The following is a 57671-nucleotide window of genomic DNA, read 5'->3' as shown; positions in this document are numbered from 1 at the left end:
CGCATACGGGAGCCCGGCGGTTCGTTCATCTGCCCGAAAGCCATCGCCGTTTTACTTATAGCACCGCTTTGCTCCATATCATGTATCAAATCATTCCCTTCACGGCTACGTTCTCCAACACCGGTAAAAACTGAATATCCGCCATGGTTGACAGCTATATTATATATGAGCTCCATTATAAGCGTAGTCTTGCCGACGCCAGCACCTCCGAAAAGGCCTATTTTTCCGCCTTTCGCATAAGGTGTAAGTAAATCGATAACCTTTATTCCTGTCTCAAAAAACTCGATTACAGGATTTAATTTAATAAATGCCGGCGGATGCCTATGTATAGGCCATTTTTCTGCATCTATCGGCCCTTTTTCATCTATTGGACGGCCAAGCACATCTACCACACGGCCTAAAAGTTCTTTTCCAACAGGAATTTTTATACCGTCTCCCGTATCCGTAACTTCAGTTCCGCAACGTAGCCCTTCTGTTTTTTCAAGCGCTATACATCGTACAACCGACTTGGATATCTGTGCGGCAACCTCCATATGGATACCATCTACAGTAACCAGTAAATTATGTATATGTGGCTCATGATCTTCAAAGCGTACATCTAATACTGGCCCACTTATTTTTATTATTGTACCTTTTTTATCAGTTACTTGATTCATAGTTATTATCTCCATCACGCAGCACTTCTGCTGCACCAGTTATCTCTGTAATCTCTTGCGTTATTGCCGTTTGCCTTGCTAAATTATACTGCATTTTCAGCTTTTTCAATATCTCATCTGCATTACGCGTTGCGCTTTGCATAGCATTCATCCTTGCAAATTGTTCACTTGCATATGCATGTACAAGCGAGCCAAACACCACTCCTATAAGATACTGCGGTACAAGCAAGTCAAATAACTCTCTTGAGGATGGTATATATATTATATCTTCCGCATGAACGGCATCTTCTTCTTTCTCTACATAATCGCTTAAAAGTATAGGAAGCAGCCTATACATGATTGGTGAGTTTTGAGATACCCCGTACGGAGTAAATATTATGTATACCTCGTCTGTCAGTTTGCCATCGTAAAAATCTAAAATGTCAAAGGCAATTTCTCTTGCACTATAAAGAGTTGGATTCTGAGTAATGCCAATTAGTTCGATATCCGGGTCTATTCCGCGTTCCCTAAAAAAGTTACTTGCCATTGTTCCAACAGATATTAGTGCAGAACCTGGGTGCTTGCTCATCTCTTTCCATGAAAAACTAAGTATGTTTGCATTATATGCACCGGCCATTCCCTTATCGCCCGAAATTACTATATATGTGCGCTTGTCTCCTCTGCTCTTTAAATATTGATGTGTCACGTCCTTTGAAGACTGCAGTATATGTTTCATAGTCGAACGAACGCGCGACAAGTATTTTTGATTATACCCTATCTGCTGCAAAACCCTCTTCATCCGCGATGAAGCAACCAGCTGCATTGCATTTGTTATTTTACGAGTTTGTGCTACCGCATTAATATGGCTGCGGATCTCATTCGCGTTCTGCATTGGCTTCTCCTTCTTGTTTAGCCAAAAATGCCTTCATTGCCTTTATAAGTTCTGCCCTGTCTGTTTCGGTTAGTTTGCCTGTTGTATTTATTCTGCTTAATATATCAAGACAGGTATTTTTTAAATGGCTAAGCAGCCCGTTTTTAAACTGCGGTACTAGTTTTAAATCAATACTATCAAAAATATTATGCGAATATGCAACCAGTATGGACACTTGTTCTGCAAGAGATAAAATTTCAGTTTGTTTTTGTTTCAATAATTCTGTCAGGCATTCGCCGCGCCTTAACAATGTAGCTGTTGCTGCATCTATGTCTGCACCAAACTGTGCAAATATCGCCATGTCTCTATATTGTGCAACATCTAAACGCAAACTCCCGGAAACCTTTTTCATTGCATCCGGCTGAGCTGAACGGCCTACACGCGAAACAGATAAACCTACGTTAACAGCAGGGCGTATCCCTGCATGAAACAGTTCGCTTTCTAAATAAATTTGTCCGTCTGTAATAGAAATAACATTCGTTGGAATATATGCTGAAATATCGTTTGCCATAGTTTCGACTATGGGAAGCGCGGTCATTGACCCACTGCCTAAAGAACTATTCAGCTGAGCTGCACGCTCTAATAAACGGCTATGCAGATAAAATACATCGCCAGGATAAGCTTCACGGCCGGATGGCCTCCTTAAAAGCAGCGACATGGCCCTGTATGCTACCGCATGCTTGCTTAAATCATCATATACTATAAGTACATCTTTTCCTTCGTACATAAACTTTTCGGCTATGGAGCAGCCCGCATATGGAGCCAAATACTGCATAGCAGCACAATCGCTCGCAGTCGATGCTACAACCACAAGATTTTTCATTGCATCCGCTGTACTTAATGAATGGACAAAGCTAGCTATAGTAGAAGCCTTTTGCCCTATGGCACAGTATACGCATATAACATCTTTATCGCGTTGGTTCATTATAGCTGAAAGTGCTATCGAGGTTTTACCTGTCTGCCTGTCTCCTATAATAAGCTCACGTTGCCCTCTGCCTATAGGTATCATGCTGTCTATAGCCAAAAGTCCTGTTTCAAGCGGCCGGTTAACCGGTGACCTCTTTATAAGCGGAGGAGCAGGACTTTCAAGCGGCCTAAACTCATCGGAACTAAGAGGTTCTCCATCCATAGGGCGGCCTATCGGGTCTATGACCCTGCCTAAAAGCTTATCCCCTACGCATATATCTGCAACACGCCCTGTTCCGCGTACTATAGAACCTGTCGATACAGATGCATTGCCACTTAAAAATACAGCGCCAACACCATCTATTCTAAGATCCAGCGCTAAACCATAAGCATCGTTTTCGAACTCTAATATTTCACCGTAAAGACTATGACAAAGCCCTTCTATCTGTACTACGTCATCAGTACAGCTTTTAACTATTCCATACTCATAGACTTTAGGTCCTAGCTTTAATTTACCTATTTTATCTTTTAAGAAACCCCCAATAGGGCCTAAATCAAAATTCAGCATGCCTTATCCTCCTATATTGTCGTCGGACAGAGAGCGCCGCATATCACTAAGTTGTGTGGACATGCTTGCATCGTAAACTTTGCCACCTATAAAAGCTATAAAGCCGCCTATTAGTGTTTCATCTTTAATTATATCAAATTCAATAGGTCCGCCCAGCAATCCCTCAAATCCTTCACAGATAGATTTTATCATCTGTTCATTCAAAGAAGTGGCGACCCTAAGTATAGCTTTTTTCATATACTCACTCTACCTTTTTAAAAAAGTCGTCAATAATAGTACGGTTATCTTCTAAACTGACCTCTCTCTTTAATATTCGTTTAGCCAGATCGATAGATATTTCAGCAATCTTATCCTGCATTCCGTCTATTATACCTTCTGTCATGCGCTTGCGTTCCTCATCTGCTTTGACACGAGCCTGCTCGATAATTTCACTAGCCTTGTTTTTCGCATCTCTAACGATTACCTCAGATTCTTCAGCGGCCTTTTGCGCACCTTCACGTACAGTCTTTTGTATCTGCTCTTCTGATAATGCAACTTTTTTCATATACTCTTCCTTATTTGCAAGAGCCTCTTTCTCAGCATTTGCAGCAGAATCCAACTGATCTTGAATCTTCTTAGTGCGCTCATTCATAAATTTGCGAAGCGGTTTATAGATAATCAATCGCAAAAGCAGATAAAGCACTATAATATTAATTATGTGTATTACAATGTCTAAAGGATATATCTCCATCTTAATACCTCCGCATTAAGTGAGTGAAAACATCATTATTAATGACATTACAAGGCCGTATATAGCAGTTGATTCAGTCAACGCCAATCCAAGAAGCAGCATTGCACTGATCTTTCCTGAAGCCTCCGGCTGACGGGCAACCCCTTCTACAGCTTTACCAGTAGCTATACCCATTCCAAGCCCAGCTCCTGCGCAAGATAGTAAGCATAAAGCAAATACCTATTGGAATATAACCCAAATCCATATTTATATCCTCCTAATTAATTAAAAATTTTATAACGAAGCGCCTACTCAGTAGCTTCACCGATAAACGTAAGTGTTAGCGTAATAAATATAAATGCCTGTATCAACGGATGAAATACGTTGAAGTAAAGGCCAACGACACTCGGTATCCCTATTGCGCCTCCACCAAGGGCGCTATAGAGTAAATCCATAACTATAAGCCCGCCAAACATGTTACCAAAAAGTCGAGCTGACATAGATATTGGTATAGCCAAGTCTCCTATTATTTTAAATGGCAAGATTAACGGCGATGGTGCGGCAAGGCTTTTCATCCTTCCAAAAACGCCTTTTTCTTTTATTCCATAATAATTTATCAATATAAACGTATTTATCGAAAGCGCAAATGTAAGAGTTATATCTGCAGTAGGTGCACGGAAACCAAAAAGTTCTACTACCGCACAAGTAACTAACAATGCTGATACAGCGAATATATACGCTCCTAAATTTTCACCAAGATTCCCTGCTGTAGATTTAGTATATTTTGCAATACCTTCAACTGCTATTTCAATAACGTTTTGTGCCCCTTTTGGCACATCTTTCATTTTTCTCATGACAAACATACGGATAAGTAAGGACGCTACAATCAAAACTATTATGGCAATCCACGTTATTATAATAGTGGTGCTTAAGTTAAGCCCAAATACATTAACTCTTTCTGCCCATATAGAAACCTTAATCCCTTCTGCCTCCGGTGTACCAAATATAAGCTCTAATAAACGGACAAGGAAAAACCATACACTTGCTATAACCGCTGTTATTATAAGCTTCTTTATAGTCTTATTTCTCTTTGCCTGGTGTTCTTTTTCTTTTTCTTCTGCTGCCTCTGCGTTTATTTCTTTTTCAAGCATCAACTGTTCTCTCTTTGCTAAATTCTTTATACGTATGCTTAAACCTATAAGTGCTAAAACACCCACAACTATAAGCGTTAGAATAAGAGTTATGTCTGCCGTAATCTTTGTAAGGCCTACGAGTTCTATTGCAGTATACGTAATGAGCAATATAACTGCAGTGTATACATAAGATCTCAGCTTCTCACTAATATTTTTCGCTTTTGATTCAGCAGAAACGTTATTACCATCAACCGCTACTTCAATGGCGGCCTGGATTCCCTTTGGCTTTCTTCTTGCCTGAGTAACTGCAAAAACTCTAATAAATAACGAAATTAATATAATAATCGCCATTGCGAGCCATGTAACTACTATGGTATTGCTTAGATCAGCACCAAGTATATTAACGCGGTCTGCCCCCAATGAAACGCCAAACATCTGCCCCGCCGGAGTCCCAAAGACTATTTCAAGTATACGTATGACAAAAAACCAAACGGAAAGTATAACCGCAGTTAAAACGATACGTTTTAAAGCATTAAGTTTCTTGCGCGGCTTAGATTCTTTCTCCAATACCTGCTGCCTTTTTGCCAGTTCTAATTGCGCTTTTTTCTCTTGCTTTTCAATCTTTCTGTCTTCTATTGTATCTTTAGCAGTCTTAGGCTCTTTGCTTTTTTTTGCCAGCATTATTAAAAACAATCTTATACCTATTAGAATCAGTATGAGCAAACCAGCCAAGATTACCGCAGCAATTAAAGTAACATCTGCAACTGGGGTTTTAGTCCCAAAAAATTCTATCGCCAAATAGGTTATAAGAAGTACTATTACAGTAAATATGTAAGTTCTGAAACTATCGCCCGCAACTCTACGCTTGCCATTTTTTCTCTTACCCTCAATGGTTGCTTCAAGCATGCTTTGAACCCCGGCAGGTGCATTTTTCATATGCGGAATTATAAATATACGCAAAACTAATGCAGCCAGCACCAAAATCCCCATAGCAATCCATGTAACTATTATGGCATTGCTTAAATTAAGGCCAAATACGTTTACCCTTTGCGCCAATACTGAAATGCCAAATGCCTCACTTTCAGGTAATTTAAAAATTACTGATATCACCTGCAGAGCCAAAAACCAAACACTTACTATTATAAGCACTGTTGCTAAAGTTTTAGAAATATTAAGCTTTTTTACGGGCCCATTAGGACCCAGCTTAGAGAGTTTCTTTACTGCGAATATTCTCCATGCTAGCCCTACTGCTGCCAGTAGCACCGATATAATTATTATTGTCATCGAAAAAGCACTCATTTAAACTGATTACACTTTCCTTTTTAAAACTATACGTAATATCAAAGACTTTTTAGCTTTGATCTTTTTTGCGAACAATTATAAATTTTATAACTGCGCCTGCAATTAAAAAGCTCACGATTCCACTTGCGACCCATATAAGTTCCTTTGGAATCAATAGAGCGCAAACTAAAAGCGTGATTATTAATACAAATATCTGTAAAAAAGCTAATAATATGGGTATTTTCCTGTTTTTCGTTAACGATTCAGTAAAACGACTCAATAATATAAATTGTATTAATCCGCAACAAAGTCCAATTAAAAACCCGATCATTAGTATCCCTCTCTGGCTTTGTGCTCCAGGTTTTTATACCTGATGCCCTACATTATATTCCTTTAAAATAAATAATGCAATATAAAAAACTAAAAATTTCATAATCTAATAAAATATACTTGTATTAAAGTATTTAAACAATATATTTAAATAAATTTTTAGCTTAATATGCAATTCCTTTAATTAAGCTTAAGTATTCAATTATTAAATTTATTCTGTTCTAAGCGCTACAACAGGGTCTTTCTTCGCCGCCATCTTTGCCGGGATGAACCCTCCTATTACTGTAAGCGTTAAGCTTATTGCTACTAAAAATATAGCATGCAGCGGATTGATTACTGCTACATTAGGCAAATCAGTCAATGACTCGATTATAATATTAACAGGCAGAATTAAAATGCTTGCAATTAATATCCCAAGCCCTCCTGAAAAAAGCCCGACTATAAAGGTCTCCGCATCAAACACTCTGGTAATGTCTTTTTTACGTGCGCCCAGCGCTCTTAAAACACCTATTTCCTTTGTCCTCTCAAGAACAGATATATATGTAATGATGCCTATCATAATTACGGAAACCAAAAGCGAAATAGCCGAAAACGCTATTAGCACTATTGTAATGGCGCTCATTATACTCCCAGACATAGTTGTTATTATTTCTGCTAGGTCCGTATATAAAATCATATCCGAATCATCTTTATTATGATTCCAATTATCCAAATATTCAAGAACTTTTTCTTTAGAATCAAAATCCTTTGGATATATCATAATCATGCTGGGTACCCCACCCGATCCCAAATATGACAAAAGCTGTTCTTTAGTATCTTGCCCCTGTTCGGTGGATAGATCTATTTGTTCTCCGGTAAGTACGTTATAATCTACCTCTTTTTGCTTTAAAACTATTTTAGAAGCAGCTGCGTTTTCAGATATATAATCCGCAAACTCCGGGGTATACGCTATACCTTCATTTAATATTTCTAAGTAGCTGTCTTCCTTAATCCTTATTATACCGCAAATTTTCAAGGTTTGAGAATTTTCATTATTATATGCAGTCTCTAAATCCATATTTGCAGTGAAATATTCACCGTATTCCTTATAGTAATCGTCGTTTAATATAGCTTTTATTTCAAGGCCCAGTAAATCTTCAAAATCGATTGCATCTTCTTGTATAGAAATGCCTAACTCTTCTAAAATACTTTCTTCTATCCTGTTCTTTTTATCTACCACCAGTAAAATATCGTTTTTAGATTCAGGATATCTTCCGGCAATGATATCATAGTTGTTTTCAAGGATTAAATTTCCATCCCCGCTTAGGCTTTTGGGTAGCTCGGTAAAATTAATATTATTAGCATTTACAGTCTTAACTTTTCCATCTGCTTTGACTGATAAATTAAAATTCATAGCTCGTGTATAGGATATACCTGAAATAGAAGAAGAATCTATGTCTTCGATATAATCCATATATTGCGCTGTCAGTTTATTACCGTGTAAAAACGTATCTTCTTGCGAATCGTATGGATAAACTTCACTAATGTCAGGAAATTCATCATTTGCCGACGATGCTCCGATGTTTTCCTTTATATTGTTTCTCATATCCGCAAACGTCTCATCATTCACCTGCATAGACTGCTGTGAAATTATTATAGGATATTCAGACATTGTATTAACTTCGAATTCGGTTATTTTTTTATCAAAACCATTAGACAGCGCAAGTATCAGTGCAATACCGATTATACCGATGTTAGATGCAAATGCCGTTAAAATAGTACGGCCTTTTTTGGTCATTATATTATTAAAAGATAGTTTAAGTGCCGTAAAGAAGCTCATAGAAGTCTTTTTTAGTGATATTTACTAGCTTCCTCTTCACTATCCTTTATCGGATTTGAGTCGCTAATTATCTCGCCATCTTTTAATTCAATTATGCGGTTTGAATATTTTTCCGCAAGTTTAGAATTGTGCGTTACCATTATAATGAGCTTATCATTTGAAATCTCTTTGATTAAGTCCATTATCTGTATACTGGTAAGAGAGTCAAGCGCACCTGTAGGCTCGTCTGCTAAAATAATATCCGGGTCATTGGCAAGCGCTCTTGCAATTGCAACCCGCTGCATCTGGCCGCCGGACAATTGGTTCGGTTTTTTCCTTGCATGGTCTTTTAACCCCACCCGCTCTAAAACCTCTAATGCCTTTTTCCTTCTCTTGCGTGCCGACACCCCGCTTAAAGTCATTCCAAGTTCTACATTTTTTAAAACAGATATGTGCCCGATAAGGTTATAGCTTTGAAATACAAAACCAATGCTGTTATTGCGGTAAGCGTCCCATTCTATATTCTTAAAGTGTTTAGTAGATTTTCCATTTATAATCAAGTCGCCGCTGTCATATCTATCAAGACCGCCTATTATATTTAGCAAAGTAGTCTTTCCAGAGCCGCTCTGACCTAGTATAGCAACAAATTCACTTTTTCTGAAATCAAGGCTTACGTTTTTTAAGGCTGCTTGAGTAAAACGCCCAACAGTATAATTTTTCGTTATGTTTTTTAGTTGAAGCATTTAGGCCCTCCTCCATAAAATAAATACTACCTTTTATTTGTCATATAATAGATTAGTAAGCTTAATTTGTCAAATAAAAAAGCAGGAAAAACACTGCTTTTTATATAAATTATATAAATTATATAAATAACGGATAAAACAGAAGAGCTACTATACTCATTAGCTTAATCAGTATGTTAAGTGACGGGCCGGCAGTATCTTTAAGAGGGTCTCCAACTGTGTCTCCTATTACTGCTGCTTTATGAGCTTCAGAGCCTTTCCCGCCATGGTCGCCGCTCTCTATCAGTTTTTTGGCGTTGTCCCACACTGCCCGCATTAGCCATCTTGATGGCAAGCAGAACACCTGCCACAGTTGCTCCTGCCAGTAAGCCGCCAAGCTTCTGGCCCAAGTATCAACCCAACTAATATGGGGGCTTACAATTGCAATTATTCCAGGAATAATCATTTCACGAATTGCAGCCTGGGTCGAAATATCAACACACTTTGCATAATCAGGAGTTTGCTCACCCTTCATTATGCCCGGGAATCTATTAAACTGATCCCTTACTTCGGCAACCATTTTATCCGCCGCTCTTGAAAACAGAAGATATGGTTAATCCCGAGAAGAGATATGCTAGCATAGCCCCTAAGAATAACCCTGCCATAACATTTGGGTTAAGTATATCAATTCCTGTTTAGGCCTACAGCCGCATTGTAACTTGCAAATAGTGCAAGAGCAGTCAACGCTGCGGAACCTATTGAAAATCCTTTTCTATAGCTGCCGTTGTATTACCAACAGAATCCAAATGGTCTGTAATATTTCTAACAGATTCGTTTTGATGTGTCATCTGTGCAATACCGCCAGCGTTATCGGCAACAGGCCCGTAAGAGTCCACCGATACGACCATACCAACAGTAGCAAGCATCCCGACAGCAGCCATTGCTATACCAAATGAATCAGCAAAGATATAAGAAACTATTATTACGCCTGCAAGAACTATTATAGGCATCGCTGTAGATTTCATGCCATATGCAATACCGGATAAAATATCAGTTGCTGCACCTAGTTTTGCACGAAGCTGCTATATTTTTTACCGGCCTATATGCTTGAAGTATATATTTCAGTTAATTTACCAATCAAGAGCCCTGCTATTATCTTCCTGATATTATAGCCCAGAATATATCAAGCGTATCCATCAAGCATAATGTTATAGCAAGCGCTGCGCCTATTAAAATTATAGCGCTTAAATAAGTGCCTATATTAAGTGATGCCTGTGCATCTTTAGCCTGGAACAACCTAACGGCCAATATACCGAGAATTGAAGCGACAATGCCTGACCTACAATCAGTAAACAAAGGGTATTCCGGTCTCTCCTCCCCAGACAAATGCAAGCAACAAAGCAGATACAATACAACCTACATAACTTTCAAATAGATCAGATCCCATTCCGGCAACGTCTCCGACATTGTCTCCAACGTTATCTGCTATAACGGCTGGATTTCTGGCATCGTCTTCCGGAATGCCTGCTTCAACTTTACCAACTAAATCTGCACCCACATCTGCCGCTTTGGTATAAATTCCGCCGCCTACCCTGCAAAACAGCGCAATGGAACTCGCCCCAAATGAAAAACCTGTTAAAATAGTTACGTCTTTAAAAATAAGATAAAGTACAGATATTCCAAGTGCTCCGAGGCCGACTACTGATAATCCCATGACCGAGCCGCCTGAAAACGCAAACTTAAATGCTTCTTGTAAACCAGATTTTGCAGCCTGAGTTGTACGCATATTTGCAGAAGTTGCAGCTTTCATCCCAAAGAATCCAGCGGTCACTGAAAAAATCGTTCCTAACAAAAATGCAGCAGTTGTTAGTATTCCCATTCCCGGTAAGATAAAAAGAATGATTGCTACAACTGCAACGTATACAGATAAAATCTTATATTGGCGCTTTAAATATGCCATAGCGCCCGATCGTATGTATCCTCCAATTTTAATAATTTTCTCATCAGTAACTTTTACTCTTGTAATGCTAATACCCTGAATAAGTGCAAATAACAATGCAAGTACTGAAACAATAATTACCAAAAATTCCATTATTGTTTACTCCTTATAACTAGCTTTAAAATAATAATTGTATAATATAACCTTTATTAATAATTTCGTTTCTTAAGTTATATCATAAGAAGTATTATACCATATAAAAAAAACCCATTTCAAGATAAAATTTTTAAAAGAAATCAACTTTTATCGTTTTAATTGACAAGCAAAGGGGAGTTTTATTCCTCCATGTTATAGACAGAGTATTTAAATTAAAATATAATATATATAAATAGGTAATAATTAGCTGAAAATTTGCCACTTGAATTAAAACATTAGAAAAAAGGAGCCGGTTTATCATGAAAAAAATTATCAATGATGTTGAAAACATTGAACAGGAAATGATACTAGGCCTGGTTAAGGCATATCCTCAATACTTGCGCAAACTTGACTGCGGTAATGTAGTGGTACGTGCTAATAAAAAAAAGGATAAAGTCGCTCTTATAAGCGGGGGTGGCAGCGGGCACGAACCTGCGCATGGTGGTTTCGTTGGCGAAGGTATGCTAGATTGCGCCGTTGCAGGAGCAGTATTTACCTCGCCTACTCCAGACCAGATTTATGAAGGTATAAAAGCCATTGATGCAGGAAAAGGCGTTTTAATGGTAGTTAAAAACTACACCGGAGATGTAATGAATTTTGAAATGGCTGCCGAAATGGCCTCTATGGAAGATATAAAAGTAGACTATGTCGTCACAAACGACGATGTGGCTGTTGAAAACAGCCTTTATACAACCGGCCGGCGCGGCGTTGCCGGCACTATATTCGTACATAAGATAGCAGGAGCGGCAGCAGAAAAAGGCGCCAGCCTAGAGGAAGTCAAAAAAATTGCAGAACGTGTTATAGCAAACGTACGTACAATGGGCATGGCAATTACACCGTGCACTGTCCCTGCCGCTGGAAAACCAGGGTTTGAATTAAAAGAAGATGAGATGGAGATAGGCATAGGAATTCACGGCGAACCCGGGACACACAAAGAAAAAATACGCTCGGCAAATGAAATCACCGATATGCTTTTAGACAAGATAACTGCTGATATAGACTATACTAAAAGCGAGGTGGCCGTCATGTTAAACGATGCGGGCGGAATGCCGCTGATGGAACTATATATCGTAAATAACCATTTAAGCGATTATTTAGCTAAAAAAGGAATAAAGGTATATAGGACTTATGTGGGCCATTATATGACCTCGCTTGAAATGTCCGGATTTTCTATTTCGCTTCTTAAACTAGATGATGAATTAAAATCTCTACTTAACGCCAAAGCAGATACGGCTTTAAAGAATAAAAATATTTAAACATATTAATGAGGAAATTTTTATTATGATAGACAATAAAAAATTAATAGAAATCATAGATGAAATAGCAAAGGAAATGCATGAACAAAAAGATTTTTTGACAGACCTAGATATCGCCATAGGCGACGGGGACCATGGTATTAATATGTCCCGCGGGTTTTACTCCAAGTCCAGTTAAACTCCCTACCTTAGCCGATAAATATAGGGACGATATTCAAAACCATGAGCCTGGTCCTTGTATCCACAGTAGGCAGGGCGGCCGGGCCGCTTTGGCACTGCGTTTATGAAGGCCGGTATGGTTACCGCTGGCAAAAATGAAATCCGATGCGAAGGATTTTATTGCCGTTTTAGATGCAACGATGACAGCATATCAATGCGCAGCAAATCAAAGCAAGGTGAAAAGACTATGCTTGATTCCTGTCCGGCAAGAGACGCATTTGAAACCGAATATAATAAAAATAAAGATTTTAAACCGGCTATTAAACAGGCGGTCGATGCGCAAATGCCGGGTAGAGTATACAAAAACCATAATAGCCACAAAAGGGCGCGCCAGCTATTTTGGGGAAAGAAGTATCGGGCATCAAGGATCCGGGGCTACATCTTCCAGCACTTATGTTAAAGGCTATTTAGAATATAACAGGAAAGTAGAGGGGAAAATAATGGTTGGCATAGTTATAGTATCCCACAGCGAAAAACTAGCACTTGGAGTTGTTGAATTATCAAAGCTCATGGCAAGCGATGTGCCGAAAATGCCCAGCAGCAGGCGGCCTGAAGACTGAAATTTTGTTCAGCTTTGAAAAGATTTCCTCTGCTATAAATTCCGTTAATTCCCCGGACGGCGTTATTATTTTGATGGACATGGGCAGTGCTGTTATGACGACGGAAATGGTACTCGAAAGCTTGGAAGATAAAAATATAAAGATGGTAGACTGCCCCTTGGTTGAAGGTTCCGTCCTTGCCGCTGTCAACTCCTCCTCCGGGCAAAATATAGATGAAATAATTAAGGCGCTTAATTTAAAAGACGCATTTAAAAAACTTTAAAGAAAGGCACTTAAAATGAAGCAGTTTGAATATACGCTTACAGTTAAGGAAGGCATGCATGCCCGTCCTGCAGGGCTTTTTGTAAAAGAAGCCGCTAAATTCAAAAGCAACATAACCATAACCAAAGGAGATAAATCCGTTGATGCAAAACGCCTCTTTTCCGTAATGGGGCTGGGTACCCGCCAGGGAGACACTGTAACACTAAGTGCTGAAGGCGAAGACGAAGATACCGCAATCAATATACTAAACGGGTTTTTTAAAAAGAATTTCTAAACTTAATGGAGCAAACTAATGAAAATATTTGAAGGCAAGAGTATATCTGGCGGAATCGCTATAGGTAAAATATTTCTTTACCAGCCAAAAAGACTTTTAGTAGATAAATATAGCGTTTCTAATACTAAAAATGAACTTTCACGCTTTAATGAGGCAAAAGAAAACGTTTCAAATGGGCTTAAAACTCTCTACGAAAAAGCTTTGAAAGAAACTGGCGAGGAAAACGCAAACATCTTTGAAATACACCGTATGATGCTTGATGACCTAGACTATACCGATTTCATTTCAGACATCATAATAAACCAAAAATTTAATGCCGAATATGCAGTTAAGCGTGCCGGTGAGCATTTTGAAAACATGTTTTCCTTAATGGACGACGAATACATGCGTGCACGCGCTTTAGATGTATCCGATATAACAAACCGCCTTTTAAATGAGTTAAGCGGCAAAAAGGACGAGCTTAATATAAGCGAACCTTATATAATCGCTGCTGATGACTTAACTCCAAGCGAAACTATCAAACTTAACAAAAGATATATTTTAGGTATAATATTAAAAGCCTCCTCCTTAAATTCTCATACAGCGATACTCGCAAAAGCAGCCGGTATCCCGCTTATCGGGAATATAGACGTTTTTTCAGACGATTTTGATGGAAAATCAGTGGCTATAGATGCGTACTCAGGTAAGATCTATATCGACCCTAACAAAAAGACAGTAGATTCTCTTTTGAACATAAGGCAGGATAAAGAGGCTAAAAAAAAGTTATATGAAGGACTAAAAGGTAAAAAAACCGTAACCCTAGACGGGCAAAGTATTAAACTGCTGTGCAATATAGCCACCCCAGATGACCTTGCCTCAGCAATAGAAAACGATGCTGATGGAATAGGCCTTTTCAGGAGCGAGTTTTTATATATAGGAAGAGATGATTACCCGACAGAAGAAGAACAGTTTGCAGCATATTCAAAGGTCGCTAAAGGTGCCGGAGAAAAACAAGTTATAATCCGCACGCTGGATGTTGGGGCAGATAAAAATGTTAAATATTTTAATATAGACAAAGAGGAAAACCCAGCCCTTGGATACCGTGCTATACGTATATGCCTTACTAGGCCGGAAATTTTCAAGACGCAGCTTAGGGCCCTTTACCGCGCTTCCGCCTTCGGCAACGTAGCCATTATGTTCCCGATGATAACCTCTAAAAAAGAGGTTTTAGATATAAAAGCCATAATTAATGAAGTTAAAGCAGAGCTTAAAGCAAAAGGGCAGCCTTTTAAAGACGATACTAAAATAGGAATAATGATCGAGACTCCTGCCGCCGCACTTTTAAGCGATTCACTTGCCAGAGAAGTTGACTTTTTCAGTATAGGCACAAACGATCTGTCACAGTATACCCTTGCAATAGACCGGCAGTCCAAGACTTTGGACCGATTTTTTGATAATAAGTACATGGCGGTTTTAAGACTCATAAAATTAACAGCCAAAAACGCACATAAAAATGGTATAACCGTCGGCATATGCGGGGAGCTGGCCGGCGACCTCAGGTTCACAAAAATGTTTTTGCGTTTTAAGATAGACGAACTTTCCGTCTCTGCTCCAAAGATTCTTCCTATACGGGAATATATAAGGAGAATAAAATTAAAATAGTATATAAAAAAGGCGGGTAAAACCCGCCTTTCACTTTAAAAATCATATCGCCGATAATGCATCAGAAACGTCCTTAATTATATCGTCTATATTCTCAAGCCCTACAGAAAAACGTATTAGCCCCGGGCCTATTCCAGCAGCTTTTAACTGCTCCTCTGTAAGCTGCCTGTGTGTTGCACTGGCAGGATGAAGAGCGCATGTCCTTATATCCGCTACATGAACAACCAAAGACGCTAGTTTTAAACTGTCCATAAACTTAACTGCATCTGCCTTTCCGCCTTTCGGAGAAAACGATATTACACCCGAGCTGCCTTTTGGAAGGTATTTCTTTGCAATGTCAAAATACTTATCTCCCTTAAGCCCCGGATAATTTACTGATTCGATTTTATCTGAACTTTGTAAAAACTCTGCAACTTTAAGCGCATTTAAAGAATGGCGTTCCATTCTTAACGGTAGCGTTTCGATACCTAAATTAAGCAAAAACGCACCTAAAGGGCTCATCGTCGCACCGATATCCCTAAGCAACTGAACGCGCGCCTTAACTATATACGCAGCCTTTCCAAAATCCTTTGTATATGTAACGCCGTGATAAGATTTATCCGGTGTGCAAAGCTCGGTATACCCCGCCTTTTCCCAATCAAAATTACCACTGTCAACTATTACTCCGCCTATTTGCACCGCGTGTCCGTCCATATACTTAGTAGTCGAATGCACTACAATGTCCGCTCCGAACTCAATCGGGCGGCATAAATACGGCGTTGCAAATGTATTGTCTACAATAAGCGGAACGTTTTTATCGTGTGCTATTTTTACGAACTTTTCTATATCTAAAACCGATATTAATGGGTTTGAAAGCGTTTCTGCAAATACCGCCTTAGTGTTTGGCTTAAATGCAGAAATAATTTTTTCAATATCATCGTCTTGATTGACAAATGTAACTTCAATGCCCATCTTTTTCATAGTTACGGCAAATAGATTAATAGCTCCACCGTATATAGAACTTGTTGATATAAAATGGTCTCCCGCATTTAAGATATTTAATAAAGATAAAAGTAAAGCTGCCTGCCCCGAAGACGTAAGCATAGCTCCGACGCCGCCTTCAAGTGCAGCTATCTTTGCTTCAACCGCTTCAAGCGTAGGGTTAGATATACGGGAATACATATGCCCGGAAGCTGCTAAATCAAACAGCTTTCCTATATGTTCCGCTGAATCGTATTTATATGTCGTGCTTTGATATATGGGCACAACTCTTGTATCACCGTTTCCGGGTTCATAACCTTCATGAAGGCATTTTGTTTCGAATTTCATTTATATTTCTCCTTATAGATTTCCCCTAATATGCCCTTGCAAAATAGGTGACCTTTTTCGCCGGCTTCCCACAATGGACGCAAACACCGTTTACTTCTCCTTGGTCAAATGGCATACAGCGTGTCGTTGCACCGGTCTTTTCCTTTATCGCGTCTTCGCACTCCCTGTCTTCACACCACAGCGCCCGTACGAAACCTTTTTTATCTATTATACCTTCCTTAAATTCGTCGAAATTCTTTGCCGTATAAGTCTTTTCTTCACGCGCGGCAAGAGCAGTTTTCAACATGTTCTCATGTATATCCTGAAGAAGCTTTTTAATCGATGCATCCAAATTATCAAGTGAAATACTTAGCTTTTCAAACGTGTCTCTTCTAAATACCAATGCGGAATTATTTGCTATATCTTTAGGCCCTATTTCAACGCGTATAGGAACGCCTTTTAACTCCCATTCGTTAAACTTCCATCCTGGGCTTTGCTCCCTTACGTCTATTTCTGCACGAATACCTGAATCTCTTAAAGCTTTTAAAACTTCGTACGCTTTATCAAGTACGCCTTCTTTATGTGCGGCGATCGGAACGACTATTACCTGTATAGGTGCTATCTTAGGCGGAAGCTTTAGGCCTCTGTCATCGCCATGTACCATTATTACTCCGCCAATCATTCGGGTAGACGTGCCCCACGAAGTCTGGTGTACGTATTTTAAAACACCGTCTTTATCTAAAAACTGAACGTCGAACACTTTTGCAAAATGCTGCCCCAAATTATGAGAAGTTCCCATTTGAAGTGCTTTCCCATCTTGCATCATAGCTTCCATCGTATATGTCTTAACTGCACCGGCAAACTTCTCTTTTTCGCTCTTTTGCCCTATTATGACCGGAATCGCAAGTACGTTCCTTGCAAATTCTTCGTAGACGTTTAGCATCTTTAAGGTCTCTTCCTGGCAAGACTCTGCATCTGCATGTGCCGTATGCCCCTCCTGCCATAAAAACTCACTTGTCCTTAAGAACGGCCTTGTACTCTTTTCCCAGCGGACTACGTTGCACCACTGGTTTAAAAGCATCGGCAAGTCCCTGTAGCTTTGTATCCATTTAGAATACATAGAGCAAATTATAGTTTCAGATGTCGGCCTAACGCAGATACGCTCTGCTAGCTTCTCGTCGCCACCGTGTGTTACCCAGGCGACTTCTGGCGCAAATCCTTCTACGTGCTCCTGTTCTTTCTTTAACAAGCTTTCCGGAATAAACAATGGAAAATATGCATTTTTATGGCCCGTTGCTTTAAAACGAGTATCCATTTCATGCTGTATAAGCTCCCACATACCATATCCGTAAGGCTTTATAACCATGCAGCCTTTAACCTCTGAATAGTCCGCTAAATCCGTCTTCATCACGACGTCTGTATACCAACGAGGAAAATCCTCTTTTCTATCTGTTAATTCTTTTACAAATTCTTTTTCCTTTGAACCCATGCTTAAAACCCTTTCAGAAGTTAATATCGTTTATCAAAATTTAAGTAATTTTATCAAAATTACTGCCTATTTGCAATAGTTTAGGGCTCTTGTCCCATACATATATCTTTAGTATATTCACGCACTTTTGCCATTACCTCGTGCACATCTATTTCTCCGTCCCTTCCGTTAATACGGCATATATTAGAACCGTCCCGCCTTTCGTAGGCAAGGGTTCCGGCAACGTACGTTGCTAAAACATAAGAATCTTCATATGCATATAAGACATCATAAAGTTTATCTATACCGGGGGAGGCTTTTAAATTAAACTGTGAATATATAACAAGGTCGGCCTGCTTACCTGCTTCAATCGTTCCTGTTATATTATCTATGCCAAGAGCTTTCGCTCCGTTTATCGTCCCTGTGGCAAGAGCGTATTCTTTGTCAAAAACCGAAGCGTCGTGTGTCGTTCCCTTTTGCAGCAGTGCGGCCAAACGCATCTCCGATAAAACGCTAAGGGCATTATTGGAAGCAGCTCCATCTGTACCGATAGCTACATTTAATCCCGCTTTTCTAAATTCATTCAGCGGCGCGATACCAGACCCTAACTTTAGATTGCTGACAGGGCAAGAGGCAACGGATACCCCATGCTCTTTCATAATCTCTATATCGTCTTTCTCTACAAACACGCAGTGTGCGGCGATGGTCTTGCTATCAAGTATCCCAGACCTGTTTATAAGTTCCATAGGGGTTACACCGTTTTGCCGTTTGCATTCTTCGTGCTCTGCCTCGGTTTCTGATACGTGTATATGAACGAGTGCGTTTAAATCCTTAGCAGCAGCGGCTATATTCTCCATAAGGCTTTCAGATACAGTATACTGCGCATGAGGACATATAGTGCCATAAATCAAAGGGTCTTTTAAACTGCGAATTTCCTCAACCGCCTCCACTGCTTCTTTTAGTTTAATATCATTAGGAGAATTGACTATAGTTTTTGATATAAAGCTTCTTAAGTTAAGCTCTTTTAGCGCTCTTAGCATATCTTCCGTAAAAAAGTACATGTCGTTTACAGTAGCAACGCCGCAGGACAAGCTTTCTATCGCAGCCAGTTTAGTGGCCCAGTATACCGCATCACCAGATAACTTGTCCTCCAGCGGGAAAATACGTTTAGTAAGCCAGTCTCCTAAAACCATGTCTTCTGCACAGCCGCGGAACAAGTTCATAGGAAGATGTGTATGTGTATTTACATAAGCAGGAAGACACAGCGCTCCGCCGTAGTAATAACGGGCCTTTGTCTTAAGCTCTTCTTTTTTAGGCTTTTCACCTGCATATTTTATAACGCCATCTTTTATATGTATCTCGCCTTTTTCAATAACTTTCCCATTAACTCCGGTTATTATTGTAAGATCGGTTAAAATGGCATCTAGGTAATCTTGATTATAAAGATGTTCTTCATTTAACTCTTTAATATCCATTACTTATCATCTCCATAAAGATACTTTTTCTGTTCTGAAGAAAGGCTATCTATTTTAATGCCCATGCTATCAAGCTTAATCCTCGCTGCTTTTTTCTCCAGTTCACAGGGTATATATAAAAGCTGTTTAGGAAGATTTTTTACATTCTCGCAAAGGTAGATAGCTCCTAAAAGCTGCATTGAAAAGGACATGTCCATAATCTCTATAGGGTGGCCGTCTCCTGCTGCCAGGTTTACCAGCCTACCTTCACCTATAATATAAAGCTTTTTGCCAAAAATATTATATTCCCTAACATTTTCTCTAACTTCTTTTATTTCACTTGCGTTTTCATTTAGATATTTAATGTCTACTTCTACATCAAAGTGGCCTGCATTTGAAAGAAGAGCACCGTCTTTCATAACGGCAAAATGCTCTTTCGTAAGTACCTTATTAGTTCCGGTTGCAGTTATAAAAATATCTCCTAATTTTGCCGCTTCAATGCTTTCCATAACAGAAAAGCCATCGAAGACCGCCGTCAATGCAGAAAGTTCATCAGTCTCCGTTACTATAACTCTGGCATTTAAGCCCTTAGCCATCTGCGCAAGGCCTTTTCCACACCAGCCGTATCCGCAGACGACAACCGTCTTGGAGGCAAGCGTCATATTAGTTGATTTTAATATGGCGGTCAATGCAGATTGCCCTGTTCCATAACGGTTATCGAACATATATTTTATAGTTGCATCGTTAACCGCCAGCATAGGAAAGGGTATCTCGTTTTTTGAGTATTTAACTTTTAATCGTTTAACTCCTGTAGTAGTCTGCTCAAGGCCGCCTTTAACTCCGGCAATAAGGTCCCTTTTATTGTTCAACAGCGTATCTATCAAGTCCCCGCCGTCGTCTATTATTATGTCCGGTTTAATATCAAGCGCCCAATTAATAAACTCATCGTATTCACTTAAGCTGCATCCGTGCCTGGCATTGACGTTGACTCCGTAATGGTTTTTTAGCGACGCTACTACATCGTCTTGTGTAGATAATGGATTAGATCCGGTAGCCCTTATATCCGCTCCTAAAGACTTTAGAAGATATGCTAAATATGCGGTCTTTGCTTCCATATGTATGGAAAGTGCGATTTTTAAACCTTCTAATGGCTTTTTCCCTCGTATTCATTAAATATGCCGTTTAAAACGGGCATAGATTTAGCAGCCCATTTTATTTTTTGTTCCGTCCTCAATCAATGTCATTTATTTTTTACCAAACCTTCTATATATCTATAAAAATCATCCCTTAAGTCGTCCCTTTTTAGGGCAAATTCTACAGTTGCCTTTAAAAATCCCAGTTTATCGCCGACATCGTACCTTTCCCCTTCAAACTCGTATGCATATACTCCGCTTGTGGAAGCCATTTGATTTAGCGCATCTGTTAACTGTATCTCTCCTAGAGCACCTGCGGTCTGCCTCTCCAAATAGTAAAATATATCAGGAGTAATTATATACCGGCCCATTATAGCTATATTTGAAGGAGCGTCCTCCGGCTTTGGCTTTTCAATTAAACAGCTTGTTTTTAAGCACCCATTTTTAAGCATTGCACCTTCAGGGCAGATAATCCCGTATTTCGATACATCTTTTTTAGGAACTCGTTTAACTCCGACAATACTGCTCTTTTGCTGGTCGAATACATCCATCAACTGCTTTATAGCCGGTTTTCTTTCAGATACGACAACGTCGTCCCCAAGCATTACGGCAAACGGTTCGTTCCCGATAAAAGTCTTTGCACAGTGTATGGCATGTCCAAGACCGTTGGCCTCTTTTTGGCGTATGTAATAAATATCTGCCATATTTGAGATGCCTCTCACCAGTTTTAAAAGTTCTTCTTTTTGTGTACGTTCAAGTTCTATTTCAAGTTCATACGATTTATCGAAATGATCTTCTATCGCACGTTTTCCGCGTCCTGTTATAATCAGTATAGTTTTAATTCCGGCAGCAATCGCTTCCTCAACTATATATTGTATCGTAGGTTTGTCCACTATCGGAAGCATTTCTTTTGGCTGAGCCTTTGTTGCCGGTAAAAATCTGGTACCAAGTCCGGCTGCAGGAATTACAACTTTTGTTATCATTAAACAAAACCTCCTTGAAAGTTTCGAGTTTTTCTTAAATATTATACTATATTTATCAAAAAGAGGGTAGTTCTAACAATAAATTTTTAAAATGAAAAAACCCGGGACCCGGGTTTTTTCATTTTATATAAATGGCAGTTTCAGGACCGCAAAGCTAAAACAGGGTCTAGTTTTCCGGCCTTTATAGCTGGAAAAACTCCAAATAGCAGCCCTACACCTGCACAAAATATAAAGCTTAAAACAATGGCAACACCAGATACAGCTACATCCAAATCTATAATCAGACCACTTAGATATGTAAGCAGCATACCTATTAAAAACCCGAAAGTTCCCCCTATTAAAGAATATATCAAAGACTCTGTTAAAAACTGTCCCATTATATTTGCATTGGTCGCACCTATCGCTTTCTTTATTCCTATTTCCCTGGTCCTCTCTTTTACTGTTATTAACATGACGTTCATGATGCCTATTCCACCAACTATTAAAGAAATAGCCGCTATACTGGCCAGTACCCCTTTGAAGATATCCAAAATGTTATTTGCCTGTGATAACTCTTTAGATAAATTTAGAGATTTAATTCCCGAATAACCGTGCCGTTCAGACATTACCTCCATAGCTTCAGTATTCATATCCTCTATCTTTGCAAGCTTCTCGCTCGTAAATGTTATTTCATCTACGACATCCGTATTAAAAAGCTCAAAAAACAATTCTAATGGGATATAGCTCCTGTTGCTTAAAAACTGATTTATAAATCCAGAGTCATTCCTTATGCCAACTACATTAAAAGAACATCCATTTATATAGACCGTCTTATTCAATGCATCACCATTTTTAAATATCTCCTTAGCCACAGTTTTACTTAAGACTATACTTCTCCGGTGCTGGCTTATGTCATTTTCATTTAAAAACCGGCCTTTATACATATCCATGCCCTCTAATACCTCAAGGCTCTCCGTAGTCCCTGCTATGTCTGTTTTTACAGAGCCTGTGTCTCCCGTTACTACAGCATTTGTAGATGATACCGGCGCTATCTCGTCAATGTCACTTATCCTGCTTGATATGGCCTCTACATCACTCATAGTCAAAGACCCCTGTCCACTGACTACGCTTGAATATATCCAAACCCTGTTTATACCAAATTTGTCTAGCTCGCTGTTTATACGTTCCTGTCCGGCATCACCAACTGATAGTACCGTAACCATAGATGCTATGCCGATAGCTATTCCCGTAACCGTTAGAAGCGTCCTAATAGGGTGTTTTAAAAGTTGTGCAAAACTAAGTGACAAATAATCCAAAATCTTCATACTATATTTTCCGTAAAAATCCCATCTTTAATCTGTGCGATATTGTTGGCATGCTCAGCTATCATAGCATCATGCGTTATCAAAATTATCGTCTTGCCTTTTTTATTCAACTTTTTAAAAAGTTCCATAATAGATTCTCCTGTCTTTTGATCCAAATTTCCCGTTGGTTCGTCTGCCAATATTAGCTTTGGGTCTAATACCAGCGCCCGTGCTATTGCAGTTCTTTGCTTTTGTCCGCCACTTAACTCTCCAGGCAGATGCTTGCTCCTGTCAGACATTTTTACCATTTCAAGCATCTGCATGACACGTTCATGCCTTTGGCTCTTTTCAATTCCTCCATAAATTAAAGGCAGTTCAACGTTTGCATATGCAGATAACCTTGGAAGCAAGTTAAAAGACTGGAATACAAATCCTATCGTATTACGCCTCAATGCTGCTTTCTCGTCCTCATTTAACTTTCCTGTGTCTACCCCCGACAGATAGTATTTCCCTTTAGTCGGAGTGTCAAGACAACCAAGTATGTTAAGCAAAGTAGACTTTCCGGAACCAGAAGGCCCCATTATGGCTACAAATCCTCCCCCTTCAACCTTTAAATTTATGCTTTTTAGTGCTGTTACCCTTGTTTCGCCATGTCCATATGTACGGTATAAATTTTTAGTCTCAATCATCTTTTAACACCACTTTCGAGTTCTCATCTACGTCTGATACATTTTTAACAATTATTTCATCGGCTGAGAGCCCTGATAAAATCTCGGCGTAATAGTCGTTCTTTTCGCCTATGGTTACCTGCCTTTTTTCAAGCCTGTTATTTTCTAGGATAACGTATACGTATTCTCCATCTACAATGCTATCTAAACTTATGGTAGAACAGCCTTGTGTCTTGCTGATTATTATGCTGACATCGCACGAAGAGCCCAGCATATCTGAAAAATTACTCGGCGGAGTAATGGTTACAGATCCTACGTTAGAAAGCGACGAGGTACTGTATGTATCCGTTTCATTTGATATTAAAAGCACCTTTTTGACTTCCCCGGTATACTTTTTCCCATTTGCCGATATCAAAGCCTCTTGATCTGCTTTAATGCTTTTTGCGTCGGATTCAAATACGCTTGCAATTAAGGAAAGTTTCCCTTCGGCAGCAATTGTAACTACCGGGACCCCTGCTTTAGCCACGCCTCCCTCCACTACATCTACAGATATAACTGTTCCTTTAACCTCGGATTTTATAGTCATATCATTAAGTGCAGCTTTTGCCGTCTCGACTTCAGTTAAGAGCTCTTGTGCTTCTTGGTCAATGCTTGAAAAAGTCTCTGTAGAATCAGTAAATGCATCTAGAAAATCCTGGTATTCGGCTCCTATTGATTGAGACATTGCTATTGCTTCTCTTGCTGCTATTTTTGAACTAGTGCTAGATCCCGAAAACGCAGCAGCACTGTTCGTATATTCTTCATATGCTGCAACGGCCTGATCATAAGACTTTGACTGATTAGTATCATCAAGCTCAACTAACACCTCTCCTTCCTTAACCGTATCTCCTACTTCAACTAAAACGCTATCTACCCGGCCGCCGGTCAAACTTACTGCAGAAACTGTCTTGTCCGGTGTAACGACCGCAGACACTTCAACGGTATCCGAAATGTCCCTTATAGTTAATCCTTCGGTGCTTACTTCTATACTTTCAGTGAATATCCCGCTTACACTAAAAAATACTCCGACTATTATGATTGAAGCTATAATTATATATTTTAATTTTATTTTTTTCATAGGAGACCGTATACCCCGATTCTTGCAAATTATTTTTCTTCTTTATTTTGAGTTTTTTTTTATAGACTATACAAATAAACAAAACTTATTTACAATAGTTTTAGGGAATTTTTTGTTAATAAATCCTTTTCAATATTTTCAAAAAAACTACTTTCGTGTATAATTATTAAATAAAGTTTCTTAGTTAGGAGATATAATGAAAAAACTTTTCTCGATACTGATAATTATAATAATACTGGCTTTTTCTTTTTCAAGCTGCACCGCTTCTTCCGAAGGGTTTGAAAGCTCTGCCGAACCATATTCAGGCGGGGATTCCAGCATATCTGAAAATGTAAACGTCAAGAGTATCAGCATAACCCAGGAAGGATCTAGAACAAAAGTAGACTTATACTTTTTGTTAGGCAGCGTTCTTTCCGGAAAAGAGGAATCTAAATTGGGTGGGTTGCCTGCATTTGATATTTCTTTCTTAAGTTCTCCTGCACGAATGGTAGTCCGCATACAAAACGTAGATTATTACGATTATTCATATTACGGCGGAACTAAGATAGCAGGCTTGGTCTCTGGTATCTTCAATGTCGTCCCTGCCAATGATTCATATATAGATATTTATTTTGACTTATCTTCAGACGTTACTTATAAAGTTTCCGAAGAAAATGACCATTTGATAATATATCTTCAAAAAGATAATGAATTAAAGACCGCTTATTATACGGTAACGAACCTATTTAGCAGTTACCAAGAGGGTACATTCCCGGATTCGCTTGCGTATACGCCGATACTTTGCTCTGATCAGGAAAGTATCATACTTATATCAGATCCATTTGACACCGAAGCTGAAGCAAATTCGTTTAAGGAAGTAACCGAGCAATCTATCTCTAGCTCATTTGGTGCAGTGGTTAAAGTAATATCTCTTGAAGGGGATAAACTTCCGGACGTTATCTCTTTTGTGGACATAAGTGAAATAATTGAAGCTCCATCCATGCAAAAAGGCGGTGAAGATATATCTCTTGAGGCTATATTAAACAACGGACGGTTTTTAGACAATAAAAGCGATGGAAGCATCTTGTTTTCAAGAAGCTACATTATGGATGAAGCTACAGCCGAGGACCTTTCTAAACCGGTATATGAACGCCTATGGATCAAAACAGCTTCTGGTGATTTAGAACAGCAGACGCTCCCGGATTTTTCACGGATCACAAAAGCTAAATTTTCTCCTTCCGGGAATTATATCGTAATTTTAGATATTTCAGATGACAACGCTATCTTATACGCATACGACATAAGTGAAAACGATCTTATAAATTTAAGCGAAGAAGGATTAGGCAGTGTTACAGACGATTTTTGCTTCGACAAAAATAATGATATAATATACTGTATTTCAGGCTCTAACACTTCTAAGCAGATCATGAAAGTAGAATTAAACAATGGCAACGCCATATCGGCTGTGGAAGAAAGCCCGACAAATGCAAGCAAAATAATCAATAAAAACGGCCGTCTTTTCGTAACTGACGACGATGAATCAGGCAATACTCACATATATGAAATAACCTCTACCGGAAGGACCCTGATAGCCGACGGAGTAGACTTTAACATAAGTAACGACGGTACTTATATGTCTGTCATTACAATGGACATACAGCAGGACGGAGGCGAGATAATGGGCCTTGTCGGATACAATCTAGAAACGGGAACAGAAACGCCTATTGCATCTAATATACAAATACAGCAGATGGGATTTGTCGGAGATACGCTTTATTATATAACCCCGCCGGAAACCGCAAACGATGGATTTAACTACCAACTAAATGCGTATTCGTTCCCTAATAATAAATTAAGTGTAGATTCACTTTTAATAACAGGTGATATCTATACAGATGAAAATAATATATATCCGGTTTACTATTTATCAGGCCCTGACAATACTTCGGATTATTACATTACATTTGTATATCCTATAAATTAAAAGTGTAATTTTGATTATTTTTACTTTAAATCTATCATAATTATATATAATTAATTATTTAAAGCAGGTACAATAAATGTTTTTTAAAAATATGATTTTAAAAATTTCTAAATTATTTGAAAAGTTCTTTAAACTTTTTAATAAGAAAAAAAATAGCGCTCCAGATAAAGATTCATCTAAAAAAGATAAGAAAAGTGCTGATAAGAAAAAAAATAGCACTCCAGATAAAAATGAAGAAAAAGTGAAGCGCAAGAGCAGAAAAGAACGCCTTAATGAAAAAATAGCGGCTATGTCAGACGTTGAAAAGACCGCTTATTTTAAAAAACGCAAAATAAAAAAGATAATATTATTTAGCGCATTAGGGCTAGTAGTTGCAGGGATCAGCATCTTGGGCATACATGTATATAACATAATAAACAACCCCTCTGTATTTTTTGACAAAGATGTAGATGCATCTCCTGTAACCACTCAAATTCAATTAGACGATCAATACGATTATATGTTGTCTGTTGCTGATAAAGATATAATGAAAGATACCATAAACGTTTTACTAATCGGTGTCGACTACGCTGAAGAACGCGAGGACTGGAATAAATATTTTTATTCAGACGTTATGATGGTACTAGCTATCAATTTTAAAGAAAATACAGTAGATATGATTAGCGTACCAAGGGATACTTATGCTAAAATATCCGTTTTAAAAGATGACCGTACCAGTGAAAAACCAGATAAGGACAGTATTTATCTAAGAGAAATAGGTACCGACGGCGGAATATTTAAGCTTAACTCTGCAATATACCATGGCGGCGGGGTCCCAGATGGTTTCCAAAACGTATGCGATAGTGTGTCTTGGGAGCTCGGCGGAATTGATATAGACTTTTATATGGGTGTCACTATGCCTGTCGTAAAAGAGCTGGTAAACTTAATCGGCGGCGTAGATTACGATGTGGATCTGAACTTTACTATACAGGGCCGCTCCTATGAAAGCGGAATGCAGCACTTAGACGGCCAGGGAGTTTTAGACTACCTTCGTGTGCGTAAGCACGTAGCATCCGCAGGTGATCTAAACCGCGTCAACCGGCAGAAAAAAATGCTAATTGCCGTATTTGACAAACTTAAAAGCACTAACCTGATTTTTTCCGTACCGGATATAATACAGGCACTTGACGGGGAACTTTATACTAATATGTCTTTTGAACAAGTAGCTGCCCTCGCAGTCTTTGGAGCTAAGCTTGCAGACGAGAATATATCCATGTACACGATGGGTGGGGTACAAAAGATTATTTTCAACTGGGTATACGTGATAACAAACCAGGAAAAACGCGTTGAGATCATTAAGGAAGTTTATAATATAGACGTACCTCAATATACGGAATATTCCCTTGAGTATTGCGACTGGCTGTGGGCAACTATGCAGGGAGAAAAATATACAGATATAGTAAACGGTATACTTGAAAAAGATGCAGCCTTGCCTGAAGAGGATAGAAAAATATCTGCTGAAGACGTTGAAAACTTAAATAATCAGATAGATAATCTAGATACGCTTATGGATACCCAAAACGCTTTATCCGCCAAGAAAAGAGATGGCACTGAAATTGATACTGCTATTAAAGAGCTCAAAAAATCTGCCACTTCAATATTCAATGCTGCAGGATACACTAATATTTCATGGTTCGTCAATGAAAACCCGGGCAGAAAACGCTTGACTGGTTGATTAATTAAAAAGGCTTAAAATTTTAAGCCTTTTTAATTAGATTGCTATTTAATTATAAGAAATGAATAGAGTATATTATATTCATAACGTATTTATTGGGAGGTAAGTATGAAGGGTTCATTTACAAAAGAAGAAAGCTTGATTCTTAAACGTTTTTCTTGCGATCCTGCTTATGCTGAATACCTAATTCGTATCGGGCGTGCCAGGGAAAATGGAAAAGATCTGTCAGTTCAAATAAACCATATTGATAAATCCGATATAGTAAACTATGAGAATATAAAAAAAGATTTAAATAAATGTAAAAAAACGCTTGATAAATTAAACGCCCGCCTTAACTGTATAGTTGAAAACAACTCGTATTCTTTACTTACATATATAGAATTAAAGGCAACTCTTCTAGATATAATAGAAAGACTAAATACAACGATAACGGATAACATAGACCCTAACTTAACCAAGCAAAAAGAAAAACTTTTTTTACTTGATTAATAAAACTAACGAAAGAGGTTTTTATGGCGCGGCTTTTTATAAAGCAAATTAAACATGAAAAAATAATAGCTACTACAGAAACTAAAGTAACACTGCCTATATCTGCAAGTTATTTAAACGATATACTATCACAAGTTTTAAGGCCCCTTGATATCGCAGTTCCTATAATACTGTCAAAACATATATCCGAAATTAAAAATTTTTATAAAACATCGTTTTTAAAAGATGACTTCATGGAAAATATATACTTTTCACGTTTAGAAGTAGAAATAATAATAGATAAAAAAAAGAAAAAAAATATTTGTAAATAATTATACTCCTTTTGCAAATACTAAATGTAACGAAAGGAGTGATTTGTTTGAATATTACATCTTTAACGATTATAATCATCGGGGCTTTGAATTGGCTATTAGTTGGACTTTTTCAATTTGATTTAGTTGCAGCTATTTTCGGCGGTACAGCGTCCATAGGTGCAAGAATAGTATATATCATAGTCGGTATTGCCGGTCTAACTGCACTTGCTATATACCCAAGACTAAGTGATCACCATAGGCACGATTAAATTTTATTTGAAAATTAATATGGGTTAAGTCTACTTATTTTAGGCCTAACCCATATTATATCAAGATATTAAATATTTTTAAGCATTTCTTTAGCCTTATTAGAAGCATCCATCCTTGGAGCTTTATCATATACTAAGTTTAACCTTATTTTTGCTTCTTCTAAGTTATTCTCCCTAATTGCTTCCCTTGCAAGCATAAGATTTAATAATACCCGCCTATATATGTGAGTAGTATTTAATTCCTTGTTTATAAGATTTTCTCGAAGTGTTTTATCTTCGCTCAAACCAACTATACTCTTTGATTTTTGAATTTTTTTATTTAACTTTTTTAAAGTTGATTTAGGTAAATACCCTTTTTTAAATTCTTCATTAATAGCGCTAAGCGCATTTAAAAACGGATTTACATCTCCAGTATTTAAATAAATGTCGACATATATATCTAAAAGCAGGCAGAGTAGCTTTATTGGAACCTTTTTTACATCTATGGCAATATCATCGCCTGTCATAGCTAAAGCCTGAGCTTTCAAAAGGTAGTTTTTTTCATTATCATTCATTATATTAAACACAACTAAACTAAGCTTGGCATCACACTCGTCATATAAAATTCCTTCAATCTTACGCCGGTTTCTTTTAAGAAACCACCATATCTGATATAATATAAGAATTTCAAATAATATAACTACATATATAGCACCGTTATCTACAATAATATTTGTAAAAAAATAATATACAAAGACCATTATTAGCACCCAGGCTATTATTGTAATAAAGATCCCTCTTTTATATGCATTTACACGGCGCCGTGCTTCTTTATAGTCCTTGTTTGCTTGTTCCATTCACCTATCCCATCCCCAATTTATTTGCTGTAAAAAATATATTTAATTGGTCTTTACTACTATATTGTCAACTAACATATCCCCTTGATCATATTCAGATTCACCGAACATATAAAGAGCAAACTCGTTGGTTTCAGGGACCAAAGCGGTTACGCTTGTCGAGTCTCCGTTGGCTTTGTAAGTAAGCATCCCAGTTGAAGTGTTAAAATCTATTGCTTCGCTGAACTCTTCGTTTGGAGGAAAACTCAAGGTTTCTAGTATGGTTAAGGACTCATCTTCAACGACGCATACATTTATCTCAAATGCACTATCAGAATTTATATACTCTATATAAAATATGTCCTGGGGGCTGCCTTCATCCGATACGCTAGATAATACAAAATATGCTATAAAATCCTGCTCTTCAGTTGTATTTATTAGTAAATCCCTGTCAATCGAGATCGTCTTTCCTTTATTTACTGTAAACGTTTTTGAAACTATAAACGGCTCTGTTCCGATTGTATTTTTAGGTATTTTAAGCATGCCGTCATCAATACTCACATTATAGGATTCTTCTCCCGTTGAATTTTGAACATAGTGCCATGTGTTTTTATCATAGCTTGAAAAATCATCTGAAATAATCGTTTTTGGTATAAACATGTCATATGCAAAAAAACCGATTAAAAAAATAAGCACGCCCACTATTGCCCCTAAAATAGCCTCTTTTTTTATAATGTGCTCTTTTAAGACTACTAGTACGTTTTCTTCTTTGTCTGGCTTCTTCTTAACTATTTTTTTCATCAACTAACTCCATTTGAAATTAAAATTTCATCAACTGAAAAGTTTCCGCTCGATATACCGCTTACCGTTTGCATTATAACAAATACGTATCCTCCACTTAAAGAAGGGGCATCCAAATCATAACTTTGCCCGTTTATTGTATATGTAAGTTTCCCGGTTTTGCTTTCGTAATTTATTTCCTCTGTAAATTTCTCGTCTTTTATAAATGGCACTGTTGCTATGCTCTTTTGGTCTTTGTCTAGTAGTGTAAAATAACCTGATTTGCCCATTAGATCTTCGCCATAATCATTATACTCTACCATTGACAGAAAAGTATAATTCTCGTCTGTTGAATCTTTGACCCATATTATCTTTAAGTATCCCGCATATCCTTTGTCTAAACTTATCATGCACGTACGCTTAAAATAAATTTCTCCATCTAGTTTGACTGGCCTTGATAAAACGACCGGAGCTTTCCCGCTATTGTCTGTTAAAAGGCACAGCGAGCCATCAATTATCTGAGGGATATCAGCCGAATCGCCTGTTAATGAATTTATTGATATAAAGTTGTTTTGGTCAAATTTATCAAAGCTATCTTCAAAGGAATTGACAGCGCTTAAATCGCTTCCCGCTTTGGGTATTAAATCTATTGCTAAAATAGCTAAAAATACTACTGCGATGATGATTAGTATTGTTTTAAAAAGCTTTGCTTTATTTCGATCTCTTAACTTTTCATCTTCGTTTAAAAACTCATTTGGCTCCATTAGTATCCTGCTTTTTTATGTTATATGTAAAATATTATACTCTATTTTATGCTACATTACTATGATAAAAGTTTAAACATAAAATTAACAAATTGCATAAATGAAATAAAACGGATGCTTGTCCGTTTTATCTCCAAATCCCATTCTCAATTATCATTATAGCCTTTTAGCCAAAGAAAACATAATTAATAATGACTGTCTAATTGCTTCCCTTCTTTTCATTCAGCTTTTGGGCACATTTGCTGCATATACCGTAGTAAAATACATCTATTTTTTCAACTTTAAACCCTTCTTTTAATGAAGGCATTTCATTTGCCCCTATGTCAAAAACCCCATCACAAATCCGGCATTTAAAATATCCATGCGCCTTATTGTTAGCATCGTATTTAAGTGCTTTTCCGTAAACCGGCACTTCGCTTATAACACCCTTTTTTGCATATAGGCTAAGAGTATTATACACAGTTGTCCTTGATAGCGTCGGTATGCTATCTATAAGTTTTAAGTAAACATCTTCAGCACTTAAATGCACCTTGCTAGACTTTAACACTTCATATATACGTATGCGCGTATAAGACGCTTGTATGCCATAATCTATAAGCGTGTTCTTTATATCTTTTGCATTAGCACAAGATTGCATTTTCCCTTCTCCGAATTGTAATTATTACAATTTCGTATTACTTACTTTATAGTAATTATTATAAACATTATATCAAAAATGTCAATACTTTCCTTAAATAAAAAAAGCCGTTTAAACGGCTTTTTTATTTATTCAGAAAAAACTAAGTTCTTAGCTGAATCAATCGAATTTTCTATTTGTTCTTTTGTTGGATAGTCCACTTTGTTAATACCCAATCGCTTCAAAAATATTTTATAAGAAGTTTCAAACTGCTCTTTGAAATTTTGCATATTCTCACCTATCTTGTTAATGTTATCTATTCCGCTTTCTGCCTGTTCAGTAAATTCATCGATTTTTTGCTGGCACATCTCCTTATACTCATCAAGAGTTGCGTTGTCCCGTAAAATCTTCCACGAATTTATACTTTGCATATTTGCAACCTGGGTATCATATTTTGAATTAAATTTATTTAATTCATCTGACAATTCCTTGTATTTATCAATGCTGCCTTCAAGCTCATTAAATACTTTAATTACTGAGTCTGCTGCCGGCATAAGCTCTTCTATATCTATACTGTTTAGTGTATCCTTATTTTCTGAAATGCTGCTTAACAGCTCGTTTAATTGATCCTTAACATTCTCACTATCGGATGATCCTATAATAGAAGTAAACTCATCATTTAACGTTTTTACGTTATCTGCAGCTTTGCTTATAATATCGTAAGAGGTTAAGACTTGAGTAGCCTTGTTAACATATTGAGACAAATCAGTTTCTTCAAACGTTAACTTAGAAACATTTTCATATTCTTCATTTAATTCAGTAAAACGCTTTTCCACATCTATCTTATCAACTGAAGTTTTAATTCTAGACATAAATTCACTTAGCGTTTCATTTTCTTCAATACTGCCGTTAGTCTTAATAATTTCAGACTCATTTATAGCATTACTCTCAATAGCACTAACTTTCCCATAATAAACCGCCTGTGTCAAACTCGGCAAAAATATTATCAGCAGTATCCCTGCCAAAACTAAAGAAGCAGCAACGATGGATAATATTTTTTGTTTTTTATTTAATTTAGTTAGCTTTTTGATTAATTTTGATTTAATCTCATTAAGTTTAATTTTCATTAAGATCCCTCTCTTCTAAAAGTATTAACATTTGAGAGTTTATATGTTATTATTTAAAAAAGCAATAAACATATATAATGATATTATATAAAATAGGAGTTATACATGCAAAGTAAATTTTCATTTAAATCTCTTGTAGCCTTGATTTTGGCAATAGCTCTAGTTGCCGGTCTTATATTCCTGGGCATATATCAAATTACACAATAAAAACGAGATAATTTATGAAGACAAAAAAACAAAAGATCATACTATATTCTTTAAAAACAGCCTATTTTTTAAGCGGACTTCTCGCTGTTATTTTCTTGCTAATATTCTTAATCCGGCTTTTTTTGCGTAATATGCTAAATAATATTTACTTGTCATTTTTAAACCTAAGCCTGCTATGCACCTTTATAACTATTTCACTTGTTTATCTTGAATACCGTATAAAATTATTCTTAATCACAGGTATATTTTCCATTGCTCAAATAGATAAAAAACTTGAAGTAGAGTTTTTCCAGCAGTTATCTAAGTTAACGGATAAAGACTATAAAAATAAATTAGCAGATGAATTTAGTTCAACAGACAGCAGGTTCGAAAAAATCAAAATATTAGATAGTATTAAAGATAAATTAAAAGATTAAAAAGCAGATAAAAATCTGCTTTTTATATATTTTGCTTACATTCTTCACCGCACCCGCTTAATACTAAAATATCCCCTTCTCTTAACTTGGTATTGCCGTTTGGCACTATCGTATTACCTTTTCTTTTAATCATCACTACAAGTACCTCTTTTGGAATATCCACTTCGCAGATACGTCTTCCTATCCACTCGCTTTCCTGTGACAATTCTATTTCAATTAGCTCAGCCTGAGAATCTCCCTTAAACGTGTTTCCTGATACCACCAATACATCACCGGATAAAATTTCAGTGTCGCCTTTAGGTATTACGACTTTACCATTCCTTGCTATCATAACTACGAGCATTTCTCTCGGGATACCCGACTCCGCCATTGTTTTCCCTGCCCACGGGCTCTTTTCATCGATAGTCATCTCTATCATTTTCACATCTCCGGCATAATCGTTAAATGTCTTTAAAACAGATGACGTATCTTCTACCAAATCAAGTTTTTTAGCCATAAAAGGAACAAGAGTGCCTTGTAGCGCGACAGAGAAAAGTGCTACTAAAAACACCATATGAAAAATATCATTTTTCATATTCAAATTATATGTAAGCGCAAGTATGGCAAATGCTATTGACGCTGCCCCGCGAAGGCCTACCCACGATACAAATAATTGCTGTTTTACCGGGATCTTGAAAAATGAAAGTATACCAAAGACTGCTGCAGGCCTGGCTATCAGTATCATGAAAACCGAAACCATGATACCGGGTATTATTACACTTGGAAGCATTGATGGGAAACAGAGTAGCCCAAGTGAAAAGAATAATAATATCTGCATTAGCCAAGAAACCCCGTCGAAAAACCGTACCAGGCTTCTTTTATGAAGTATTTTGCCATTACCAAGTATAAGACCTGCTAGATACACGGCAAGATATGCATTACCGCCGAGCATCTCGCAAACCGCATAAGTCAATACTGCTATTGCACCTACAAATATTGGATAAAGGCCATCTATTTCAAAGTTTACCTTATTTAATATCCATGTAGAAGCCTTGCCAAGCAATACCCCTATTAAAGCCCCGAGTAAAATCTGTTTTAATATCATAACAGGTATTGTTCCTGTAGCCTCACCGGAGATCCAAGTTATTGCTGCCAATGTCAGCATATATGCCATCGGGTCGTTGCTGCCGCTTTCTACTTCCAAAAGTGAAGCTAAATTATTCTTTAAATTAAGTTTTTTGGAACGGAGTATGGAAAATACCGAAGCGGCATCAGTGGAAGACACTATAGCCCCTATAAGAAAGCCCTGCGCTAAAGTTATCTTCATTACCAAGTGGCAGAATAATCCCGTTAACACTGCCGTTATCAAAACACCCAAAGTAGATAATAGTAAAGACGGGAATGCAACAGGCTTTGCCATTTTCAAATTGGTTGAAAAGCCGCCTTGGAACATGATGAATAAAAGTGCAATGCTGCATATTTTAAGAGCCAGATCATAGTTGTCAAAATATATTATATTTGTTACTTCAGATCCGAACAAAATGCCAAGAACTAAAAAGACTAGCAGGGTAGGAACCCCAAGCCGGTAAAAAAGTTTATTGGCAAAAATGCAAACCAATAAGACAATGCCTATTATTATCATCGATCCCGTCAAATAAATCATCTCCTTTACTTAAAATATAGCAAAAAAGCCGTTTTTGGCAAAACGGCTTTTTTTATATCAACAAAAATCTTATTAAACTATTCAACCGTAACGCTTTTTGCCAGGTTCCTTGGCTTGTCTACGTCGCATCCCTTTAGAACAGATACATAATATGCAAATAGCTGCATTGGTATTACACCAAGAAGTGGATAGTAAATTTCATCTTCAATTTTAGGTAATGTTATTACTCTGTCAGCAACTCCTTCGACGTTCGCCCCTTCCGCTGCTAATACTATAATATATGCACCGCGGGCCTTGACTTCTTGAAGGTTGCTTATCGTCTTATCAATCAGATCTTTTTGAGTCAAAATGCCAAATACCAGCGTCCCTTTTTCTATTAAAGCTATGGTCCCATGCTTTAATTCCCCTGCAGCATATGCCTCCGAGTGAATATACGATATTTCTTTTAATTTAAGGGAAGACTCAAGTGCAAGTGCATAGTCTAGCCCCCTGCCAATGAAAAACACATTTCTCTGGTTTAGACTAAAAGCAGCTATCCTTTTTATTTTTTCTTCTAAATCCAAAACCATTTTCGTAGTTGTCGCGGCGCTTGTAAGGCTTGAAATGATTTTTTTGGCCTCTTTGTCGTCTACTAAACCACGGATCTTTGAAAACGCAGCACTTAATACATAAAATGCCATAAGCTGCGTATCGTAAGCCTTGGTAGATGCAACCGCTATTTCCATCCCTGCACGGGTATAAAATACACCGTCTGCCTCTCTCGATATGGTAGACCCAGGAGAATTGACTATGGCCAAGCAAAAAGCTCCGCGGCTCTTTGCCTCTCTCATTGCGGCAATCGTATCTGCGGTCTCTCCTGACTGAGATATTATTATCATTAAATCATCTTTAGTGATAAGTGAGTTTCTATATCTAAATTCAGAAGCGATGTCGACTTCAACACAGATCCTAAGAGACCTTTCCAATATATACTTGCCTACAACGCCAGCATGGTATGCGGTGCCACAAGCAACTATATAGATTTTTTTAAGTTTTTTTATAAACTCGTCCTTTAAGTTAAGAGAATCTATACAAGGCTTACCATTTTTTACTACTTGGGAAAGTGTGTCGAGTAAAGACTGCGGCTCTTCATGTATCTCCTTTAACATAAAATGTGCATATCCGCCTTTTTCAGCCTGCTCTATGTCCCATTCTACTTTAAAGACTTCTTTTTCAACCGGAGTCATTGTCTTATCATAAACCGTAACTGAATTTTTTTCTAAAAGAGCAATCTCTTTATCTTCCAACAGATAAACGTCCTTAGTATATGGCAAAACAGCCGGTATATCCGACGCTATGAAATTTTCTCCTTTTCCAAGCCCTATGATCAACGGGCTGTCTTTACGTGCACAAACAATAGAGTCCGGATGGTGCTTTGATATTACACCAATAGCATAGGACCCTTCTAATTTGGAAATAGCCTTGGCAACTGCTTCTACTAAACCTCCGTTATAGTAATAGTTTATTAAATGCGCTATTACCTCAGTATCCGTCTGCGAAGTAAACTTAATGCCTTTTTCCGTAAGTTTTTCTTTTAACTCTATGTAATTTTCTATTATACCGTTATGTACAACGGCAATACTGTTTTCCTCATTAGTCTGAGGATGCGAATTCTCGTCAGACGGTTCTCCATGAGTCGCCCAGCGTGTATGGCCTATGCCAATCGTATTCTTTGCTTCAATACCTGCAACTAATCCTTCTAATATGCTAAGGCGGCCTTTTGACTTAATGACCTTTAAATCATTATCATCAAGATAGGCTATACCCGCACTGTCATAGCCACGGTATTCAAGCCTTTTTAATCCCTTTATAAGTACCGGCGCAACTTTACGCTCGCCTATATATCCTACTATACCGCACATTTATATTTTCCTCCTGCCTTACGACAGCCTCTGCTCAATTAATTTTGCCAAATCAACAGCATTTTTCCCAATCTCAGAAAGCTCTTTACCTTCTATCATAACGCGTACAAATGGCTCTGTTCCGCTCGGGCGAATAAGCACCCTTCCATTTCCTTTAAATTTATTTTCTATTTCCTCTATTTTCTTTTGTATTACCTCATCTTCTTCATATGCAAATTTATTTTTATCAGATACATGTGCATTCACCAAAACCTGAGGCATTATGTTTACGATTTTTCCCAAGCTGGATAACTGCGTATTATATCTCTTTATACAGCAGCACAGTAATATCCCGGTAAGCAGCCCATCTCCCGTGGTGCTCTTATCTAGATATATGATATGTCCGGATTGCTCACCGCCTAAGTTAAATCCATCCTCAAGCATGCGTTCAAGCACGTATCTGTCACCAACTTTAGTCTGCAAGACTTTTATATCATTTGCTTCCATAGCTTTAATTAGCCCAAGATTAGACATTACAGTCGCTACGAGCGTATTTTTCTTAAGTAACCCACGTTTTTTAAAATCAACTGCCAAAATAGCCAGTATTTTATCTCCATCGACTATATTGCCATGCTCATCGACAGCTATTAGCCTATCTGCATCACCGTCGAAAGCAAGGCCTAAATCCGCCCCTAATTCAACCACTAAGGACTTAAGTTTATCAGGATGGGTAGACCCGCAAAAATCGTTTATATTCGCTCCGTCCGGAGTATCGTAATAAGGTATTACGTTAGCGCCTAAATTGGCAAAGATCCCAGCAGCTATTTTACTGGCAGCTCCTTGCGCTAAATCAAGCACTATTTTTAAACCATCAAGCCTTTCATCGGCACATGAATTAAGCAGCTGTTCATATTCGGCAACTGTATTTTTCATGTATACTCTGCGGCCAATATCTGCTCCAGCAACAAGAGGAATATCCTTGTTGTCGTTCCTTATGTGTTCTTCTATTTTGTCTTCTATTGCATCTGAAAGTTTAAATCCTTTTTGGTTGAAAAACTTTATGCCATTATACTCAAAGGTATTATGTGATGCACTTATCATTATGCCGGCATCTGCATTTAATTCTTTTGCCAAATAAGCCACACAAGCTGTCGGTACAACGCCTAAAATAACGGCTTGAGCTCCAACAGAACAAATTCCAGCCGTCAATGCCGCTTCTATCATGTAACCTGAAATACGTGTGTCTCTTCCTATTAAAATCTTTGGTTTAAATGTGGCTCCGGTAAGCACATATGCACCGGCCTGACCTAGTTTAAATGCAAGCTCCGGCGTTAAATCTTTTCCGGCAATTCCCCTAACACCGTCTGTTCCAAAAAGTCTACTCAATAAAGCCTCCAAATTACAAAATTTTATACTTTAGTATTATAGCTAAGTTTTTATCAAAAAGCAACTTTCCAATTAATTTTTATGCCTAAAAGGCATATCCAAATTCCCTTATTAAAAAGTCTTTTAAAATAAGGAAAAGCGGCTGTTTATTTTTACAGCCGCTTGAATTTTACTGGCCTAGCTCTTTTTTAAAAATAATATAGATTCCTGCCCTGTTAAAGTTCTTATATCAGATGTATTTATCAGATTAAAAAACTCTTGGTCTAAAACTACCTTTAGACCGCCCACCACATATGCCTGAATAGAAGCTTTTAACTCCCCGTCGATATAAAGGTCTACCTTTGCGCCATCTTTTCTCCAGTTACCATCTTGCAATGTTTTTGTTACATAATCATCGTCTGTTGGATTTTTAATAGAACTTTTCACATATGATTCTATCAATGAAAAATTTCCAGACGATGCAAAATTAAAAGTAAGCTTAACATTAACTTTCACATTGCCTGTTCTCTTGCTTTCAAAACTATATTCAAAACTCCCAAAATAATTTTGCATATCTTCAAGCTGAGTCTTTTTAGCAATTACAATACTCTTGTCGGGCAGGTTGCTTAGCCTCTCGATTGCGGAACCCCATTCTCCTCCGTTATACACTGTAAAAAACTCTTCATACGGCTTAACGAAATCATAAATAGATCCAAGCTCCCTGCTGTCTTTAACGATAGCGGCTATTTCCTTTGCCTTATCTATATCTGAAACTTTTATATAGCTTTTAATATCATCTAAAAACGCATCGTTTAACAACGTAACTTCATCCTTATACGGATTAGTTTCATTTTCGCTTAAATTTAAATATTCGCTAAATGCATCTTTTAGATCGTCGTTGTCTATAAGCAGTCCAATATTACGGTATCGTATGTCTTTTGATTTATTAAGATCTAAATTGCTCAGTCTGTTTGCCATCTTTGATGCGGTTATAGTATCTTTCTCGGTAAGCGCTGTTTCGGCTTTTTCAACATATACAGAATAAAGTTGTTTTTCTATCCAGCTCTTAGTATCCGGCGGAGCACCTTTTAGGTAAGCTTCAGCCAAATAGTATTGCCCGCTGTTAATATACTCTGTCACCGTACTTCCTATATGTATCTGGTTTATTATGCTCGTCCCCATTCCAACTACAACTGTAATTGCCGCAATTACGGTTGCAGTAGTTACGGTTAGTTTTTTATCCGTGTCCGTTTTGCTAAAAGGTGAAATCTCCGGGCACTTTACGTATGCAAGCTTATATGTAAAGTCCGGTAAAGAACAATTGATATGTGAATAGTTAATATCAACAATAATAGACATAGATTTTCTCATTATATAGCCAGAAATTATATTTAAAAGAAGTATATTAAATAAAAACACTTTTTTACTAATCTTAATTTCTTTATCTGTCCAGCTTAAAAGAAGTTTCTCCATATGCTTTGCCGTTGCCACTTCCAGATAAATACGGTAAAAAGGTATTATCATGCAAAGGAGTACTTTTCTCCCTGCATTTTTATTTTTCCGCTTCAATGCCGCATCTAAAAATACGTTGGAAGTATATAAAAAGTAAAGCCCATATATGCCAAATGTCATTATATAGTAGAAAATAAACCTAACTGAAGAAAGCTCTTTTAACGTATAAGAACGGCGTTTGATTAGGCCAACTCCCTTTTTTGCCATGTCCGCTTCTATAAATGCATTTATCTTACCCATAAATATACCCATAAGAAGCGGCATGCAGAGTATGCACATGAAAAATGCAGTGCCTCTTTTTACACTCATAGAGCTTGTATTTAACTTTTGTGCTGTCTCATTAATTTCTCTTGATGTTTTTACATACCAGTAAATTATATAAAACGGTATAAATATAGCAAGTGCAAGGCTAACGCCCGGCCTTTTGGCATCTGAATTACTGTAATACCTTAGAGCATCCGTTGTTTTATATATGAAATAAAGGTTGTAAAAACCCAGTGTTATTATAAAAAGAAATATTGCCAAAGGTACAGACTGAGTTTTAAACGCCGTGTCGACTTGAGGAGGTTCATATACACTCTTATCTTTTTTATACCTGGTTGGATAAGCAAAGAAAAAGGCGTTGCTTCTAATTTCACTTAAAAGAACGGTAGCAAACAACCACTGCAATAAAAATGCCGAAGCTATAATATTTAATAACAGCGTATATATTTCGTTTAAAACAAACCCATTTTCTATAAAAGAAATAACATATGTGTAGACAGCAGATACAAGATTAAAAAGAATACTTATTATGATAAGCTTTCTGGCGCTGGCTCTTAACCTGTCCTTTTTCTTAACGATATATAAAAATGTAAGCAGTAAACCCCCTGCCCAAAATATGCCGCCTATATTTGAAAACGCAGTTCCTGCATTCAAAAGCTCGGTCAATCCGCCATTTACTAAGCTGTATGAGCTGTAAAGTAAATTATACATTGCATATAAAAGCAATATATACCCTATAAACATTATCCGCCTATTTTTAGATATTAATAATGCAGTTGTCAATATCAAAAGCAGCAATAAGCCGCCTAATTTAGTTACTTTAAATAAAGCAAGCCCGCCTCTTAATAGAGGTATTCCCGTAAACAATGCAAATATCAATATGAAAACAGACGAAACATAAAGCAAACACATTATATTATTGGTATTTGCATTAAGTTTTTTCTCTTCGTGCATATTAAAAACATTCCTTTTCTAACAAAATCTTTTCGTTTTGTCGATTATATATGTAAAATGATATTTTTTCAACAGCTTTATTTTAATTATATCTTCCAATATATTACAAAAAAGCAGGTATTTTAACACCTGCTTTCTATAATATAACTTACCTATGTTTTGCTTTAAAAATTTTCCATAATATAATTCGTTGCAGAATAAACCGCAATTGCGCCGTCAGACACCGCTGTTACAATCTGCCGCAGAGGTTTTTTAACTATATCACCTGCTGCGAACACTCCGGGTACGTTTGTGCTCATGTTCTGATCTGCTATTATGTATCCCTTTTCAAGCTCAACCTGGTCTTTTATCTTATCGCTTATAGGTGCCACCCCAACTGCAACGAATGCACCGGACAGCTCAAGTGTTGTAGTCTTTTTATCCTTAACGTTTTCTACAACTAACCCTTTAAGTTTATCCTCGCCTTCAAAGGATAACGGGATAGATGATAAAACAGGAACTATATTTTGCTTCTCAGATATCTTCTTTGAAAGATGGTACTGCATCCTGTACTCATCTCTCCTGTGCACTAAGTAAACAGTATCACATATTGTAGATAGATACATTGCATCTTCTCCGGCAGTATCCCCTCCGCCGATTACTGCAACTTTTTGGCCTTTGAAAAAAGCCCCGTCGCATGTGGCACAATAAGAGACACCTTTACCGGTAAGCTCTTTTTCCCCCGGCAGCCCCAGCGTTCTTGGGCTTGCACCCATAGCCAGTATAATCGCTTTTGCCTTATATTCATTTTCAGCCGTTTTTACTATTTTTTCTTTGCCTAAAAGGTCAAAAGATTCTATTTCCTCATAAGTTATATTAACTCCGAATTTCTGGGCCTGGTTTGTCAAAGACATTGCAAAATCAAAGCCCGTTATACCATTTTCAAAGCCAGGATAGTTCTCTATAAAATGAGTCTTCCCTGCCTGCCCTCCCGGAAAAGCGCGCTCAATAACAACTACTTTTAATCCGGCACGCGCAGCGTATATGGCACTTGTCAGCCCTGCCGGCCCTGCACCGGCAATAATAATATCAAGCATAGTTTTACCTCGCAGTCTTTTTCTTACAGTATACCCTAAATATGAGAATAAAAAAAGAGAAGTGCTAGAAAGATTTTAAAGAATTTTTCTTGTTAACGCGCCCTATAACGCCTTACAGCAAGAATATTTACGATAAACAGAATTAAAATAAATACGCCCAAGGCAATTATAAATGGCAAGACATTCCCTATACCATCGCCGTAAACCAGTACCTTTTTAAGCCCCATGCTACAGTAATAAAGCGGCATGATTTTTGCAATATATGATAAATAAAGCGGCATTGTATCAATTGATATTATTCCCGTAAAAAAGAACTGCGGCACTATGATAACAGGTATAAACTGCATGACCTGAAATTCGTTTTTAGAAATAGCTGAAACGAGTATGCCAAACATAACAGCAATAACCGCTGTTAAAAGCATTATTATCGATGCAATCCACCATTCGCCGCTAAAAGGCATATCTAAAACGAATTTTGAAAACACTATCAAAAGAACGCTTTGTATTACCGCAAAGATTCCAAAACCGCATATATATCCCATAACGACCGAAACCGTCTTAACAGGCGTCAGCATCAGGCGTTCAACTGTTCCTGAAGTCCTTTCTCTGACAAAGGATATGCCAGAAAAAATAAATATTATAAAAAATGAAAGTATTCCTATAATCAGGTATCCAATACTATTAAATGTGCTTTCATCTACATCGCCGTATACAAAAGACATGTTAATGCTGAAATTCGGATTGAAAGAGGCGATCGCTTCTTTCAAGGCTTCATTTACCTCCGTAGTTTTTACAGTATCAACTTCAAGCATCACTACATTTATTCCGCTTGTATCCTCGGATATAACAGCATCTGCTTTCCCGCTTTTTATATAATCTACATCGCTTTCGTCAGAATCTTTTTCTGTTAAAGTTATTCCATCTTCTTCCTGTAAAACTGCAACCAAATTAGGAGATAAGTTGACTGTAGCTACTTTTGGAACATATCCGCTTTTTCCAAGAATAAAGTAAAGAAGAGTCAGCAAAAATATCGGTACAAACACCATAAGAAAAAGGGAACGCTTATCGTTAAATATTTGTTTTAAAATGCGGCTTACTATACTTATCATAATTGCTTATCCTCTGACATAAAAAAAAGTTGTTCTATATCGCCATTAGGCGTCTTTTCAATAACGTTTTTTGTCGTGTCATTAAAAATCAATTTTCCGTTATAGATAAGCGCTACATGATCACATTTTAAAGCCTCATCTATTATGTGTGTAGTAACGACTATTGCAACGCCCTGATCCCTAAGCCTATAAAAGTAATCCCATATGGATTTACGCAATACCGGGTCTATTCCCGCAGTCGGCTCATCGAGCAGCAGATATTTAGGATTGTGCAAAAGGGCAACTGCGAGCGAAAGACGTTTTCTCATGCCTCCGGAATAAGTAGATACTAGCCTGTCTTTATCTTTATAAAGATCTAAAGATTTAAGTATCGTATTAACCCTATCTTTCAATACCTTGCCCTTTATGTTATATAGGCCCCCAAAAAACAAAAGATTATCCTGGCCGGATATATCATAGTATAGCGCATCACTTTGCGGCATATATCCCATATATTTATAAAGTGATATTGAAGGCACTTTTATGTCATCTACCTTTATACTGCCAGAATCTAAATTGATTGCGCCGGTAATAAGCCTGATTAGCGTTGTCTTCCCGGCACCTGACGGACCTAAAAGGCATAATATTTCACCGCTGAAAACTTTTAGTGATATTTCATTTAGCACTTTTATACTGCCAAAGCTTTTTGAAGCCTTCATTATATCGATCTGCATTTTTAACCTCAAAACGTAAATTTTATTCATTTATTATATCAGGAAAACCCATGAAATGAAATAAAAAAAGCTTACAGATATCTGTAAGCTTTTTAAAATAATAATTATTAAAATTATCTCTTTGAGAACTGAGGAGCACGTCTTGCGGCTTTTAAGCCGTATTTCTTTCTCTCTTTCATTCTCGGGTCACGGGTTAAGAACCCGGACTTTTTAAGAACTGGCCTATTGTCCGCGTTAGCGGCAACCAGCGCACGGGATATTCCGTGTCGGATAGCTCCTGCCTGGCCTGTTATGCCACCACCGTAAACGTTTACGAACACATCGTATGTTCCTTCACATTCGGCAGCCTTTAGCGGCGAGCGGACTATCATCTTAAGTGTTTCTAAGCAGAAATAATCTTCTATATCACGCTTATTTATAACGATCTTGCCCTTATCGGAGGGAACTAAACGAACGCGTGCAACGGAGCTTTTTCTTCTGCCGGTTCCAAGATAACAATTTTCTCCCATTTTATCTTACCCTCCTTAATTGATTTCGAGTGCCTTTGGGCACTGCGCCTGATGCTCATGTTCAGGTCCTCTATATATATGGACTTTTTTAAGCATCTTTCTTCCGAGCGAATTCTTAGGAAGCATACGGCGGATTGCTTCATAGAGTGCAAATTCCGGTTTTTCTTCCATAAGCTTTCTATACTTTGTCTCTTTTAAACCACCCACATAACCAGAGTGGCTGTAATATACTTTTTGATCCAATTTTTTACCGGTAAAAACAACCTTGTCGGCATTGACTATGATGACATAATCGCCTGTATCTACAAATGGAGTATACTCCGGTTTATTTTTACCTCTTAGGATACTTGCGACCTGGCTGGCTAACCGGCCAAAGACTTTTCCTTCAGCATCAACAACATACCATTCTTTTTTAACAGTATTAGCGGACGCCATATATGTTTTCATAAGGCTTATCCTCCCTTGAAGTAAAGCAATTTTTACTGTTTTATATATGTTGTTCCCGGGGCTAATGGCAACAACATGCACAAAATATTATAATTAACTTTATGTTAAGTGTCAACTTATTTTTCTCAAATACACCCTATTTTAACCGGTTAATTTAAAAATCAACTAGTTTTAAGATTATATATCGGCATATTATAGCATACTTATGTTTCATAACCCTTTAATTAGATTTTTTCTTACTTTAATTTATACGGCTTGATCTTAAAACAAGCCCTTATCATATTTTTTTATTAAATACTATATAAAATGGTAATAACTGCGAAAAAATTTCTATATAAATATTTATAGGAAAATAAGAATTTAAATCCTTGAAGGAGGGGTAAGTTTATGGACATAAAACATAAGCCACTAACCGTTCAGCAGCCTGTTTTAAATGTGTCCTCACAGGCGCTATTCGATGGTGTAATATCACTGTCATCTGATCAAAACGATTTGTCCGAAGTGCTGTTTGCAGATGGTTATGCAAGCCTGGCTGGAGTTGAAACACTTGAAAACCGTATAATATTAGATGGCGTAATACACTACTCTATCATATATAGAGATATAAATGGCGAGGTGGATTGCCAAAAGAGCATGTCTTCTTTTAGGCATTCTATGGATGCTCTTGGAGTTACCCCAAAGACCAATGTAAATATAAACGTCTCTTTGACTGAGACAGAAAACCACGTGAAAAATGAGAGGAACGTAAGTGTTACCGGGGTTGTGGATATAGACGCACTATGCTTTACAGATCAAATGGTAGATATGGTTGAAGAGACTCCAGATATACAGGCAAAGCACAATAATGTAACGATGAGCTGTATTGGCAAAATCGAGAGGCATCATACGACAATAACAGAGGAAAAACGGCTTCCTCAAACGCTCCCGCCAATTAAAAAAGTTGCATTTGCGTATGGTTTCCCTTCCATCACCACAATGAAACCCGAGGATGACCGGGCTGCTGTCGAAGGTGAATTGAGCATAAATATCTTGTATATAACCCAAGAAGAAGAGGCGCCGTTAAGTACTACAAGCCAAATGCTGTCTATTGGCGAAATGCTCCCCATGCCTTCAATGCAAAAACCTTCTCATATGTTTAGCAGGGTTTCAATAGATAAAATAGATGTTACCGTTGTAGATGAGGAACAAGACATTATTCGCATAACCGCGGAATTAACCATAACCATGATGCCATTGAATATGGTCTCCATGCCTGTTTTAACTGCGGCATATTCAACTAAGACTATGCTTGAAGAAGAAGTAAAAACTATGAATGCATGTTCCTTAATAAACCATCTAGCCGAAACTACGCTTATCCGCGATACACTTTCAGTTGGCAGCCCCAGAGCCGTACGAATAATCTGTTCATCCGGTAAAGCCATAGTATCAAAAACTGTATGCGGCAACGATATACTTCATGTAGAAGGTATTATATTATATAACGTCTGCTATACTACAGAAGAAGGTATGGTTTCAAAGGTTATGGAAAAACCTTTCCAAGTAGAAGTCTCAGCTCCTGGGCTTACCGGTAAACACAATTCTCTTGCCGTAGCTATTGTAAAAAATGTACAAACCGAAGGAAGCGGCCGGGATATAAATGTCTCATCCCTTATAGTGATAGACGCATACTTCTTCTTAGACCAATCTTTCCCGGTTTTAACAAACCTTACGGATCTAAACCAGCCTCCTGTTAAAACCAGCGGGTTGATAGTATACTTTGCAGACGAAGGGGAAACTCTCTGGGATGTATCTAAGAGATTCTTAATAGATACAAAAAGTATAGTTTCATATAATCCGGAAATAGAAGAAAACAGCACCTTGTCTTCCGGGCAAAAACTTTTGCTCTTCGCAAAAAGATAACATATAAAATTGACAAAACTTAAAAAACGAAGCTTAAACGTGCTTCGTTTTTTAAGTGTAAGGAAAAATTAGAGCTTTAAAGACCAGAGTCCTCATGTATCTTAATTAAACAGATGATCTATTAAACAAAAATGTTTATCGCTTTTTTGAAAAGCTATCATCTTCAGATCTTAATAGCTTAAAGCATTTTTAATTGTATAGGGTTAACCCGATACAAAAATAAAATAAATTTACAAATGCTCGCCCAAACGGATTATTTGCATACCTATATGCAATAAAATCTACGGCTGCTATTTTTAAGAACTGCAGTAGCAAATAAGCCCTGCATTTTCCTTACGCTTTTAATATACCCTTTTTAGCTCCTCTTATAAGTACCAATTTTTACTATCATTTTCAATAAATTTTTTAGCTTATTTTATCGAATAATTTCACTTTTTATACTATTAAAATAAGCCTTTTATATATCATTGAATCAAGCCTTTTATTAATGCGCGTTTATTGTCGAAAAAGGTGCATAAAATGTCTAAATATATCTAAAAAAAGTTATATTAGCTCATAAAATGTCAATTTTAAAAAATATTATCAATTATCATTATTTTTTTTAAAAATTTACTATATTTTGTTGATTTTCTTAATTATATGTGTTATATTTAATATATAAAAAGATTCTAGTAAAGCCCCAAAAAAGCTTTGCCGTTATTAATCATTTTAGAAAGGTAGGTACTCTTAAAAATGTCGGAAAATTTGAATATTTTATTGGTAGACGACAACGAACAACAGTCCCAACTTCTCAAAAATTATCTTTGCACCAAAGATCATATCGGTAAAACAGATATGGCATTAAGTGTGGGCGAGGCATTAATCAAATTACAGCGTGACAAGTACGATGCAATCATATTAGATTTGATTATGCCTGAAAATGATGGCATTGCTCTTTTAGATGCAATAAGAAAAATGGATGTGGAGACAAAACCTATGAGTATAGTTTTATCTTCGTTATTTAATGAGTCTGTTATAACAAATACTGTTAATCATGGAGCAAAATATTTCTTTGCTAAACCTATGAACGCAGAGACTTTATACAAGCGCCTCCTAGATATGTTTTCTTTATCTAATGTTATGTATGAAACTGACCAGATGCTTCCAACTGTTAAAAGCAAATCATTAGACGAGAGAATAACCAGCATCTTTTTAAGTATTGGTATACCCGCACATATCAAGGGATACCAATTTTTGAGAGAAGCTGTTAAGATAGTTGTTAAAACTCCAGACATCATAAATTCAATAACCAAACAGCTGTACCCGGGAATTGCACAAAATTTTGATACCTCTGCAAGTAAAGTAGAGCGTGCCATTCGTCACGCTATCGAGGTTGCCTGGGCCAGAGGCCGCCTTGAACATTTAAATGATATCTTCGGGTACAATATATATGAAAAGAACGATAAACCTACAAACGGAGAGTTTATTGCGTTAATTGCAGATAAAATTGCGATGGATATAAGCAACTGATTTTTATATGTATAAATATTCATTTTTTTAATATTTGCGATAAAAAATCATATGCACCGCTTATTTATATACATTTCATGTATATACAAATAAAATATTAAATCCAGTTTTTTATCCACAGGAATTTTCACATGAATCCCTTATTTATAGCCGTTTAGTGGAAATACCTGTGGATAATGTGACTAACTTTATTCATTCTTATTCATTTTTATATGCATTTACAAAATGTTTTACTTATAATTTACATTTTAAATTTTTATTACAATTTTAATTCTATTTAAATATTAATAAATTTAACATGAATATTTATTCTTTTTTTATGGGTATAAAAACCATTTTTATGGAGATACTTATTTTAAAGAGGTTAAAAAATTGGTAAAAATGGAAAAAAACTCACTGGACCAAATAAAGCGCTACATTTTTAAAAAAAATGGAAGTAGGGTCGTTTTTTTATCTAAAAACGGTAGACGTGGATATCAAAAACAAACCGGTATAATAGACGGAGTATATCCGGATATATTTACCATATACGTTTCTGATAATAACATTAACAGGCGCTTTTCATATACATATGCCGATATATTAACCAATATCATCCATCTCGTTTCCGATAAAGATGATTTTTTAGCGGGACTAAAGTAGTAAATACGCTATCCGTTTCCCTTTTGCATAACCACTTTTACCCAGTATCCCTGCCCTAAGTAATTAAAAAACCGTGTAAACTCCCCCTGCCACGGTGGAGGCTTAAACGAAAACTCCCCCGGTATTCCCGTTGCGTACGCCTTTAGGCCGTTAATTATGGCACTCCCACTTATGTAATGGCCTGTCTGCGGGAACGGATAATCTACTTTATTCCATTCAAACATGTTTAAATCACAATAATCTGCTTCTTCGAGTTCTTCTAATATTTCGGCTTTTTCTTTATTTTTATTCTCATTACCAGATTCTTGATTTAAACCTTTATTCTCTTTTCCCTCGTCTGCTTCCTTATTTTTTTCCCCGTTATCCTTAATATCTTCCTGTTCTACACTGAGATTTTCTTCACTTAATTTGCCCCCGTTTGATTTTGCTTCATCAAAATTTCCCTCACTTAATTTTTTTTCCGCATTTATTTTATTATCCTCTTTTTTTAAGGTCTCTTTCCCAACCGTATTTGGTATATTGTTATCTTTAACTGCCTCATCAATGACGGTCTCTTCAGTATGATTTTTTGAAGAATCGTTTGACATTAGGGCCATCATCTTTTCAAGCATTCCCGTATCCATATTGTTATTTCCATTTAGCATTTGCATCATAGAAAAAAGTTTAGACATATCTTGATTGCCCTGTTCTCCATTTTTTAAGAGGTGCGGGAGCATATTTAAAAGCATATCATTATTAACCAGTTTCTCTTTCTTTGCTTCGGTCTTTAACTTTTCTTTTTGTTCTTCTTTTTTTGTAAATTCTTTAGCCTCATCTAATTTAAAAGCCTTTTTATCCGGTTCCTCTTTAGGCGGCTTTATTATGATACTATTCCAATCTAAATTCTCTCCTCCCGTTAAACATATACTTTCCCTGCATACTACGGCAACTGATTTTATGTCGTCTGCACTGGAATTTGTAAGCATGTAGCTGTCTTTTATGTTAAGACATACTACTCCGGCACTGTTTTTTAGATAAAGTGTTTTGTTGTCTGGGATTTCTGTTATAAGCTGGCATTGCATACCCTCTGGCTGGTCTATCAATTTTAATATACCTTTTTCTCCGCTCTTACCCTTTAATTCTATTATCCTTCTCATACACCGTGAGATCTCCATTTTTTTAATACTTCCCCTCTAAATTAATTTATATGCAAATAAAAAAAAGATTCGCACGAAATTTATGCGAATCTTTTTTTATTTTTAATTTTTAAGCCTTGGGGCCTGCGTCAATTATATTCTGCGGCATATGGCTGTACTTAGTTTCAAAGTTTTTAATAAAGTTACCTGCAAGTTTTTTAGCCTGCTTTTCATATGCTTCTTTATCTGCCCATGTATTTTTCGGGATAAGGATTTCAGAAGATACATTAGGGCAAGTTTTTGGAACAAGTATGTTAAATATAGGGTCTAACACAAACTCGCTCTTTTCAAGCTGCCCTGTAAGTGCAGCTGTGACTATAGCTCTTGTTACCTTTATGCTCATTCTCTTGCCAACTCCATACGGGCCACCGGACCAGCCAGTGTTTATAAGATATACATTAGAATTAAACTGCTCTATTTTCTTACCTAACTGTTCTGCATATATGCTTGGATGTAACGGTAAAAAAGGCCCGCCAAAGCAAGTTGAGAATGTAGGAGAAGGCTCCGTTATACCTCTTTCTGTACCTGCCAGTTTGCTCGTATATCCTGACACGAAGTGATACATCGCAGCTTCTTTAGTAAGTTTTGCCACCGGAGGCAAAACACCGAATGCATCTGCAGTTAAAAATATGACTGTCTTTGGATGCCCTGCTACACTTGGTATTAGCGCATTAGGGATATAAGACAATGGATATGCAACACGTGAATTCTCTGTGATGCTCGCATCGTCATAATCAGGAACCCTGTTTTTGTCTACAACTATATTTTCGGCTATACTTCCAAATTTAATTGCTCTATAAATTTCAGGTTCTGTTTCTTCGCTTAATTTGATACACTTGGCATAGCATCCGCCTTCAAAGTTAAATATACCATTTGAAGACCAGCCATGTTCGTCGTCTCCGATGAGGCTTCTGTTTGTATCTGCGCTAAGAGTTGTCTTTCCTGTGCCGGAAAGCCCAAAGAACAATGCAACGTCACCGTCTTTACCAACGTTTGCGGAGCAATGCATTGGGAAAACATCTTGCTGTGGAAGTATGTAGTTCATTACATAAAAGATGCCCTTTTTCATTTCGCCAGCATATTTAGAACCTGCGATCAATACAGTTTTTTCTTCAAAGTTAACTAAAATGGCAGCTTCGGAATATGTTCCATCTTCTTCAGGAACACACTTTACTCCAGGTGCACAAATAAGTGTAAAATCAGGAACGTATCCGGCAAGTTCCTCCTCTGATTCCGGCCTTATAAGCATAGTCCTCATAACTAAATTTTGAGCAGCCAGTTCATTTATGCAGCGTACCTTGATCCTGTTATTCTTATCTGCTCCAGCGAAAGCATCGCATACAAAAACGTCTTTATTTTCTAAATACTTTTTTATTTTATTAAATACTTTATTGTACACTTCAAGCGAAGCAGCCTTATTGGCGCCGCCCCAGCTTACCAGTTCTTTAGCTTTGCCGACTTCAATGGTAAAACGATCGTTAGGTGAACGTCCGGTATATGGTGAGGTATTTAATAATAGCGCACCGTTTTCCATCAATATTCCCTCATCCCTCTTAAGTGCTTCTTCGTAAAGCTCTGGAGCATTTAAATTGTAATATACATTTTTGGGGTTCAATATCCCGCTTTTTCCCAATGGATACATAATTTTCCTCCTTATAAATTTGAATAATTTTATTTAAAATACTGCAAAAATCATATTTTTTTATGCAGCACTTACATTGCCTCCAAAGTTCCCCACTTTATAGTATTCAACATATAATCCTGTTTTCCTGCCTAAATTAATAATTTTTTAAAAAGTTTTTTAAATTTTTAGCCATTTTTAAAAAATCTTCTGTGGAGAACTGCTGTGCCCTATATGAAGGATTTAAATCCAAATCTTTAAAAAACGTTGATGCAACGTCTTTTTTTACTCTAAACGCCGAAGCAAAATTATTCTCCACAGTTTTTCTCTTCATTGCGAACAAAGCACGCGTAATTTCAAAAAATTCCTTTTTAAACTCAAACTCTCTGTTCACTATATCGAAGTTAACAACAGAGGAGTCTACTTCTGGCTTAGGTAAAAAAGAATTCTTTGAAACATTAAATAGTATATGCGCTTTACTATAAAAAGAAACTGCAATTGTAAGAGCGCTTTTATCTCCTTCATTACATATTCTTTGGGCAACTTCTTTTTGCATCATTAAAACCATGCCGCTAACAGGCAAGTTTTCCTCTAAGAACCGCATTATTATCGGTGTAGTAATATTATATGGCAAATTAGCTACCACAAAGAAATCATTATCTCCAAAATGCTCCTTAGCATCTGCCAAAAAGTCTGCTTTTAGGGCATCTTCATTTTTAACAAAAACGTTGTTTTCGTTTTCAAGTATCATATGAAGTGCTTCAAAAAGCCCTCTGTCTATTTCATAGGCCAATACTTTTTTTGATCTCTTTGCCAGTAAAAGCGTCAGTGCGCCTAGCCCAGGGCCTATCTCAATGATATAGCTATTTAAAGGAGCAGCATTTGCTATTTTTACTAGAGTATTTTCATCTACCAAAAAATTTTGCGAAAATCTCTTTTGCGGCGAAAGAGAATATCTTTTTAGCAATTCATTTACGACTTTTGGCGAATAAACTTTCATGTGTTACCGTCTTTCTTCTTTAATCTAATATTATATATATTATATATATTAAAAAACCGCTTGCAAGCGGTTTTTTAATATAAAAATTATATCTAATTTAATTATTTAAAGAAATTGTGATTATCTATCGTTTTATAAAATGTTCTTGATCCCCAAGAAGTCCCCAATCTAGACGGCCTGAAATACATTACGTTACTTGGTAAGGACTTACCTCCGGAACATACTTTTCTGGCATTGTTTAAGCTCCTAGAACTATAACTGCCAAGGCTTGCAAACTGGCCGGACTGATTAACCACACCAGACATTGTATTTGGATATTTAGAACTAGCTATTCTGTTTAATACAACAGAACCAACAGCTATTTGCCCTGCGTCGCTCTCTCCGCCTGCCTCTGCATATATAAGCTTTGCCAGAATTATAATATCGGAGTTGCTGTATTGAGATGCTGTACCGATATTTACTATCTTTGTGACAGGATTCTTAGTGACTTCTTCAGAAACCAATTTTGTAGTAGATTTTACGCCGTTTCTATACACTGTCCTGTAAGTTAATTCTTTTTCACCTTTAACGCCTTTTTGTGTTACTACGCTTTTGCCGCTAACAAGCGAAGAGTCTTTCTTCTCTACAGTTTTATATTCAATAGCCTCTGTCTTAACCGTCGTTTCAATCTCAATATCAACTACAACGATATTTAACCCATCGGTTAACTCGACATTTCCTTTAGGGGCTACTTCATCGTCTGAATCATATGTGACCCTGGCCATAGCTAAGGCATCTATAACCGTACCTTCGCGCATATAAACCGTTTGTTCCTCGTCGCCCTTTGTGACCGTGATTGTCATTAGTGGCTTTAATTCTTCTATCTCTCCTGCTGAAGTTACGTTTGTAAATACATACTTGGCTTCGCTGTTTTCATTATTTTCTGCTGTATCGTTATAAGCAGATGAATTTTCCGCATTTACAGATTCGTTAGTCGCATTAAAGAAAAGCGGAACAATAAAAATACCAATTAATATGCAAGCGCAACCGGCAGATGCTATTATAACTGTTAATTTATTCCTTATGATAAAATTGTTAAAACGCTTGAATAAATCTGGCTTTTTTCTATGAGATGTTCTTCCTAAATATATTTCCGTATTTTTATTTTTAACTGAGTTAGGATTTTTAGATTTCTTATTAAATTTTAAAAGCTTAGGCGCCGCTTTTATAAACCGTGTTAACTTTACAAAAGCTGTCGTAAACAAAGACAGTATAGAAATAAAAAATCTACCGACTTTATTCGTAAAACGAAGCTTCTTTCTTTTTCTTTTTCTCGGCGCTATGATTATGCTTCTTTTTTCTATTTTCATACATAATTCCCCTTAATTGTAACGTTATTATATTACAATGTGTTTAAAAAGTCAAACGCATTGTAATTCTTTTGTAACAATTTTGCACAATTATAATAAATATTATACCTGTATGCTGACATTAAATTAAGCTAATGAACAATCTGCTTGTTTTCCGCATATTGAAAAAAGCGTATTTTTCTAATATAATCATAATTACATATTAAAAGAGGAAGTAAGATATATGAAATCTATATTAAAGAAATTTTTTGTATTCCTCATCACAACAACAATTATTGCAACTGCCCTGTCTGGCTGTACTATCTCAAAAGCGGTTAACGCCTTTGCCTTTCTAAAATGTATAGCAGAAAAAGACTTTGAAAACGCATATACTTATATATGGCCGTATTCTCCAACATACCCAACAGAAGAAGAATTCGTAGAAGAATATGAAGATCTATTCGATAAACTCTCAATTAATAATGTTGAATATAAAAATGCTTCTATTAAATCCGATGGTGAAGACTACTTACTTTCTTATACATTAACATATGCAACTGACCACTATGGTGATATTACAAACGATTATACTATATGTCTTAAAAGCACCGGCTTTGGTTATTATGTCAATTTTGAGGAAAGCGTTATCTTTCCGGATATGGAATCCGGAGATACGGTTTGCGTATCCGAGATAGAAGGCAGCCGTGGCGAGATCTTTTCTTCAGACGGAAAAGCGATAGCAGGAAATTCATATGCCCCGACCGTTTATGTCGACTTAACCGTAGCTGAGGATTTAGACGCTATAGCTTCTGAACTTTCATCTATACTTTCACTTGATGAGACTACAATATTAAATAAAATGACTAAAGCTAAAGACTCGGAACTTGAGACTGTCGAAATTTACTCTTACTTAGAAGGGCAGTTATCCGATGATAAAATAAGCCAGATAGAAGAAATCAAAGGTGTCGCCATAGATACATCTTATCTAAAACCAATAAGGTACTACCCCCTTCACGAAGCAGCGGCCCACATAATAGGTTACACCAGCTCTCCATCCGAAGAAGATATGGAAAACTCTATAGAAAAAGGTTATGATCCTTATGGTCTTGTAGGTAAGACTGGTATAGAGCTTGCATTTAACGATGCTTTGAGCGGTTCTAACGGAACAATAGTATATATAAAAGATTCATTTGGCAATAATAAACGTACAATATACGAAAAGGATGCCAAAGACGGCGAGGATCTATACTTAAGCATAAATTATGATATGCAGCAATACTCCTATGCTCTTTTAGATAACTACCTTTCTAAAGGCCAGTCTGGCGTAGTTATAACACTTAATGCAGACACGGGAAGTTTATTGTCTGCCGTATCTTATCCCTCATTCGACAGTATGATTTTTAATCTTTCCGTGAGCGATGAGACGTGGGAAGCGCTTAACTCGGACGAAAATGCAGATCCACTTTTCTCAAGGATAACCCAGGGCCTATATCCTCCCGGAAGTGCTATTAAACCTTTTACGGCAGCAGCGGCACTTGAGGCTGGAGCAATAACCGTAGACACGCCTTTTCCTGAAACCGAAACCATTGAAGATGATAAATGGACTCCAAGCTTTGAAACATGGGGCTACCCAGCTATAAAAAGGTATGAAGACCCAGGGTCGCCTACAACCCTTACAAATGCTATGATATATTCGGATAACATATACTTTGCATACGCCATGCTAATGCTCGGCAAGGACAAGTTGGTGGATTATTTGCAAAAAGCCGGCATGGATGAAGCAATTGCTTTTGACCTGCCTGTTGCCTCATCGTCTATAACAAATGAAAATACGGAAATAAATAGGAAGCTCTTAGCAGATATGGGTTATGGCCAAGCTGAAATAGTAATGACCCCGCTTCAGTTAGCCGCAATGTATACGGCATTATTAAATGGAGGAGACGTGCTGGCCCCAAAACTTGTTGAGGCTACCGGCGGATATACAGAAGATGAATATGTAAAGACAGATACATCAGAAAAAAATGTGGCATTCGAAAGTATAATGGAGCAAAGTACAATAAATACCCTGCTTCCCATATTAAAAAAAGTTATTTCCGAAGGAACAGGCTCCAGTGCTAATATACAAGGGCTTGAATTGGCCGGGAAAACAGGAACGGCTGAAATAGGTTCAAGCAAAACAAGAGAAATCTCTTGGTTCATTGCATTTGAAACAGAAGGTACGGACAGGCTCTTAGTCTTGGTTATGATAGATGCGAACCCAGAATCTGGTAAAGTTAAGTTTCCTATAACTAAAAAGCTTTTTACATATTATAATTCAAACATAGCAACCGAAGACGACGACTCAACTACAAATAACGATGATAATTAAAAAAGCATGTAACTTACATGCTTTTTATAAATTTTTAAACGCCTCTCGTTTGCGTATTTGGTATATATTTTTTAGCTATATCTGCCGCTTTTTTAACAAGTTCAATGCTTACAGGCTCTGGAAATATACGGCCCTTTATATTCGGCGGCTTTCTATATTGCTGTATATAATATGCCTTTGCGCCTTTAAGTGTCTTAGCTATTTCCTCAATATCCTCTAAGTCTAAAAGAGGCATATACGTGGTCCTGAATTCATAGTCTACATCTTGATTTAAAATAAATTCAGCGCTTTTAAATATGGCTTCTTCATCCGCACCTTTTGTCACCAATTCGTATTTGCCTTTTGGCGCTTTTATGTCCATTGCAACGTAGTCTACAAGCCCTGTAGATAAAACCTTTTTAAGTTCATCAGTCAGCTGGCCGTTAGTGTCCAGCTTTACAAGTAAAGGCAGTTC

52 protein-coding genes and 3 pseudogenes (1 of these 55 running past the window's edge) are annotated in these 57671 nt (G+C 37.1%); 16 read left to right on the top strand and 39 right to left on the bottom strand.

All coding sequences use genetic code 11. The annotated features are described in order from the left end of the window. From atpD to R2876_05735, 12 genes and pseudogenes are all read right to left on the bottom strand, one after another. Positions 1–656 carry the start of a F0F1 ATP synthase subunit beta gene (gene atpD, locus R2876_05790; protein MEZ4358120.1) on the bottom strand. Its footprint begins 730 nt before the window's first position, so only the first 656 of its 1386 coding nucleotides appear in the window; its start codon is at positions 654–656; the stop codon falls past the left edge of the window. Further along, the gene (gene atpG, locus R2876_05785) at positions 640–1527 is read right to left on the bottom strand and encodes an ATP synthase F1 subunit gamma (GenBank protein ID MEZ4358119.1); all 888 of its coding nucleotides are present in this window, start codon (positions 1525–1527) and stop codon (positions 640–642) included. The genes atpD and atpG overlap by 17 nt, the downstream gene beginning before the upstream one ends. Continuing rightward, the gene (gene atpA, locus R2876_05780; protein MEZ4358118.1) at positions 1511–3040 is read right to left on the bottom strand and encodes a F0F1 ATP synthase subunit alpha; all 1530 of its coding nucleotides are present in this window, start codon (positions 3038–3040) and stop codon (positions 1511–1513) included. Before atpA ends, atpG begins: the two co-directional genes overlap by 17 nt. A gap of 3 nt (positions 3041–3043) precedes the next feature. Then, positions 3044–3277: a F0F1 ATP synthase subunit delta gene (locus R2876_05775; GenBank protein ID MEZ4358117.1), complete on the bottom strand. Its 234-nt coding sequence runs from the start codon at positions 3275–3277 to the stop codon at positions 3044–3046. Positions 3278–3281: 4 nt separating this feature from the next. Beyond that, positions 3282–3770 (bottom strand): ATP synthase F0 subunit B, encoded by a 489-nt coding sequence (locus R2876_05770; protein MEZ4358116.1) that lies wholly within the window; start codon positions 3768–3770, stop codon positions 3282–3284. 15 nt (positions 3771–3785) lie between these two features. Next, a complete protein-coding gene (atpE, locus tag R2876_05765; protein MEZ4358115.1) occupies positions 3786–3944 on the bottom strand; it encodes an ATP synthase F0 subunit C in 159 nt (52 codons plus the stop codon). 113 nt (positions 3945–4057) lie between these two features. Then, the gene (locus R2876_05760; protein ID MEZ4358114.1) at positions 4058–6166 is read right to left on the bottom strand and encodes a FoF1 ATP synthase subunit a; all 2109 of its coding nucleotides are present in this window, start codon (positions 6164–6166) and stop codon (positions 4058–4060) included. A 538-nt stretch (positions 6167–6704) separates the two neighbouring features. After that, positions 6705–9034 (bottom strand): annotated as a pseudogene (locus tag R2876_05755) (ATP-binding cassette domain-containing protein). Between the two features lie 118 nt (positions 9035–9152). Continuing rightward, entirely contained in the window at positions 9153–9593 is a 441-nt protein-coding gene (locus tag R2876_05750; GenBank protein MEZ4358113.1) for a sodium/proton-translocating pyrophosphatase, read from the bottom strand. Positions 9594–9768: 175 nt separating this feature from the next. Beyond that, a complete protein-coding gene (locus R2876_05745; protein MEZ4358112.1) occupies positions 9769–10038 on the bottom strand; it encodes a sodium/proton-translocating pyrophosphatase in 270 nt (89 codons plus the stop codon). Positions 10039–10165: 127 nt separating this feature from the next. Next, positions 10166–10369, bottom strand: a complete 204-nt coding sequence (locus tag R2876_05740; protein MEZ4358111.1) for a hypothetical protein — start codon at positions 10367–10369, stop codon at positions 10166–10168. Further along, positions 10359–11105, bottom strand: a complete 747-nt coding sequence (locus R2876_05735; GenBank protein MEZ4358110.1) for a sodium/proton-translocating pyrophosphatase — start codon at positions 11103–11105, stop codon at positions 10359–10361. The genes R2876_05740 and R2876_05735 overlap by 11 nt, the downstream gene beginning before the upstream one ends. A gap of 302 nt (positions 11106–11407) precedes the next feature. Between R2876_05735 and dhaK the strand changes: the two genes are divergently transcribed. From dhaK to ptsP, 6 genes and pseudogenes are all read left to right on the top strand, one after another. Continuing rightward, a complete protein-coding gene (gene dhaK / locus R2876_05730) occupies positions 11408–12403 on the top strand; it encodes a dihydroxyacetone kinase subunit DhaK (GenBank protein MEZ4358109.1) in 996 nt (331 codons plus the stop codon). A gap of 25 nt (positions 12404–12428) precedes the next feature. Further along, positions 12429–12581: a hypothetical protein gene (locus tag R2876_05725; protein ID MEZ4358108.1), complete on the top strand. Its 153-nt coding sequence runs from the start codon at positions 12429–12431 to the stop codon at positions 12579–12581. 136 nt (positions 12582–12717) lie between these two features. After that, positions 12718–12972: pseudogene (locus R2876_05720) on the top strand (hypothetical protein). Between the two features lie 90 nt (positions 12973–13062). Then, positions 13063–13444 (top strand): annotated as a pseudogene (dhaM, locus tag R2876_05715) (dihydroxyacetone kinase phosphoryl donor subunit DhaM). Between the two features lie 15 nt (positions 13445–13459). Further along, positions 13460–13717 (top strand): HPr family phosphocarrier protein, encoded by a 258-nt coding sequence (locus tag R2876_05710; GenBank protein MEZ4358107.1) that lies wholly within the window; start codon positions 13460–13462, stop codon positions 13715–13717. An 18-nt stretch (positions 13718–13735) separates the two neighbouring features. Beyond that, positions 13736–15358: a phosphoenolpyruvate--protein phosphotransferase gene (gene ptsP, locus R2876_05705; GenBank protein MEZ4358106.1), complete on the top strand. Its 1623-nt coding sequence runs from the start codon at positions 13736–13738 to the stop codon at positions 15356–15358. A gap of 42 nt (positions 15359–15400) precedes the next feature. Here the strand turns inward: ptsP and R2876_05700 are convergent, their stop codons facing one another. The 8 genes from R2876_05700 to R2876_05665 form a co-directional block, all read right to left on the bottom strand. Further along, the gene (locus tag R2876_05700; protein MEZ4358105.1) at positions 15401–16666 is read right to left on the bottom strand and encodes an O-acetylhomoserine aminocarboxypropyltransferase/cysteine synthase family protein; all 1266 of its coding nucleotides are present in this window, start codon (positions 16664–16666) and stop codon (positions 15401–15403) included. 25 nt (positions 16667–16691) lie between these two features. Further along, positions 16692–18134: a proline--tRNA ligase gene (gene proS, locus R2876_05695; GenBank protein MEZ4358104.1), complete on the bottom strand. Its 1443-nt coding sequence runs from the start codon at positions 18132–18134 to the stop codon at positions 16692–16694. An 80-nt stretch (positions 18135–18214) separates the two neighbouring features. Next, the gene (locus tag R2876_05690) at positions 18215–19588 is read right to left on the bottom strand and encodes an amidohydrolase (protein MEZ4358103.1); all 1374 of its coding nucleotides are present in this window, start codon (positions 19586–19588) and stop codon (positions 18215–18217) included. Then, positions 19588–20682 carry an adenosylhomocysteinase gene (locus R2876_05685; protein ID MEZ4358102.1) on the bottom strand — a complete coding sequence of 365 codons (1095 nt, stop codon included), beginning with the start codon at positions 20680–20682 and terminating at the stop codon, positions 19588–19590. Before R2876_05685 ends, R2876_05690 begins: the two co-directional genes overlap by 1 nt. A gap of 125 nt (positions 20683–20807) precedes the next feature. Next, complete coding sequence (galU, locus tag R2876_05680) at positions 20808–21683, bottom strand: UTP--glucose-1-phosphate uridylyltransferase GalU (protein MEZ4358101.1); 876 nt, start codon at positions 21681–21683, stop codon at positions 20808–20810. A 140-nt stretch (positions 21684–21823) separates the two neighbouring features. Beyond that, entirely contained in the window at positions 21824–22987 is a 1164-nt protein-coding gene (locus tag R2876_05675) for an ABC transporter permease (protein MEZ4358100.1), read from the bottom strand. After that, positions 22984–23655, bottom strand: a complete 672-nt coding sequence (locus tag R2876_05670) for an ABC transporter ATP-binding protein (protein MEZ4358099.1) — start codon at positions 23653–23655, stop codon at positions 22984–22986. The genes R2876_05675 and R2876_05670 overlap by 4 nt, the downstream gene beginning before the upstream one ends. Continuing rightward, positions 23648–24751: an efflux RND transporter periplasmic adaptor subunit gene (locus tag R2876_05665; GenBank protein ID MEZ4358098.1), complete on the bottom strand. Its 1104-nt coding sequence runs from the start codon at positions 24749–24751 to the stop codon at positions 23648–23650. The genes R2876_05670 and R2876_05665 overlap by 8 nt, the downstream gene beginning before the upstream one ends. Before the next feature lie 196 nt (positions 24752–24947). On the opposite strand from R2876_05665, the gene R2876_05660 reads away from it, so the two are divergent. From R2876_05660 to R2876_05640, 5 genes are all read left to right on the top strand, one after another. Further along, complete coding sequence (locus tag R2876_05660; protein ID MEZ4358097.1) at positions 24948–26714, top strand: hypothetical protein; 1767 nt, start codon at positions 24948–24950, stop codon at positions 26712–26714. Positions 26715–26790: 76 nt separating this feature from the next. Continuing rightward, the gene (locus R2876_05655; protein ID MEZ4358096.1) at positions 26791–28428 is read left to right on the top strand and encodes an LCP family protein; all 1638 of its coding nucleotides are present in this window, start codon (positions 26791–26793) and stop codon (positions 28426–28428) included. Positions 28429–28536: 108 nt separating this feature from the next. Next, positions 28537–28917: a hypothetical protein gene (locus R2876_05650; protein MEZ4358095.1), complete on the top strand. Its 381-nt coding sequence runs from the start codon at positions 28537–28539 to the stop codon at positions 28915–28917. 23 nt (positions 28918–28940) lie between these two features. Further along, the gene (locus R2876_05645) at positions 28941–29228 is read left to right on the top strand and encodes a hypothetical protein (protein MEZ4358094.1); all 288 of its coding nucleotides are present in this window, start codon (positions 28941–28943) and stop codon (positions 29226–29228) included. Between the two features lie 38 nt (positions 29229–29266). Then, positions 29267–29479, top strand: coding sequence for a DUF378 domain-containing protein (locus R2876_05640; GenBank protein MEZ4358093.1), 213 nt, complete (start codon positions 29267–29269; stop codon positions 29477–29479). Positions 29480–29547: 68 nt separating this feature from the next. On the opposite strand, the gene R2876_05635 is transcribed toward R2876_05640, so the two are convergent. From R2876_05635 to R2876_05615, 5 genes are all read right to left on the bottom strand, one after another. After that, on the bottom strand, positions 29548–30219 hold the full coding sequence (locus R2876_05635) for a hypothetical protein (protein ID MEZ4358092.1): 672 nt from the start codon (positions 30217–30219) through the stop codon (positions 29548–29550). 138 nt (positions 30220–30357) lie between these two features. Beyond that, positions 30358–31095, bottom strand: coding sequence for a hypothetical protein (locus R2876_05630; protein MEZ4358091.1), 738 nt, complete (start codon positions 31093–31095; stop codon positions 30358–30360). Next, on the bottom strand, positions 31095–31838 hold the full coding sequence (locus R2876_05625) for a hypothetical protein (protein ID MEZ4358090.1): 744 nt from the start codon (positions 31836–31838) through the stop codon (positions 31095–31097). The genes R2876_05630 and R2876_05625 overlap by 1 nt, the downstream gene beginning before the upstream one ends. 199 nt (positions 31839–32037) lie before the next feature. Continuing rightward, positions 32038–32475 (bottom strand): transcriptional repressor, encoded by a 438-nt coding sequence (locus tag R2876_05620; GenBank protein ID MEZ4358089.1) that lies wholly within the window; start codon positions 32473–32475, stop codon positions 32038–32040. Positions 32476–32603: 128 nt separating this feature from the next. Next, complete coding sequence (locus R2876_05615; GenBank protein ID MEZ4358088.1) at positions 32604–33581, bottom strand: hypothetical protein; 978 nt, start codon at positions 33579–33581, stop codon at positions 32604–32606. A gap of 221 nt (positions 33582–33802) precedes the next feature. Here R2876_05615 and R2876_05610 point away from each other — a divergent pair, with 221 nt between their 5' ends. After that, positions 33803–34204: a hypothetical protein gene (locus R2876_05610; protein MEZ4358087.1), complete on the top strand. Its 402-nt coding sequence runs from the start codon at positions 33803–33805 to the stop codon at positions 34202–34204. A gap of 22 nt (positions 34205–34226) precedes the next feature. Here R2876_05610 and R2876_05605 read toward each other — a convergent pair whose 3' ends face one another. The 9 genes from R2876_05605 to rplM all read right to left on the bottom strand — a co-directional run bounded on the left by R2876_05605 (position 34227) and on the right by rplM (position 45675). Continuing rightward, the gene (locus R2876_05605; protein ID MEZ4358086.1) at positions 34227–35846 is read right to left on the bottom strand and encodes a potassium/proton antiporter; all 1620 of its coding nucleotides are present in this window, start codon (positions 35844–35846) and stop codon (positions 34227–34229) included. A gap of 77 nt (positions 35847–35923) precedes the next feature. After that, a complete protein-coding gene (gene glmS / locus R2876_05600; protein ID MEZ4358085.1) occupies positions 35924–37747 on the bottom strand; it encodes a glutamine--fructose-6-phosphate transaminase (isomerizing) in 1824 nt (607 codons plus the stop codon). A gap of 18 nt (positions 37748–37765) precedes the next feature. Then, complete coding sequence (gene glmM, locus R2876_05595; protein MEZ4358084.1) at positions 37766–39112, bottom strand: phosphoglucosamine mutase; 1347 nt, start codon at positions 39110–39112, stop codon at positions 37766–37768. Between the two features lie 177 nt (positions 39113–39289). Beyond that, positions 39290–41821, bottom strand: a complete 2532-nt coding sequence (locus tag R2876_05590) for a DUF4234 domain-containing protein (protein MEZ4358083.1) — start codon at positions 41819–41821, stop codon at positions 39290–39292. 164 nt (positions 41822–41985) lie between these two features. Further along, on the bottom strand, positions 41986–42897 hold the full coding sequence (trxB, locus tag R2876_05585; GenBank protein MEZ4358082.1) for a thioredoxin-disulfide reductase: 912 nt from the start codon (positions 42895–42897) through the stop codon (positions 41986–41988). 92 nt (positions 42898–42989) lie between these two features. After that, positions 42990–44006, bottom strand: coding sequence for an ABC transporter permease (locus tag R2876_05580; GenBank protein MEZ4358081.1), 1017 nt, complete (start codon positions 44004–44006; stop codon positions 42990–42992). Then, positions 44003–44719, bottom strand: a complete 717-nt coding sequence (locus R2876_05575) for an ABC transporter ATP-binding protein (GenBank protein MEZ4358080.1) — start codon at positions 44717–44719, stop codon at positions 44003–44005. The genes R2876_05580 and R2876_05575 overlap by 4 nt, the downstream gene beginning before the upstream one ends. Positions 44720–44832: 113 nt before the next feature. After that, complete coding sequence (rpsI, locus tag R2876_05570) at positions 44833–45228, bottom strand: 30S ribosomal protein S9 (GenBank protein MEZ4358079.1); 396 nt, start codon at positions 45226–45228, stop codon at positions 44833–44835. A gap of 15 nt (positions 45229–45243) precedes the next feature. Next, positions 45244–45675, bottom strand: a complete 432-nt coding sequence (rplM, locus tag R2876_05565) for a 50S ribosomal protein L13 (protein ID MEZ4358078.1) — start codon at positions 45673–45675, stop codon at positions 45244–45246. 387 nt (positions 45676–46062) lie between these two features. Between rplM and R2876_05560 the strand changes: the two genes are divergently transcribed. The 3 genes from R2876_05560 to R2876_05550 all read left to right on the top strand — a co-directional run bounded on the left by R2876_05560 (position 46063) and on the right by R2876_05550 (position 49725). Next, the gene (locus tag R2876_05560; protein ID MEZ4358077.1) at positions 46063–47574 is read left to right on the top strand and encodes a DUF3794 domain-containing protein; all 1512 of its coding nucleotides are present in this window, start codon (positions 46063–46065) and stop codon (positions 47572–47574) included. 732 nt (positions 47575–48306) lie between these two features. Next, positions 48307–49083, top strand: coding sequence for a sporulation transcription factor Spo0A (spo0A, locus tag R2876_05555; protein MEZ4358076.1), 777 nt, complete (start codon positions 48307–48309; stop codon positions 49081–49083). 381 nt (positions 49084–49464) lie between these two features. Then, positions 49465–49725 (top strand): Veg family protein, encoded by a 261-nt coding sequence (locus tag R2876_05550; GenBank protein ID MEZ4358075.1) that lies wholly within the window; start codon positions 49465–49467, stop codon positions 49723–49725. Between the two features lie 8 nt (positions 49726–49733). Here the strand turns inward: R2876_05550 and R2876_05545 are convergent, their stop codons facing one another. The 4 genes from R2876_05545 to R2876_05530 form a co-directional block, all read right to left on the bottom strand. Further along, positions 49734–50879: a hypothetical protein gene (locus R2876_05545; protein MEZ4358074.1), complete on the bottom strand. Its 1146-nt coding sequence runs from the start codon at positions 50877–50879 to the stop codon at positions 49734–49736. 91 nt (positions 50880–50970) lie between these two features. Further along, entirely contained in the window at positions 50971–52542 is a 1572-nt protein-coding gene (gene pckA / locus R2876_05540; GenBank protein ID MEZ4358073.1) for a phosphoenolpyruvate carboxykinase (ATP), read from the bottom strand. A gap of 136 nt (positions 52543–52678) precedes the next feature. Then, positions 52679–53521, bottom strand: coding sequence for a 16S rRNA (adenine(1518)-N(6)/adenine(1519)-N(6))-dimethyltransferase RsmA (rsmA, locus tag R2876_05535; protein MEZ4358072.1), 843 nt, complete (start codon positions 53519–53521; stop codon positions 52679–52681). A gap of 101 nt (positions 53522–53622) precedes the next feature. Continuing rightward, positions 53623–54870 carry a G5 domain-containing protein gene (locus R2876_05530; GenBank protein ID MEZ4358071.1) on the bottom strand — a complete coding sequence of 416 codons (1248 nt, stop codon included), beginning with the start codon at positions 54868–54870 and terminating at the stop codon, positions 53623–53625. Between the two features lie 223 nt (positions 54871–55093). Here R2876_05530 and R2876_05525 point away from each other — a divergent pair, with 223 nt between their 5' ends. Then, on the top strand, positions 55094–57217 hold the full coding sequence (locus tag R2876_05525) for a penicillin-binding protein 2 (protein MEZ4358070.1): 2124 nt from the start codon (positions 55094–55096) through the stop codon (positions 57215–57217). Between the two features lie 34 nt (positions 57218–57251). On the opposite strand, the gene R2876_05520 is transcribed toward R2876_05525, so the two are convergent. After that, the coding region (locus tag R2876_05520; GenBank protein ID MEZ4358069.1) for an anaerobic ribonucleoside-triphosphate reductase activating protein at positions 57252–57671 on the bottom strand (420 nt) is incomplete at its 5' end.

It is taken from the genome of Eubacteriales bacterium (genome assembly GCA_041390245.1).
In the GTDB taxonomy this organism is placed as follows: domain Bacteria; phylum Bacillota; class Clostridia; order Christensenellales; family JAWKQI01; genus JAWKQI01.
This window is presented reverse-complemented; position numbering and strand designations above follow the sequence as displayed.

Excerpts from the sequence above, each read along its gene's own strand:
- atpG (MEZ4358119.1), bottom strand. The coding sequence starts at position 1,527 with ATGCAGAACGCGAATGAGATCCGCAGCCATATTAATGCGGTAGCACAA.
- atpA (MEZ4358118.1), bottom strand. The coding sequence starts at position 3,040 with ATGCTGAATTTTGATTTAGGCCCTATTGGGGGTTTCTTAAAAGATAAA.
- R2876_05775 (MEZ4358117.1), bottom strand. The coding sequence starts at position 3,277 with ATGAAAAAAGCTATACTTAGGGTCGCCACTTCTTTGAATGAACAGATG.
- R2876_05770 (MEZ4358116.1), bottom strand. The coding sequence starts at position 3,770 with ATGGAGATATATCCTTTAGACATTGTAATACACATAATTAATATTATA.
- atpE (MEZ4358115.1), bottom strand. The coding sequence starts at position 3,944 with ATGGGTATAGCTACTGGTAAAGCTGTAGAAGGGGTTGCCCGTCAGCCG.
- R2876_05760 (MEZ4358114.1), bottom strand. The coding sequence starts at position 6,166 with ATGACAATAATAATTATATCGGTGCTACTGGCAGCAGTAGGGCTAGCA.
- R2876_05750 (MEZ4358113.1), bottom strand. The coding sequence starts at position 9,593 with ATGGTTGCCGAAGTAAGGGATCAGTTTAATAGATTCCCGGGCATAATG.
- R2876_05745 (MEZ4358112.1), bottom strand. The coding sequence starts at position 10,038 with ATGAAATCTACAGCGATGCCTATAATAGTTCTTGCAGGCGTAATAATA.
- R2876_05735 (MEZ4358110.1), bottom strand. The coding sequence starts at position 11,105 with ATGGAATTTTTGGTAATTATTGTTTCAGTACTTGCATTGTTATTTGCA.
- dhaK (MEZ4358109.1), top strand. The coding sequence starts at position 11,408 with ATGAAAAAAATTATCAATGATGTTGAAAACATTGAACAGGAAATGATA.
- R2876_05725 (MEZ4358108.1), top strand. The coding sequence starts at position 12,429 with ATGATAGACAATAAAAAATTAATAGAAATCATAGATGAAATAGCAAAG.
- R2876_05710 (MEZ4358107.1), top strand. The coding sequence starts at position 13,460 with ATGAAGCAGTTTGAATATACGCTTACAGTTAAGGAAGGCATGCATGCC.
- ptsP (MEZ4358106.1), top strand. The coding sequence starts at position 13,736 with ATGAAAATATTTGAAGGCAAGAGTATATCTGGCGGAATCGCTATAGGT.
- R2876_05700 (MEZ4358105.1), bottom strand. The coding sequence starts at position 16,666 with ATGAAATTCGAAACAAAATGCCTTCATGAAGGTTATGAACCCGGAAAC.
- proS (MEZ4358104.1), bottom strand. The coding sequence starts at position 18,134 with ATGGGTTCAAAGGAAAAAGAATTTGTAAAAGAATTAACAGATAGAAAA.
- R2876_05690 (MEZ4358103.1), bottom strand. The coding sequence starts at position 19,588 with ATGGATATTAAAGAGTTAAATGAAGAACATCTTTATAATCAAGATTAC.
- R2876_05685 (MEZ4358102.1), bottom strand. The coding sequence starts at position 20,682 with ATGGAAGCAAAGACCGCATATTTAGCATATCTTCTAAAGTCTTTAGGA.
- galU (MEZ4358101.1), bottom strand. The coding sequence starts at position 21,683 with ATGATAACAAAAGTTGTAATTCCTGCAGCCGGACTTGGTACCAGATTT.
- R2876_05675 (MEZ4358100.1), bottom strand. The coding sequence starts at position 22,987 with ATGAAGATTTTGGATTATTTGTCACTTAGTTTTGCACAACTTTTAAAA.
- R2876_05670 (MEZ4358099.1), bottom strand. The coding sequence starts at position 23,655 with ATGATTGAGACTAAAAATTTATACCGTACATATGGACATGGCGAAACA.
- R2876_05665 (MEZ4358098.1), bottom strand. The coding sequence starts at position 24,751 with ATGAAAAAAATAAAATTAAAATATATAATTATAGCTTCAATCATAATA.
- R2876_05660 (MEZ4358097.1), top strand. The coding sequence starts at position 24,948 with ATGAAAAAACTTTTCTCGATACTGATAATTATAATAATACTGGCTTTT.
- R2876_05655 (MEZ4358096.1), top strand. The coding sequence starts at position 26,791 with ATGTTTTTTAAAAATATGATTTTAAAAATTTCTAAATTATTTGAAAAG.
- R2876_05650 (MEZ4358095.1), top strand. The coding sequence starts at position 28,537 with ATGAAGGGTTCATTTACAAAAGAAGAAAGCTTGATTCTTAAACGTTTT.
- R2876_05645 (MEZ4358094.1), top strand. The coding sequence starts at position 28,941 with ATGGCGCGGCTTTTTATAAAGCAAATTAAACATGAAAAAATAATAGCT.
- R2876_05635 (MEZ4358092.1), bottom strand. The coding sequence starts at position 30,219 with ATGGTCTTTGTATATTATTTTTTTACAAATATTATTGTAGATAACGGT.
- R2876_05630 (MEZ4358091.1), bottom strand. The coding sequence starts at position 31,095 with ATGAAAAAAATAGTTAAGAAGAAGCCAGACAAAGAAGAAAACGTACTA.
- R2876_05625 (MEZ4358090.1), bottom strand. The coding sequence starts at position 31,838 with ATGGAGCCAAATGAGTTTTTAAACGAAGATGAAAAGTTAAGAGATCGA.
- R2876_05620 (MEZ4358089.1), bottom strand. The coding sequence starts at position 32,475 with ATGCAATCTTGTGCTAATGCAAAAGATATAAAGAACACGCTTATAGAT.
- R2876_05615 (MEZ4358088.1), bottom strand. The coding sequence starts at position 33,581 with ATGAAAATTAAACTTAATGAGATTAAATCAAAATTAATCAAAAAGCTA.
- R2876_05610 (MEZ4358087.1), top strand. The coding sequence starts at position 33,803 with ATGAAGACAAAAAAACAAAAGATCATACTATATTCTTTAAAAACAGCC.
- R2876_05605 (MEZ4358086.1), bottom strand. The coding sequence starts at position 35,846 with ATGATTTATTTGACGGGATCGATGATAATAATAGGCATTGTCTTATTG.
- glmS (MEZ4358085.1), bottom strand. The coding sequence starts at position 37,747 with ATGTGCGGTATAGTAGGATATATAGGCGAGCGTAAAGTTGCGCCGGTA.
- R2876_05590 (MEZ4358083.1), bottom strand. The coding sequence starts at position 41,821 with ATGCACGAAGAGAAAAAACTTAATGCAAATACCAATAATATAATGTGT.
- trxB (MEZ4358082.1), bottom strand. The coding sequence starts at position 42,897 with ATGCTTGATATTATTATTGCCGGTGCAGGGCCGGCAGGGCTGACAAGT.
- R2876_05580 (MEZ4358081.1), bottom strand. The coding sequence starts at position 44,006 with ATGATAAGTATAGTAAGCCGCATTTTAAAACAAATATTTAACGATAAG.
- R2876_05575 (MEZ4358080.1), bottom strand. The coding sequence starts at position 44,719 with ATGCAGATCGATATAATGAAGGCTTCAAAAAGCTTTGGCAGTATAAAA.
- rpsI (MEZ4358079.1), bottom strand. The coding sequence starts at position 45,228 with ATGGGAGAAAATTGTTATCTTGGAACCGGCAGAAGAAAAAGCTCCGTT.
- rplM (MEZ4358078.1), bottom strand. The coding sequence starts at position 45,675 with ATGAAAACATATATGGCGTCCGCTAATACTGTTAAAAAAGAATGGTAT.
- R2876_05560 (MEZ4358077.1), top strand. The coding sequence starts at position 46,063 with ATGGACATAAAACATAAGCCACTAACCGTTCAGCAGCCTGTTTTAAAT.
- spo0A (MEZ4358076.1), top strand. The coding sequence starts at position 48,307 with ATGTCGGAAAATTTGAATATTTTATTGGTAGACGACAACGAACAACAG.
- R2876_05550 (MEZ4358075.1), top strand. The coding sequence starts at position 49,465 with ATGGAAAAAAACTCACTGGACCAAATAAAGCGCTACATTTTTAAAAAA.
- R2876_05545 (MEZ4358074.1), bottom strand. The coding sequence starts at position 50,879 with ATGGAGATCTCACGGTGTATGAGAAGGATAATAGAATTAAAGGGTAAG.
- pckA (MEZ4358073.1), bottom strand. The coding sequence starts at position 52,542 with ATGTATCCATTGGGAAAAAGCGGGATATTGAACCCCAAAAATGTATAT.
- rsmA (MEZ4358072.1), bottom strand. The coding sequence starts at position 53,521 with ATGAAAGTTTATTCGCCAAAAGTCGTAAATGAATTGCTAAAAAGATAT.
- R2876_05530 (MEZ4358071.1), bottom strand. The coding sequence starts at position 54,870 with ATGAAAATAGAAAAAAGAAGCATAATCATAGCGCCGAGAAAAAGAAAA.
- R2876_05525 (MEZ4358070.1), top strand. The coding sequence starts at position 55,094 with ATGAAATCTATATTAAAGAAATTTTTTGTATTCCTCATCACAACAACA.